Annotated in this window: 57 protein-coding genes (1 of these 57 running past the window's edge); 34 read left to right on the forward strand and 23 right to left on the reverse strand. The window is 65.3% G+C overall.

Going from position 1 to position 54722, the window contains the following annotated elements:
- The 4 genes from HYH08_RS26270 to flaF form a co-directional block, all read left to right on the forward strand.
- A partial coding sequence (locus HYH08_RS26270) for a DUF1522 domain-containing protein (RefSeq protein ID WP_220012734.1) occupies positions 1-1073 on the forward strand: 1073 nt, incomplete at its 5' end.
- Positions 1074-1397: 324 nt separating this feature from the next.
- Positions 1398-3680, forward strand: coding sequence for a DUF1522 domain-containing protein (locus HYH08_RS26275; protein WP_220012735.1), 2283 nt, complete (start codon positions 1398-1400; stop codon positions 3678-3680).
- A 232-nt stretch (positions 3681-3912) separates the two neighbouring features.
- Complete coding sequence (locus tag HYH08_RS26280) at positions 3913-6222, forward strand: DUF1522 domain-containing protein (protein ID WP_220012736.1); 2310 nt, start codon at positions 3913-3915, stop codon at positions 6220-6222.
- 288 nt (positions 6223-6510) lie between these two features.
- Positions 6511-6879 (forward strand): flagellar biosynthesis regulator FlaF, encoded by a 369-nt coding sequence (gene flaF, locus HYH08_RS26285; RefSeq protein ID WP_220012737.1) that lies wholly within the window; start codon positions 6511-6513, stop codon positions 6877-6879.
- A 158-nt stretch (positions 6880-7037) separates the two neighbouring features.
- On the opposite strand, the gene HYH08_RS26290 is transcribed toward flaF, so the two are convergent.
- From HYH08_RS26290 to HYH08_RS26305, 4 genes are all read right to left on the reverse strand, one after another.
- Positions 7038-7397, reverse strand: coding sequence for a hypothetical protein (locus HYH08_RS26290; protein WP_220012738.1), 360 nt, complete (start codon positions 7395-7397; stop codon positions 7038-7040).
- 159 nt (positions 7398-7556) lie between these two features.
- Positions 7557-8054 (reverse strand): hypothetical protein, encoded by a 498-nt coding sequence (locus HYH08_RS26295; protein ID WP_220012739.1) that lies wholly within the window; start codon positions 8052-8054, stop codon positions 7557-7559.
- Positions 8055-8065: 11 nt separating this feature from the next.
- Positions 8066-8449: a flagellar assembly peptidoglycan hydrolase FlgJ gene (gene flgJ / locus HYH08_RS26300; protein ID WP_220012740.1), complete on the reverse strand. Its 384-nt coding sequence runs from the start codon at positions 8447-8449 to the stop codon at positions 8066-8068.
- On the reverse strand, positions 8449-9573 hold the full coding sequence (locus tag HYH08_RS26305) for a flagellar basal body P-ring protein FlgI (RefSeq protein ID WP_220012741.1): 1125 nt from the start codon (positions 9571-9573) through the stop codon (positions 8449-8451). Before HYH08_RS26305 ends, flgJ begins: the two co-directional genes overlap by 1 nt.
- A gap of 271 nt (positions 9574-9844) precedes the next feature.
- Here HYH08_RS26305 and HYH08_RS26310 point away from each other — a divergent pair, with 271 nt between their 5' ends.
- Positions 9845-10258: a flagellar assembly protein FliX gene (locus HYH08_RS26310; protein ID WP_220012742.1), complete on the forward strand. Its 414-nt coding sequence runs from the start codon at positions 9845-9847 to the stop codon at positions 10256-10258.
- 201 nt (positions 10259-10459) lie between these two features.
- Here the strand turns inward: HYH08_RS26310 and HYH08_RS26315 are convergent, their stop codons facing one another.
- Positions 10460-10831, reverse strand: coding sequence for a winged helix-turn-helix transcriptional regulator (locus tag HYH08_RS26315; RefSeq protein WP_220012743.1), 372 nt, complete (start codon positions 10829-10831; stop codon positions 10460-10462).
- A 125-nt stretch (positions 10832-10956) separates the two neighbouring features.
- Between HYH08_RS26315 and HYH08_RS26320 the strand changes: the two genes are divergently transcribed.
- Both HYH08_RS26320 and dksA read left to right on the forward strand, forming a co-directional pair.
- Entirely contained in the window at positions 10957-11568 is a 612-nt protein-coding gene (locus tag HYH08_RS26320; RefSeq protein ID WP_220012744.1) for an NAD(P)-dependent oxidoreductase, read from the forward strand.
- Between the two features lie 214 nt (positions 11569-11782).
- Positions 11783-12148 carry an RNA polymerase-binding protein DksA gene (dksA, locus tag HYH08_RS26325; RefSeq protein WP_008554760.1) on the forward strand — a complete coding sequence of 122 codons (366 nt, stop codon included), beginning with the start codon at positions 11783-11785 and terminating at the stop codon, positions 12146-12148.
- Positions 12149-12439: 291 nt separating this feature from the next.
- Here dksA and HYH08_RS26330 read toward each other — a convergent pair whose 3' ends face one another.
- On the reverse strand, positions 12440-12814 hold the full coding sequence (locus tag HYH08_RS26330; protein ID WP_220012745.1) for a winged helix-turn-helix transcriptional regulator: 375 nt from the start codon (positions 12812-12814) through the stop codon (positions 12440-12442).
- A 113-nt stretch (positions 12815-12927) separates the two neighbouring features.
- Here HYH08_RS26330 and HYH08_RS26335 point away from each other — a divergent pair, with 113 nt between their 5' ends.
- The gene (locus HYH08_RS26335) at positions 12928-13956 is read left to right on the forward strand and encodes an SDR family oxidoreductase (protein WP_220012746.1); all 1029 of its coding nucleotides are present in this window, start codon (positions 12928-12930) and stop codon (positions 13954-13956) included.
- 84 nt (positions 13957-14040) lie between these two features.
- Positions 14041-14820, forward strand: coding sequence for a 2-keto-4-pentenoate hydratase (locus HYH08_RS26340; protein WP_220012747.1), 780 nt, complete (start codon positions 14041-14043; stop codon positions 14818-14820).
- A gap of 310 nt (positions 14821-15130) precedes the next feature.
- On the opposite strand, the gene flgH is transcribed toward HYH08_RS26340, so the two are convergent.
- Genes flgH through flgF form a run of 4 tightly spaced genes read right to left on the reverse strand, consistent with a single transcriptional unit; the run spans position 15131 to position 18633 of the window.
- On the reverse strand, positions 15131-15895 hold the full coding sequence (flgH, locus tag HYH08_RS26345; protein WP_220012748.1) for a flagellar basal body L-ring protein FlgH: 765 nt from the start codon (positions 15893-15895) through the stop codon (positions 15131-15133).
- 3 nt (positions 15896-15898) lie between these two features.
- On the reverse strand, positions 15899-17053 hold the full coding sequence (gene flgA, locus HYH08_RS26350) for a flagellar basal body P-ring formation chaperone FlgA (protein ID WP_220012877.1): 1155 nt from the start codon (positions 17051-17053) through the stop codon (positions 15899-15901).
- 13 nt (positions 17054-17066) lie between these two features.
- Positions 17067-17855: a flagellar basal-body rod protein FlgG gene (flgG, locus tag HYH08_RS26355; protein WP_220012749.1), complete on the reverse strand. Its 789-nt coding sequence runs from the start codon at positions 17853-17855 to the stop codon at positions 17067-17069.
- Between the two features lie 16 nt (positions 17856-17871).
- Positions 17872-18633 carry a flagellar basal-body rod protein FlgF gene (gene flgF, locus HYH08_RS26360; RefSeq protein WP_220012750.1) on the reverse strand — a complete coding sequence of 254 codons (762 nt, stop codon included), beginning with the start codon at positions 18631-18633 and terminating at the stop codon, positions 17872-17874.
- A gap of 386 nt (positions 18634-19019) precedes the next feature.
- Here flgF and fliL point away from each other — a divergent pair, with 386 nt between their 5' ends.
- The 6 genes from fliL to HYH08_RS26390 all read left to right on the forward strand — a co-directional run bounded on the left by fliL (position 19020) and on the right by HYH08_RS26390 (position 26093).
- Positions 19020-19520, forward strand: coding sequence for a flagellar basal body-associated protein FliL (fliL, locus tag HYH08_RS26365; RefSeq protein ID WP_220012751.1), 501 nt, complete (start codon positions 19020-19022; stop codon positions 19518-19520).
- A 30-nt stretch (positions 19521-19550) separates the two neighbouring features.
- Complete coding sequence (fliM, locus tag HYH08_RS26370; protein WP_220012752.1) at positions 19551-20750, forward strand: flagellar motor switch protein FliM; 1200 nt, start codon at positions 19551-19553, stop codon at positions 20748-20750.
- Positions 20747-21193 (forward strand): DUF6468 domain-containing protein, encoded by a 447-nt coding sequence (locus tag HYH08_RS26375; RefSeq protein ID WP_220012753.1) that lies wholly within the window; start codon positions 20747-20749, stop codon positions 21191-21193. Before fliM ends, HYH08_RS26375 begins: the two co-directional genes overlap by 4 nt.
- A gap of 9 nt (positions 21194-21202) precedes the next feature.
- Positions 21203-21964, forward strand: coding sequence for a MotE family protein (locus HYH08_RS26380; RefSeq protein ID WP_220012754.1), 762 nt, complete (start codon positions 21203-21205; stop codon positions 21962-21964).
- 103 nt (positions 21965-22067) lie between these two features.
- Positions 22068-25781, forward strand: coding sequence for a tetratricopeptide repeat protein (locus HYH08_RS26385; RefSeq protein ID WP_220012878.1), 3714 nt, complete (start codon positions 22068-22070; stop codon positions 25779-25781).
- A gap of 78 nt (positions 25782-25859) precedes the next feature.
- Positions 25860-26093, forward strand: coding sequence for a hypothetical protein (locus HYH08_RS26390; protein ID WP_220012755.1), 234 nt, complete (start codon positions 25860-25862; stop codon positions 26091-26093).
- A gap of 243 nt (positions 26094-26336) precedes the next feature.
- Here HYH08_RS26390 and fliP read toward each other — a convergent pair whose 3' ends face one another.
- Together fliP and HYH08_RS26400 are read right to left on the reverse strand one after the other, a co-directional pair.
- Positions 26337-27095 carry a flagellar type III secretion system pore protein FliP gene (gene fliP, locus HYH08_RS26395; RefSeq protein WP_220012756.1) on the reverse strand — a complete coding sequence of 253 codons (759 nt, stop codon included), beginning with the start codon at positions 27093-27095 and terminating at the stop codon, positions 26337-26339.
- Entirely contained in the window at positions 27092-28066 is a 975-nt protein-coding gene (locus HYH08_RS26400) for a flagellar biosynthetic protein FliO (protein WP_220012757.1), read from the reverse strand. The genes fliP and HYH08_RS26400 overlap by 4 nt, the downstream gene beginning before the upstream one ends.
- Positions 28067-28418: 352 nt before the next feature.
- Here HYH08_RS26400 and flgB point away from each other — a divergent pair, with 352 nt between their 5' ends.
- From flgB to HYH08_RS26445, 9 genes are all read left to right on the forward strand, one after another.
- The gene (flgB, locus tag HYH08_RS26405) at positions 28419-28823 is read left to right on the forward strand and encodes a flagellar basal body rod protein FlgB (protein ID WP_220012758.1); all 405 of its coding nucleotides are present in this window, start codon (positions 28419-28421) and stop codon (positions 28821-28823) included.
- A gap of 15 nt (positions 28824-28838) precedes the next feature.
- A complete protein-coding gene (flgC, locus tag HYH08_RS26410; RefSeq protein ID WP_220012759.1) occupies positions 28839-29264 on the forward strand; it encodes a flagellar basal body rod protein FlgC in 426 nt (141 codons plus the stop codon).
- Between the two features lie 16 nt (positions 29265-29280).
- On the forward strand, positions 29281-29595 hold the full coding sequence (gene fliE, locus HYH08_RS26415; RefSeq protein ID WP_220012760.1) for a flagellar hook-basal body complex protein FliE: 315 nt from the start codon (positions 29281-29283) through the stop codon (positions 29593-29595).
- A gap of 137 nt (positions 29596-29732) precedes the next feature.
- On the forward strand, positions 29733-29996 hold the full coding sequence (gene fliQ / locus HYH08_RS26420) for a flagellar biosynthesis protein FliQ (RefSeq protein WP_011088555.1): 264 nt from the start codon (positions 29733-29735) through the stop codon (positions 29994-29996).
- Between the two features lie 17 nt (positions 29997-30013).
- A complete protein-coding gene (gene fliR, locus HYH08_RS26425; protein WP_220012761.1) occupies positions 30014-30784 on the forward strand; it encodes a flagellar biosynthetic protein FliR in 771 nt (256 codons plus the stop codon).
- A 9-nt stretch (positions 30785-30793) separates the two neighbouring features.
- Complete coding sequence (gene flhB, locus HYH08_RS26430; RefSeq protein WP_220012762.1) at positions 30794-31873, forward strand: flagellar biosynthesis protein FlhB; 1080 nt, start codon at positions 30794-30796, stop codon at positions 31871-31873.
- A gap of 155 nt (positions 31874-32028) precedes the next feature.
- Positions 32029-34614, forward strand: a complete 2586-nt coding sequence (cckA, locus tag HYH08_RS26435) for a cell cycle histidine kinase CckA (protein ID WP_220012763.1) — start codon at positions 32029-32031, stop codon at positions 34612-34614.
- A gap of 189 nt (positions 34615-34803) precedes the next feature.
- On the forward strand, positions 34804-35832 hold the full coding sequence (locus HYH08_RS26440) for a Tim44 domain-containing protein (protein ID WP_220012764.1): 1029 nt from the start codon (positions 34804-34806) through the stop codon (positions 35830-35832).
- Between the two features lie 313 nt (positions 35833-36145).
- The gene (locus HYH08_RS26445; RefSeq protein ID WP_220012765.1) at positions 36146-36850 is read left to right on the forward strand and encodes a glutathione S-transferase; all 705 of its coding nucleotides are present in this window, start codon (positions 36146-36148) and stop codon (positions 36848-36850) included.
- Positions 36851-37105: 255 nt separating this feature from the next.
- On the opposite strand, the gene HYH08_RS26450 is transcribed toward HYH08_RS26445, so the two are convergent.
- Both HYH08_RS26450 and HYH08_RS26455 read right to left on the reverse strand, forming a co-directional pair.
- The gene (locus tag HYH08_RS26450; RefSeq protein WP_167358184.1) at positions 37106-37279 is read right to left on the reverse strand and encodes a hypothetical protein; all 174 of its coding nucleotides are present in this window, start codon (positions 37277-37279) and stop codon (positions 37106-37108) included.
- Between the two features lie 345 nt (positions 37280-37624).
- Positions 37625-38098, reverse strand: a complete 474-nt coding sequence (locus HYH08_RS26455; protein WP_220012766.1) for a hypothetical protein — start codon at positions 38096-38098, stop codon at positions 37625-37627.
- Between the two features lie 211 nt (positions 38099-38309).
- Between HYH08_RS26455 and HYH08_RS26460 the strand changes: the two genes are divergently transcribed.
- Positions 38310-39965: a fumarate hydratase gene (locus tag HYH08_RS26460; protein ID WP_220012767.1), complete on the forward strand. Its 1656-nt coding sequence runs from the start codon at positions 38310-38312 to the stop codon at positions 39963-39965.
- Between the two features lie 159 nt (positions 39966-40124).
- Here the strand turns inward: HYH08_RS26460 and HYH08_RS26465 are convergent, their stop codons facing one another.
- From HYH08_RS26465 to HYH08_RS26490, 6 genes are all read right to left on the reverse strand, one after another.
- Positions 40125-41042: an SH3 domain-containing protein gene (locus HYH08_RS26465; RefSeq protein WP_220012768.1), complete on the reverse strand. Its 918-nt coding sequence runs from the start codon at positions 41040-41042 to the stop codon at positions 40125-40127.
- 15 nt (positions 41043-41057) lie between these two features.
- The gene (locus HYH08_RS26470) at positions 41058-41354 is read right to left on the reverse strand and encodes a hypothetical protein (protein WP_220012769.1); all 297 of its coding nucleotides are present in this window, start codon (positions 41352-41354) and stop codon (positions 41058-41060) included.
- Between the two features lie 102 nt (positions 41355-41456).
- Positions 41457-42011, reverse strand: coding sequence for an inner membrane-spanning protein YciB (locus tag HYH08_RS26475; RefSeq protein WP_220012770.1), 555 nt, complete (start codon positions 42009-42011; stop codon positions 41457-41459).
- 12 nt (positions 42012-42023) lie between these two features.
- Complete coding sequence (locus HYH08_RS26480; RefSeq protein ID WP_220012771.1) at positions 42024-42599, reverse strand: hypothetical protein; 576 nt, start codon at positions 42597-42599, stop codon at positions 42024-42026.
- 75 nt (positions 42600-42674) lie between these two features.
- Positions 42675-42935 (reverse strand): hypothetical protein, encoded by a 261-nt coding sequence (locus HYH08_RS26485; protein WP_220012772.1) that lies wholly within the window; start codon positions 42933-42935, stop codon positions 42675-42677.
- A 2-nt stretch (positions 42936-42937) separates the two neighbouring features.
- Positions 42938-44335, reverse strand: coding sequence for a carotenoid oxygenase family protein (locus HYH08_RS26490; protein ID WP_220012773.1), 1398 nt, complete (start codon positions 44333-44335; stop codon positions 42938-42940).
- Positions 44336-44443: 108 nt separating this feature from the next.
- Here HYH08_RS26490 and HYH08_RS26495 point away from each other — a divergent pair, with 108 nt between their 5' ends.
- Both HYH08_RS26495 and HYH08_RS26500 read left to right on the forward strand, forming a co-directional pair.
- On the forward strand, positions 44444-45175 hold the full coding sequence (locus HYH08_RS26495) for a TetR/AcrR family transcriptional regulator (RefSeq protein ID WP_220012774.1): 732 nt from the start codon (positions 44444-44446) through the stop codon (positions 45173-45175).
- Between the two features lie 48 nt (positions 45176-45223).
- Positions 45224-45832: a DUF6321 domain-containing protein gene (locus HYH08_RS26500; protein WP_220012775.1), complete on the forward strand. Its 609-nt coding sequence runs from the start codon at positions 45224-45226 to the stop codon at positions 45830-45832.
- Here the strand turns inward: HYH08_RS26500 and HYH08_RS26505 are convergent.
- Positions 45829-46434, reverse strand: coding sequence for a hypothetical protein (locus HYH08_RS26505; RefSeq protein WP_220012776.1), 606 nt, complete (start codon positions 46432-46434; stop codon positions 45829-45831). The genes HYH08_RS26500 and HYH08_RS26505 overlap by 4 nt on opposite strands.
- Before the next feature lie 160 nt (positions 46435-46594).
- Here HYH08_RS26505 and HYH08_RS26510 point away from each other — a divergent pair, with 160 nt between their 5' ends.
- Complete coding sequence (locus HYH08_RS26510; RefSeq protein ID WP_220012777.1) at positions 46595-47149, forward strand: SET domain-containing protein; 555 nt, start codon at positions 46595-46597, stop codon at positions 47147-47149.
- A gap of 135 nt (positions 47150-47284) precedes the next feature.
- Here HYH08_RS26510 and HYH08_RS26515 read toward each other — a convergent pair whose 3' ends face one another.
- Both HYH08_RS26515 and HYH08_RS26520 read right to left on the reverse strand, forming a co-directional pair.
- On the reverse strand, positions 47285-47683 hold the full coding sequence (locus HYH08_RS26515) for a hypothetical protein (RefSeq protein ID WP_220012778.1): 399 nt from the start codon (positions 47681-47683) through the stop codon (positions 47285-47287).
- 32 nt (positions 47684-47715) lie between these two features.
- Positions 47716-47946: a hypothetical protein gene (locus HYH08_RS26520; protein WP_220012779.1), complete on the reverse strand. Its 231-nt coding sequence runs from the start codon at positions 47944-47946 to the stop codon at positions 47716-47718.
- Between the two features lie 121 nt (positions 47947-48067).
- Here HYH08_RS26520 and xylB point away from each other — a divergent pair, with 121 nt between their 5' ends.
- From xylB to HYH08_RS26550, 6 genes are all read left to right on the forward strand, one after another.
- A complete protein-coding gene (xylB, locus tag HYH08_RS26525; protein WP_220012780.1) occupies positions 48068-49513 on the forward strand; it encodes a xylulokinase in 1446 nt (481 codons plus the stop codon).
- Positions 49514-49639: 126 nt separating this feature from the next.
- The gene (locus HYH08_RS26530) at positions 49640-51163 is read left to right on the forward strand and encodes a sugar ABC transporter ATP-binding protein (protein WP_220012781.1); all 1524 of its coding nucleotides are present in this window, start codon (positions 49640-49642) and stop codon (positions 51161-51163) included.
- Complete coding sequence (locus HYH08_RS26535) at positions 51156-52184, forward strand: ABC transporter permease subunit (RefSeq protein ID WP_220012782.1); 1029 nt, start codon at positions 51156-51158, stop codon at positions 52182-52184. The genes HYH08_RS26530 and HYH08_RS26535 overlap by 8 nt, the downstream gene beginning before the upstream one ends.
- Before the next feature lie 100 nt (positions 52185-52284).
- Positions 52285-53232 (forward strand): ABC transporter substrate-binding protein, encoded by a 948-nt coding sequence (locus HYH08_RS26540; RefSeq protein ID WP_220012783.1) that lies wholly within the window; start codon positions 52285-52287, stop codon positions 53230-53232.
- 103 nt (positions 53233-53335) lie between these two features.
- Positions 53336-54157, forward strand: a complete 822-nt coding sequence (locus HYH08_RS26545) for a helix-turn-helix domain-containing protein (RefSeq protein ID WP_220012784.1) — start codon at positions 53336-53338, stop codon at positions 54155-54157.
- A gap of 84 nt (positions 54158-54241) precedes the next feature.
- Positions 54242-54722: the 5' portion of a DsbA family oxidoreductase gene (locus HYH08_RS26550; protein WP_220012785.1), read on the forward strand. 185 nt of this gene lie beyond the right edge of the window; only the first 481 of its 666 coding nucleotides appear in the window; the start codon lies at positions 54242-54244; the stop codon falls past the right edge of the window.

Consider the following 54722-nt stretch of genomic DNA (forward strand, 5'->3'; position numbering starts at 1 on the left):
CGGCCACCACGGCTGACCTGTTGAAGGCGATCGACCTTGCCACCGGCGTGCAGACGGCGACCAACGCGAGCGGCACCGCGACGGTGACGACCGCGACCGGCCAGACCGCTTCGTCGATCAACGCCTCCGGCCAGCTCAAGATCTCGACCGGCGTCAACGCCGATCTCGCGATCACCGGCACCGGCAACGCGTTGTCCGTGTTCGGCCTCGCCGGCAACACCGGCACCGCTTCGGCCTTCACCGCGGCGCGCAGCTCGGGCACCGGCGGCATCAACGGCAAGACCTTGACCTTCACCTCCTTCAACGGCGGCACCGCGGTCGACGTCACCCTCGGCGACGGCACCAACGGCACGGTCAAGACGCTCGATCAGCTCAACACCAAGCTGCAGGCCAACAACCTGACGGCGACGATCGACGCCAACGGCCTGCTGACGATCTCCTCGACCAACGACTACGCCTCTTCGACGCTCGGTTCGGCCACGGCCGGCGGCGCGATCGGCGGCACGCTGACCTCCGCGATCAACTTCTCGACGGCCTCCGCGCCGGTCCAGGATTCGGTCGCTCAGACCAGCCGTGCGAACCTCGTCAGCCAGTACAACAACATCCTGAACCAGATCGACACGACGGCCCTGGACGCGTCCTTCAACGGCGTGAACCTGCTCAACGGCGACCAGCTCAAGCTGGTGTTCGACGAGACCGGCAAGTCGAACCTGAACATCACGGGTGTGACGTACAACTCCAAGGGTCTGGGCCTGGCCTCGCTGACCAGCGGCGTCGACTTCATCGACAACGCTGCGACCAACAAGGTGCTGTCCAAGCTGAATGATGCCTCGAGCACGCTGCGCTCGGAAGCGTCGACTCTCGGCTCGAACCTCTCGGTCGTGCAGGTGCGTCAGGACTTCAACAAGAACCTGATCAACGTGCTGCAGACCGGTTCGTCCAACCTGACCCTGGCCGACACCAACGTCGAAGCCGCCAACAGCCAGGCCCTGTCGACCCGCCAGTCGATCGCAGTCTCCGCGCTGTCGCTGGCCAACCAGTCGCAGCAGAGCGTGCTCCAGCTGCTCCGCTAATCGCGGACGACATCGCAAGCAGAGTAGGGCGGCGGGGCTTCGGCTCCGCCGCTTTCTTTTTGGCCCATGCGATCGCGAGGGGCCACCGGGAAGCTCGAGAAAGTAACCGCCGGTTATGGTTAATGGTGCGTAAGCGCGCCGAAATGCCAATGATTTCAGTTCGATCGCCGACGCGTTCGAGCCTCTCGCGCCGGTTATGGTGAACCGGCGCTTATATGGGCAAGGCTCGTTTCACCCTTTGTTAGCCATGTCGGGGCAGGCTGTCCCCGTCACTCGATCCAGAAGCGATCGAACGAAGACGCGTAAACCAGAAGGGTAAGAGTTATGTCCGGTATCGTTCTCTCTGCGTCGGTTCGCCAGAACCTGCTGTCTCTCCAGTCCACCGCCGATCTTCTCGCCACCACACAGAACCGTCTGTCGACCGGCAAGAGCGTCAATTCGGCTCTGGACAATCCCACCAACTATTTTACGGCCCAGTCGCTCGACAACCGCGCCAGCGACATCAACAACCTGCTCGACAGCATCGCCAACGGCGTGCAGGTGCTGCAGGCTGCCAACACCGGCCTGACCTCGCTGCAGAAGCTGATCGACAGCGCGAAGTCGATCGCCAACCAGGCGCTGCAGACCACGGTCGGCTATTCCTCGAAGTCGAGCGTATCGACCACGATCGCAGGCGCGACTGCTTCGGATCTGCGCGGCACCACGAGCTATTCGAGCGCTTCGGCATTCAGCAACGTGCTGTACACCGGCGCTGCCGGCGGCACGACTCCCGCCTCGTCCTCCACCAAGCTTGGTGGCGTCTCGGGCGTGCTGACGGGCACCGCGCTGAACGACAACCAAGCCACTCCGGCTGCTATCTCCGCGACCACCAAGCTGTATGGTGACGGTCTGGCGGCTGGCACCGCCGGTCTGAGCGATAACACCACCACGCAATTCGTCGACGGCGCGAGCTTCACGGTCGCCGGCCACACCATCACCTTCAAGGCGGGTGCGATTGGTGCTGCCACTGTTCCGAGCGGTTCCGGTGTCAGCGGCAACGTGCTCACCGATGGCAGCGGCAACTCGACCATCTATCTCGGTGCGGCCGGTGCCAACTCGGCAGCCACGGTTGGCGACGTGCTGAAGGCAATCGACCTCGCCAGCGGCGTGAAGACCGCAGCCAACTCGGGCGGTGTCGCGACGGTGACGACCACCGCCGGTCAGACGCCGTCGTCGGTCAGCGTCGGCGGTTCGCTGCTCGTGCAGTCCACGACGGGTGCCGATCTCGATGTCACTGGTGCGGCCGACCTGCTGCACGCGCTCGGCCTGACGGCGGCAACCGGTGGCGCCGACGCGACCGCGACGGCAACCCGCACTGCCGGTACCAACACGCTCTCCACCATCCTTCAGACCAACTCGTCGCTGAACGTCGACGGCCATGTCATCACCTTCAAGGATGGTGTTGCGCCTGCTGCGGCGAACGTTCCGACCGGCTCGGGCGTCAGCGGCAACCTTGTCACCGACGGCAACGGCAACTCGACGATCTATCTCGGGGGCGCCACCACGGCTGACCTGTTGAAGGCGATCGACCTTGCCACCGGCGTGCAGACCGCGACCAACGCCAGCGGCACCGCGACGGTGACGACGGCCGCTGGCCTGACCGCATCTTCGATCAACAGCTCCGGCCAGCTGAAGATCTCGAGCGGCGTCAATGCCGACCTCGCGATCACCGGCACCGGCAATGCGCTGTCCGTGTTCGGCCTCGGCGGCAACACCGGTACGGCCTCGGCCTTCACCGCGGCGCGCAGCTCCGGCACCGGCGGCATCAACGGCAAGACCTTGACCTTCACCTCCTTCAACGGCGGCACCGCGGTCAACGTCACCTTCGGCGACGGCACCAACGGCACGGTCAAGACGCTGGATCAGCTCAACTCGCAGCTCCAGGCCAACAACCTGTCCGCGACGATCGATGCCAACGGCCTGCTGACGATCTCCGCCTCGAACGACTACGCGTCCTCGACGCTCGGTTCGGCCACGGCCGGCGGTGCGATCGGCGGCACGCTGACCTCGTCGCTGACCTTCACCACCGCTTCGACGCCGGTGCAGGACGTGGTGGCGCAGTCAACCCGCGCCAACCTGGTCTCGCAGTACAACAACATCCTGAACCAGATCGACACCACCTCGGTCGACTCCTCGTTCAACGGTGTCAACCTGCTCAACGGCGACCAGCTCAAGCTGGTGTTCGACGAGACCGGCAAGTCGAGCCTGAACATCACGGGGGTGACCTACAACTCCCGCGGCCTGGGCCTCGCCTCGCTGGTCGTCGGCGTCGACTTCATCGACAACGCCGCCACCAACAGGGTGCTGACCAATCTGAACTCGGCGTCCAGCACGCTGCGTTCCGAGGCCTCGGCGCTCGGTTCGAACCTCTCGGTCGTGCAGATCCGTCAGGACTTCAACAAGAACCTGATCAACGTGCTGCAGACCGGCTCGTCCAACCTGACCCTGGCCGACACCAACGTCGAAGCCGCCAACAGCCAAGCGCTGTCGACCCGCCAGTCGATCGCGGTCTCCGCGCTGTCGCTGGCCAACACTTCGCAGCAGAGCGTGCTCCAGCTGCTCCGCTAATAAGCGACTGAAATTACTGGAAAAATTACGGCGGCGGGGCTTCGGCTCCGCCGCTTTTTTATTGGCGCGGAACCCCGTGCGATACCGGGGGAGTACCCGCTAACCCCGCATTAACCCTGTCTCTTAAACCGCCGTTAACCATACTTTAAAGGACACCCCCTAAGACTGGACAAAAGCCCGCTTTCCAGACCGCGCGGCCGATTCGTATCCGGTTCAAGAGGAAGTCTCGCCAATGTCCAACATCGTTCTCTCGGCGTCCGTTCGCCAGAACCTGTTGTCGCTGCAGTCGACGGCCGACCTGCTGGCCACCACGCAGCAGCGCCTTGCGACCGGCAAGAAGGTCAACACTGCGCTGGACAATCCCACCAACTTCTTCACCGCGCAGGGGCTCGACAACCGGGCCAGCGACATCAGCAACCTGCTCGACGGCATCAACAACGGTGTGCAGGTGCTCCAGGCCGCCAACACCGGCATCACCTCGCTGCAGAAGCTGATCGACAGCGCCAAGTCGATCGCCAACCAGGCGCTCCAGACCACGGTCGGTTACTCGACCAAGTCGAACGTCTCGACCACGATTCCGGGCGCGACGCCCGCCGATCTGCGCGGCACCACCAGCTATGCCAGCGCGGTTGCCAGCAGCAACGTGCTCTATACCGGCGCACCCGGCGGCACCACGGCCGCGACGTCCGGCACCAAGCTCGGCGGCGTTGCCGGCGTCCTGACGGGGGTTCCGGTCCAGGACAACCAGGCCACCGGCGTCAACATCACCGCGACCACCAAGCTTTATGGCGACGGTCTGTCGGCCCCCAATGGCGGTCTCAGCACCGCGGCCACCACCCAGTTCGTCGACGGTGCGAGCTTCACCGTGAACGGCCACACCATCACCTTCAAGGCCGGCGCTGCCCCCAACGTCGTGGGCTCGCCCAACACTTTGCCCTCCGGCTATGGCCTCGACAGCTCCGGCACGCAAAGCGTCGCGACGGACGGCAACGGCAACTCCGTCATCTATCTCGGCTCCAGCGCCACCAACTCGGCCGCGACCGTCGGCGACGTGATCAAGGCCATCGACCTCGCCAGCGCCACGCGCAGTGCGACGATCAGCGGCGGCGTCGCCACGCTTAACGCCAATAACACCGGCCAGACGCCGTCCAGCATCACCGGCGGTGCGATCTCGCTCGAGAGCTCGACCGGCGGCGATCTCAACGTCACCGGAACGGCCGACCTGCTGCATGCGCTCGGCCTGACCAGCGCGACGGGCGGCGGCAACACGACGCTGACGGCAGCCCGCACCGCAGGCGCAGGCACCCTGTCGGGTCTGCTCCAGACTGGCTCGACGCTGAACATCGACGGGCACGTCATCACCTTCAAGGACGGACCGAAGCCCACGGCCGCGGCGACCGGATCGGGCGTGACCGGCAATATCGTCACCGACGGCAACGGCAACTCGACCGTCTATCTCCAGACCGCCACGACCGCCGACCTGTTGAACGCGATCGATCTTGCGACCGGCGTGCAGACGGCGACGATCAACCAGGTCAACGGCACCGCTACGCTCGCCACCGCGACCGGCCAGGTCAACTCCACCATCGCGGCCAGCGGCGCGCTCAAGATCTCGACCGGCATCAATGCCGACCTCGCCATCACCAGCACCGGCAACGCGCTGTCCGCGCTCGGCCTTGCCGGCAACACCGGTACCGCTTCGGCGTTCACTGCGGCGCGCACCTCCGGCGTCGGCGGCATCAACGGCAAGACCCTGACCTTCACCGCCTTCAACGGCGGCACGCCGGTCAACGTCACCTTCGGCGACGGCACCAACGGCACGGTCAAGACGCTCGACCAGCTCAACAACCAGCTTCAGGCGAACCACCTGACGGCGACGATCGACGCCAACGGCCTGCTCACGATCACCACCGTCAACGAATACGCCTCCTCGACGCTCGGTTCGGCGGCTGCAGGCGGCGCGATCGGCGGCACCATCACCAGCGCGCTGACCTTCTCGACCGCCCAGCCGCCGGTCCAGGATCCCGTCGCGCAGACCGCGCGCTCGAACCTCGTCAACCAGTTCAACAACATCCTGGCGCAGATCGACACGACCTCGCAGGACTCCTCCTTCAACGGCGTCAACCTGCTCAACGGCGACACGCTGAAGCTCGTCTTCAACGAGACCGGCAGCTCGACGCTGAGCATCAACGGCGTGGTCTTCAACGCGGCCGGTCTCGGCCTCTCCAATCTCGTCAACGGCGTCGACTTCATCGACAACGGCGCCACCAACAAGGTGCTGACCAGCCTGAATGCGGCCTCGAGCACGCTGCGCTCGGAAGGCTCAGCGCTCGGCTCGAACCTCTCGATCGTGCAGGTGCGCCAGGACTTCTCCAAGAACCTGATCAACGTGCTGCAGACCGGCTCGTCCAACCTGACGCTCGCCGACACCAACGAGGAAGCGGCCAACAGCCAGGCGCTGTCGACCCGTCAGTCGATCGCGGTCTCGGCACTGTCGCTGGCCAACCAGTCGCAGCAGAGCGTGTTGCAGCTACTCCGCTAATCTCGCGGCGCAAGATAACTGATCGAGACAACACGGCGGGGCTGATGCTCCGCCGTTTTTATGGAGATCGCTAAGGCAGGATTAGCCGAGATTGATGCGCATCGTGCGAGGCGTGTTTACAGCATCCATGTGCGCATCTAACTTTCGTGGCGAAGGACTCCGTGACCCGTAATAATCCGGAGTGCTTCCAAGCAGGCACGTAAGCAAATCTTAAGCGGTGCTGCCTAGGGTTGGGAAAGAAATCCTTAAGCGCGTTCAACGGGCTAGGTAACCTCCAAGGTGTGATTGATGTCGAATTCTGCTGCCTCGGCCTACGCGCGCGTTGCAACGACGACTGCCTCTCCTCGCGACATCGAAGCGCAGACCCTGCTCAAGGCGGCCAACAAGCTCCAGGACGCGGTCAACAATGCCGATCCGCTCAGCGAGCAGACGATGCATGCGCTGATGTTCAACCGTAAGCTCTGGACGATCTTCCTGAGCGAAGCCATGCGCGACACCAATCCGCAGCCGCTCGACGTCCGCCAGAAGATCGCGAACATCAGCGTGTTCGTGCTGAGCCAGACCGCCGCGCTGCAGATGAGCCCGCAGTTCGATCACTTCCGTCCGCTGATCGAGATCAACCGGAACATTGCCGCCGGTCTGTCCGGCCGTCCGTAACAAGCGGACTGCCTGCGCATCTGCCGATCGCATGCGAAGTGGGCGCGGGTCGATATCGGCGAGGCGAGAGTCAAAAAGCCCAGGTCAAAAACATCAGGACCGGGCTTGCGACCGGTTGACCTGTCTCGACATTGCTGCTGCCGCGCGACGCCTGATGGTCAGGCGCTGAGGTCCGTGCTCAGCGGACGCGAGGGCTGCGACTTCAGATCCTCGGCATGGAAATAGGCCCGCCGGCGCAGCATGGCTTCGTCGGGGAACTGGTTGACCACCGCGTCGGTCTTCTCGTTGACGACCTGGAAGACGAAGGACGCCGCCGCCTGGTCGAACACGACTTGTCGCGAAATATTCTCGTTGCTCGGCAGATCATTGCGCACGGGCGCGCTGATGTCGCTTGCGGCGACCGTCTGGCTCACCGGCAAATCAGTCTGCACCGCCTCGTTCGCCGCCGAATTCGACGTCGTTACGATCTGCGCGGGGGCCGGTATCCCCACCGGCCTGATGCTGAAATCTGTACTCATGGCAGCCTCCTGGTTGCCTCAATTGAGTCAAATCCCAACCCCTCTCAATGCGCAACCATGGAACACCAGGTTTGAAGACCCGGTAACGAAACGTGGCTAACCGCAGGGCGACATCGCCGCGCGGTTTTTCGTAAAATTGTCGGTTGTTTTCGCGTTCGCTCAGAGCGAGCGGCTGACCGCGAGCGGGGTGATGTGGCGTGGACCGGGAGTCGCGCGGCGGCCTGCAGCGGTGTAGGTGTTCGGCACGTTGCGCTTCTGGATCTCGGCGTTGACGCCGCGCACCACGCTCTCGGACACCGCGTGTGCGGTCGCGAGCACGGTGAGATTGACCTGAAGCATCGCTCGGAACGCATCGTGGTGCCGGTGCAGCGTCGAGAGCAGCTCGGGCGCGGATTTCGCGAGCTGGGGCTGGTTGGCCTTCAATTCGCTGACGGCGACCACATAGTTCTTCGACAGTTCCTGCTTCTTGCTCTCGAGTGTCATCGCCTCGCGGACCTTGCCGGCGCGGACCAGCTCGGTCTCGCGCTCGATCAAAGCGAGCAGGGCGTTCATCGCGTCCATCAGCTGCTCGGCGACCTTGCGCGCCTCCGCGCTGCCGGGCGCACTGTTCGGACGCTGCGCTTGCACCGGCTGGCGTGAGGCGTTGAAATGGTTCATCTCGTTGGACCTTATGCCGTACGAAGAGTGGTTTTCGCCTGCTGGATGATCAGCGTGCGATAGACGTCGCGGGCGACACCCACGCCGCCCGCATTTGCGAAATTCTTGGAATATTGCTCGGTCAGCATCGAGCGCCACACGCCGGTGCCAGGCGTGTCGCCGAACGGGCCCTCGCCCTTGAGGCCGGATGTCATCTGCGCGAACATGCTGTTGAGGAACATCGCCTCGAAATCGGTGGCGGTCTTCTGCGCCTTGGACTGTTGTTGCGGCGAGACCTTCTGCAGCGCGGCGGCGAGCTCGAAGTCGGGGCGGCCGTTGCGGCTTTCCACGGAGAAGGCCGGGTTCGACGAGGCGGCGAGGGCGGCGCGCGCGGTGCTGATGGTGCTGGTCTGCATCACATCACCTCGATATCGGCTTCGATCGCACCGGCGGCCTTGATCGCCTGGAGGATGCTGATCATGTCGCGCGGACCGATGCCGAGGCCGTTGAGGCCGTCGACGAGCTGCTGGAGCGAGACGCCGTCCTTGACGAGCGCCAGCTTCTTGCCGTCCTCGGTGACGGTGACGCTGCTGCGCGGCGCGGTCACGGTGCGGCCGCGCGACAGCGGGTTCGGCTGGCTCACCTGCGGGCTCTCGGAGATGGTGACGGTGAGGTTGCCTTGCGCGACGGCGACAGTCGCGACGCGCACGTCGCGGCCCATCACGATGATGCCGCTGCGTTCGTCGATGATGATCTTGGCGGCCAGATCGGGATCGACCTGGAGCTGCTCGATCTCGGTGAGAAAGGCGACGACGTTGCCCTTGAACTCCGGCGGGACCGACAGCTGCACGGTCGAGGGATCGATCGGCTCGGCGGTCTTGACGCCGAGATAGTCGTTGACGGCCGCCGCGATCCGCTTGGCGGTGGTGAAGTCGGCGTTGCGCAGGGCGAGGCGGACGTTCGGCAGGCGATTGAGCGCGAACTCGATCTCGCGCTCGATGATGGCACCGTTGGCGATGCGGCCGACGGTCGGCACGCCGCGCACGATCTTGGCGGCCTCGCCCTCGGCCTGGAAGCCGGAGATCGCGAGCGAGCCCTGCGCCACCGCGTAGACGTTGCCGTCGGCGCCAAGGAGAGGGGTGACGAGCAGGGTGCCGCCCTGGAGGTTTTTGGCATCGCCGAGCGCGGACACGGTGACGTCCATGCGCGTGCCCTGCGTCGCGAAGGCCGGCAGGTTGCCGGTCACCATCACGGCCGCGACGTTGCCGGTGCGGATGGTGGCGCCGCGGATGTTGACGCCCATGCGCTCGAGCATCGCTTGCAGCGACTGCTTGGTGAAGGGGATGTTGTTGAGCGTGTCGCCGGTGCCGTTGAGGCCCACGACGAGGCCGTAGCCGATCAGCTGGTTCTGCCGCACGCCTTCAATGTTGGCGAGATCCTTGATACGCGAGGTCGCGTTTGCAGACGCGACCGGGAGCGCCAGCGCTGACAGCGCGGCGCAGGCCACTGCAAGAATCCTTACCCAACGAACGCCTGGCATCCTCTGCTCCCCGAGGCCCCCAAAAATCTCGGATCAACCCCGACACTCCCATGTCGAGCTGGTCCGACGCTTTCCTTGCGAGCGCTGTGCCAACCCGGAGCAGTGGAGCTAGGCGGTTGAATAGGTTGAATAAATCTGTCTCGACCGATGTCAGCAGACGTTGTCCGTGAGGAGCGAAACTGCCGCCTCTCGGCAGATTTTGCCGGGCTGTTTACGCGTCGTTAACCATAAAACGGCGAATGTGGCGCATCGATCACCCGGATTCTTTCCGATGCGCATCTACGGACCGAATGGCACCACGCTTGGAACGCCGGCCAGCCAGGCCAGGCGGACCAGCTCCGGCACCTTCGTGCTGCCGGACACCTCGTCGGCGCAGGAGACGCGGAGCGCTGCCGCGCCGAAGGCCGCGGCCAGCCTCGACGGGCTGCTCGCGCTGCAAGGCATCGAAGAGGATCCGGTCGAGCGCCGCAAGCGCTCGGTCGCCCGCGGCAGGACTGCACTCGACGTGCTCGACGATCTCAAGATGGGGCTGCTGTCGGGCAATCTCGACGCGTCGACCGTGATGCGGCTGCGCGATGCGGCGGCGAATCTGAAATCGTCCTCGGGTGATGCGGGTCTTGATTCCGTGCTCTCGGAGATCGAGTTGCGCGTCGAGGTCGAGCTGGCGAAGGCCGGGCAGGGGTAGTCAGGTTATCCGTCACCCTGAGGCGCCGGAGCGAAGCGGAGGCCTCGAAGGGCGACGGCCCGGCTGCTTCTGCGAAGACATCAGCATTCGGCGCAACATTTCGGCCGTGCATCCTTCGAGGCTCCCGGCGCGATGCTTTGCATCGCGCCACTCGCACCTCAGGATGACGGATCTCCTGCTAGGCTGCCGCGCAGGCTTGCCTTACGCCGCTTCCTCTTCCCGCTGCGCATCGTAGCGACGCTGGGCGGCGAGGACGTCTTTCAGGTTTTGCTCGGCCCATTCGCGCAACGGATCGACGGCGCCGGCGAGCGTCACGCCGAGCTGGGTGATCGAATACTCGACCGTCACAGGCACGGTCGCGATGGCGCGGCGCCTGATCAATCCGTCGCGCTCAAGCGACTTGAGAACCTGACTCAGCATCTTCTGCGAAATGCCTTCGATCGTGCGGCGCAACTGATTGAAGCGCATCGGCTCGTCGCGCAGCAGCAACAGGATCAGCACCGCCCATTTGTCGCCGACCCGATCGAGGATCTGGCGCGTCGGGCAGTTCGCTGCATAGACGTCTGGCTTCATTGCACGTTCCCTTGCGATCCGGTTACCCCTGCGTAATCAGGTAAGCACAAAGTGCTCTCTTAACACCAGCATTCTTTTCGATATCTAGTTTATTCTAGTTACCACAGAAGCAAAGGAAGCCTTCCATGAAAATCGCAGTCGCCGGCGCCTCGGGCCGGGCCGGATCGGAGATCACCAAGGAACTGTCCCGCCGGGGCCACAGCGTGACCGCCATCGCCCGGAACCCCGAGAAGATCGCCACCTTGCCGAACGTCACGCCCACCAAGGGCGACGTGCTCGACCAGGCCGGCCTTGCGAAACTGTGGGCCGGGCACGACGTCGCCATCAGTTCCGTGCATTTCCTGGCCAGCGACCCGCACAAGCTGATCGGCGCTGCGAAGGACTCCAAGGTCGGGCGCTATCTGGTCGTCGGCGGTGCCGGCAGCCTCGAAGTCGCTCCCGGCGTGAAACTGGTCACAACCCCCGGTTTTCCGGCCGAATACAAGGCCGAAGCCGAGGCGGGCTCGGCCTTCCTCGACCTGTTGCGCCAGGAAAAGGACCTCAACTGGACCTTCATCTCGCCGTCGGCCCTGTTCATCGAGGGTGAGCGGACCGGCAAGTTCCGGCTCGGGACCGATCAGCTTCTCGCAGATGCGAACGGCAAGAGCTGGATCAGCTTCGCCGACTACGCCATTGCACTGGCCGACGAGATCGAGCGGCCGGCCCATCTGAAGCAGCGTTTCACGGTCGGCTACTAGACTTCGGCCGCCCCCACGCCCTCCAGGATAAACCTTCCTGTGCAAGGGCTTGGGGGCGGTACCCGAGGGATTAAGGAAATATTGTCTGTCACAGGAGGCCACTATATAAGGCCCGGCTCAACGGACCTCGTTTCCGTTGCGAGTCGTTGCTTAGACAGATAGGCCGCCCTTGGAAAAGTTGAAAAACTACCGACCGACCGAAAAAGAGCCTTTCATGAACGACCGGCAGAAGGAGTACTTCCGCTTGAAGCTCCTCGCCTGGAAGGATGAGATCCTCAAAGAGTCCAAGCTCACCCTGCAGGCCCTGCAGGAGGAGAACGTGAACCACCCCGATCTCGCCGATCGGGCATCGTCCGAAACCGACCGCGCCATCGAACTCCGCGCCCGCGACCGCCAGCGCAAGTTGATCGCCAAGATCGACGCCGCGCTCCAGCGCATCGAGGACAACACCTACGGGTATTGCGAGGACACCGGCGAGCCGATCTCCCTGAAGCGGCTCGAAGCCCGGCCCATCGCGACGCTCTCGGTGGAAGCGCAGGAGCGCCACGAGAAACGCGAGAAGGTCTACCGCGACGAATAGAGTCCGAGCCGCAGCGATGCGGCTCTTTGTTTTTGGACGCAAGGCGCCGTTTCGCGCCACGATCGGCATTTTGCCTGTCGCTTGCCGCCGCGTCCTTCAACGCGCGAGCGCAATCCGCGAAAAATGAATCGCGATCAATGGGCTAGAGCCCATTGTTGCGAGCTCACGTGAGTTCACATGAGAAACAGCCTTCACTTCAAGTGGGGTCAAGTTTTGCGAGTCGCATCAACGGGATCGACCCGGATGCTGAGAGGCTGAGCCAGCAGCTTCACACATCGCTGCAATCAGGCTTCATGCGGCGTCGCTGGGACGCGCATCCCCATAAAGCCTGGACCAGCTCAATATTTCCTTAAACGCCGGCAACAGGCCGTACGCCGCATCGGTAAGCTCGTATTCGACCTGCAGCGGCTTCGCTGCGACGACGGTCCGCAGGACGAGTCCGTCCTGCTCGAGCTCGCGCAACTGCGTCGTCAGCATGTGCTGGGTGATGCCGCCGATCGACCGCCGCAGCGCGCCGAAGCGAACCGCGCCGTTCATCAGCGCGAACAGGATCTCCAGCTTCCACTTCCCACCGAGCGCGCGGATGGCGCGCTTGAAGTCGGTGAGCAAAGCAGGGTCGGGGCTGCAATCGCAGTCGCCGCCGCAAACGCTGGTCAGGTTTTCCATACCGGTCTCGAAATCCGTTCTACTTGTTCCGTCAGGAGATAGGGACCAGATGCGGCCTTGGGCAGGGCGGCGGAACCGATTTCGTCCGCCCGCGCAGCGAGGGAAATTTGGCAATGAGCACCGTTCTGGTCACCGGCGGATCCGGCTTCGTCGGCATCCATGTCATCCTGCAACTCCTGGCCGCCGGCCACACGGTGCGGACGACAGTGCGCCGGCCGGACCGGCAGGCCGATGTGCTGGCGATGCTGCGCGAGGGCGGGGCGGCTTCGCCCGCGAGCCTGTCCTTCTTCACCGCCGATCTGACCGCGGATCAGGGCTGGCGCGAGGCGGTGACAGGCTGCGACTACGTGCTCCACGTCGCCTCGCCGCTGTCGACCAGTGTTCCCAAAGACGAGAACGAGATGATCGTTCCGGCTCGCGACGGCACGCTGCGGGTGCTCCGGGCCGCGCGCGAGGCCGGTGTCAAACGGGTCGTCATCACTTCATCACTGGGGGCGATCGCCTACGGCCATCCGCCGCGCGAAAAACCGTTCGACGAGACCGACTGGACTCATCTCGGCGGCGCCGACGTGCAACCCTACATCAAATCCAAGACCCTGGCCGAGCGGGCGGCCTGGGATTTCATCGCGCGGGAGGGCGGCGGGCTCGAACTGTCGGTGGTCAATCCCGCCGGCATTTTCGGCCCTGTCCTCGGGCCGGACTTTTCGGGTTCGATCGAGATCGTCAAATCGCTGCTCGACGGCGCCATGCCGGCAGTGCCGCGGGTCTATTTCGGCGTGGTCGACGTGCGTGACGTCGCCGATTTGCATCTGCGGGCGATGACGGCACCCGAGGCGAACGGCGAGCGCTTCATTGCCGTCTCGGGCGAGCCGATCTCGATCCTCGACATCGCCAAGGTGCTGCGGCGGGAGCTGGGGCCCAGCGCACGCCGGGTTCCGCGGCTCCAGGCCCCGGACTGGCTGGTGCGGCTCGCCGCGAACCGCATTCCGCTGCTGCGTGCAGTCGTGCCGATGCTTGGAAGGGTGCGACGCTCCACCAGCGCCAAGGCGAGGTCGCAGCTCGGCTGGCTGGCCCGTTCCCACGAAGAGGCGATCCTGGCAACAGCCGAGAGCCTGATCCGGCTTGGCCTGGTCAAAGGCTGAGGCCACGCGCCACCCGCGCTTGTCACGCCCCGGCGGGGATGCTGAAGTGCCGCCCGTGATTGCGTAGCGTGGGAGGCGGCGCCGATGGACAACATTCTCGAAGCCGCAAAGGCGATCGCGCTGGCGCGGCGCAACCATGCGCCGCTCGCCGCGCTCGAGGTTCCACCAGGCTACGAGGCCGAGGGCTATCAGGTCCAGCGCGCGCTGCACGATCTCTTGCTGCCGCATGTCGGGCCGCTGGTCGGCTACAAGATCGGCTGCACCAGCCAGGTGATGCAGGACTATATCGGCATCCCGCACCCCTGCGGCGGCGGCGTGTTTCAGAAGGGCGTGCACGACAGCGGTGTCAGGCTCGCGGCGTCCGATTACGTCCGCGTCGGCGTCGAGTGCGAGATCGCGGTGCGGCTGAAGCGGGACCTTGCCGCCGGCGAGGCGCCGTTCACGGCTGAATGGGTCGGCGAAGCCGTCGAAAGCTACCATCCCGCGATCGAGATCGTCGACGATCGCTATGTGAAGTGGGAGACGATGGGTGCGCCCACCCTGATCGCCGACGATTTCTTCGCCGCCGGCTGCGTCCTCGGTCCGTCCGTGCCGCGCTCGTCCTTGCCGGACCTGAAATCGGTCAAGGGCCGCGCCATCGTCAACGGCGAAGAGGTCAGCCACGGCACCGGCGCCGACGTGCTCGGCCATCCCCACAACGCCCTCGCCTGGCTCGCCAACCACCTCGCCGCCGAAGGCAAGGGCCTGCATGCGGGACAGCTGGTGCTGACGGGGAGCCTGGTGAAGACGCTGTGGCTGAAGGCCGGCGACAAGGTGCGCATGGAGCTGGATGGGCTGGGTGTGGTGGAGGCGGAGTTTACGTGAGCTTCTCTCTCCGCCCGCCAGCGCTCTCGTGCCCCGGACGCAGCGCAGCGCCTCTTCGGCGGTGCGCTGCAGCCGGGGTCCATGCAGCAGCGCGTTGTATCGCTTGCTGGGTCCCGGCTCTGCGCCGCAACGCTAACGCATTGCGGCGCGTCCGGGACACGAGAGAGACGAGCAGCGCTCCCTTCGGAGCGTGGCGCAACGTCACGCCAAAATACAGGCGGCCCTCGCCAGGGGAGCTAGCGAGGGCCGCGTCGTACATCGTCGTTCGCGCCTAGGTTCGCGAACACGATGTGGGAGCTCTTGAAGAGGTTTAGAAGGGCAGCAGCACGTCCATCACTTGCTGGCCGTAGCGCGGCTGCTGCACGTCCATAATCTGGCCGCGGCCGCCATAGGCGATGCGGGCCTGGGCGATCTTGGTGGAATCGATGGTGTTGTCGCTCTGGATGTCTTCGGGGCGGACGATGCCGGCGACCACGAGCTCGCGGATCTCGTAGTTGACCCGGATCTCTTGCTTGCCCTCGACCACGAGGTTGCCGTTCGGCAGCACCTGCGTCACCACCGCGGCGACGTTGGTCTGCAGCGCTTCGGTGCGGTTGACCGAACCCTTGCCGTCGCTGGAGGCGCTGGAGTCGGCCGTGAGGATGCGGCCGGGCAGCACCTTCTGCGCCTGCGCGCCGAGCGTCTTGGCGCCGATGAAGTCGGTGATGCCGGAATCTTCCGCGTTGGTGCGGCTGCGCTGGGTCTCGTTGGAGAGGTTGGCCTTGTCGGTGATGTTCACGGTCACGGTGAGGAGGTCGCCGATCTGATGGGCGCGCTGGTCCTTGAAGAAGGCGCGGCTGCCGCTGCGCCACAGCGAGTTCGGATTGTAGGAGGCGACTTCGGGCTTGGGCATCGGCATCTGCACCGGCTTGTACCCGGGCTGCGTCGTCGGATTGTCGATCGCCGACAATTTCGGTTGCTCGCCGATCTGCGACAGGCGGTCAATCGAGGAGCAGCCACCCAGCGCGCAGGAGGCGAGCAGCAGGGCAGAGATCGCAATGCGACGAAGACGGGAAGCCGAACTGAACGAAGACATGACTTACTCTGACTTGGCTGGAGCTTGCGAGACGCGAGTTGGCGGGATCTGGGCTTGTGCGACGTGAGCTTGAGCGGTTTGGGCCGGCGACGCCGGGGCCTGGACCAGGCTCCGGACGATGGCGGCGGTGTCGACGGGGGCGGGCGCCTCGTCGCGCTTGAGCGACGAAGTCTGCTCGACCGCGGGCGCCATCGGCGCGGACTGGCTCGCGCCCTGCACGGTGATCTGGCCGCGGCCGGTGACGACGCCGGTCAGCGTCCGCTTGGATTGCAGATTGAGCACGCTGACGGTGTCGCCCTCGGCGCCGCTCTCGATCGCCTTGCCGCGCGTGGTGAGGTAGAGGCCGGGCACCTGGTAGATGATCGTCACCGCCTGGTCGCGCTGCACGAAGTCGGGCTTGACGATGTCGGCGACGCGGATCGGCGTGCCCGCCCGCATCGGCCGGCGCAGCTGCATGCCGACGGTGCGCTCGCGCGAGGCAGCCTCGCCCGCGACCTCGGCCTTCGGCCGGCGCTCGACGGAAACGTCGGAGGACTTCAGGAGATCGGCGCGGTCGATGTCGCGCGTCAGCACGGCCACTTCCACGGTCTCGATCGCGGTGCCGGTCAGGCGCAGCTTGGTCGGTGTCGGGTTGTTGTCGTTGTTGATCTCGAAGGCGATGTCGAAACGGCCGCTGCGCGCATCGTAGCGGGTCGCGACGGGCTGGAGCGCGCCGGTGTTGGAGGCATCCAGCCGCATGTCGGCGACGCCGCGATCGAAGGTGACGGTGATGTTGGCCGCGTCGCCAAGGCCGAAGCGGTGATCGAGCGTCGAGGCGACGGCGTTCTCGAGGTCCTTGTTGGCGAGGGTGCGGGCGAGGCGGGTGACCTGCACCTCCTTGATGTCGCCGGTCATCACGCCGATCACCTGTTTTCCGCGCAACACCGACAGGACCTGCGCGACCGGCAGCGCGCCGGTGGTGCCGAGATCGGGCGAGCGATAGACCGCAATCATCGCGGCCGAGCCGGCATTGTCGATGAGATCGCCGACCCGGACCACGTCCGAGGTCACGGTCACGTTGGCGCGCAGCATCGGCGTTGCGATGCCGTCGTCGGCGGCCTGCGCGGGCAGGGCCAGCGCGAGCAGGGCAGAGATCGCGGCGATTGTGGTGCGGATCATCATCGACATCACCTCAGCGGAACAACGCCGTGGTCGATTGCATCATCTGGTCGGCGGCGCTGATGACCTTGGCGTTCATCTCGTAGGCGCGCTGGGCGGCGATCAGGTCGCTCATCTCCGAGACGACGTCGACATTGGCCTGCTCGAGGCTGCCTTGCGTGATCTTGCCGTAGCCTTCGGAGTTCGCGGTGCCGTCCTGGGGCGCGCCCGATGACGGCGTCTCGGTGAACTGGTTATTGCCGACCGGCTGCAGGCCGGCCTTGTTGATGAAGCGGGTCAGGTTGAGCTGGCCGACGATGGTCGAGGTCGAGGAGCCCGGCAGCGTTACCGAGACCTGGCCTTGCTCGCTCACGGCGAGGCCGGACGCGTTGTTCGGGATGGTCATGGTCGGCTGCACGGGATTGCCCTGCGCGGTGACGATGCGGCCCTGATTGTCCATCTGGAAGGTGCCGTCGCGGGTGTACTGATAGCTGCCGTCGGGCATCAGGATCTTGAAGAAGCCTTCGCCCGAGATCGCGAGGTCGAGGTCGTTACCGGTCTGCGACAGCGTGCCTTGCGTCATGCTGCGCGGCGTGCCGACGGTCTTGACGCCGCCGCCGATGTCGACGCCCACGGGCAGGATGGTGCCCTGGTCCGAGGCCTGCGCGCCGACGCGGCGGACGTGCTCGTAGATCAGGTCCTGGAACGACGCGGTCTGCTTCTTGAAGCCGGTGGTGCGCAGGTTGGCGATGTTGTTGGAGATGACCTGGACGTTGAGTTCCTGGGCCGCCATTCCGGTCGCAGCGGTGTGGAGCGCTTGCATGTCAGTAATCCCTCAATCAGGCCGGAACGTCGGCGAGTTTTTCGATCGCCGATTTGTGCATGTCGCTCTGCTGCTGGAGCAGGTTGGCGATGGCGGTGTAGCTGCGCATGACTTCGACCATGCGGCTCATCTCGCCGATCGAGTTCACGTTCGACTTCTCGATATAGCCCTGCTCCACCGTGGACTTGGTGGCGGGCAGCTGGGTCGCCGAGCCGGTGTCGTAGAGATTGGCGCCGAGCTTGGTCAGCCGGGCCGGATCGTCGAACGAAACCATCTTGATCTTGCCGCGGATCGAGTCCGTCTTGGCCGTGCCCTCGAGCACCGTGATGGTGCCGTCGGGGGCGACGTTGATGTCGTGGTCGGTCGGCTGGAAGGTGATCGGGCCGCCGGTGCCGAGCACGAGGTTGCCGTCGGCGGTGACGAGCTGGCCGGTGCTGTTGAGCGAGAACTTGCCGTCGCGCGTGTAGCGCTCGCCGCCATTGGCCTGCACGGCGAAATAGGCGTCGCCGGTGATCGCCATGTCGAGCGGGTTCTTGGTCATCTCCATCGGCCCCGGGCCGACGTCGCGATAGGTGCCGCGGTCCTGCACATAGGAGACCCGGCGGTCGGACCCGAGGAAATTATCCTCACGCGCGTTCGAGTTGAGGAACTCCTCGAACAGCGAATGGTCGGCCTTGAAGCCGTTGGTGTTGGCATTGGCGACGTTGTTGGCGATGACATCCATCTGCCGTTCCAACGTCATCTGCCGTGACAAGCCGATCAGAAGCGCGTTCTGCATCGGAAGATCTCCCCTGAGTGAGATCTGCTTCGTCGCTCTCCCAAGCGCCTTGGCTGACCCCGTGAACGAGGCCGTCAGGTTCTCCCAAACCCGCCGGTCCCGGTGCTCTCTCAGCGAAAGCCGTGCCAACGCAGAAAATTTAGTAACTTCAATACTTTGAAGTTTTTTCGAAGGCGCGGGCGGGCGGCAGAAAGGTTCTGTTAGCCATGTTTGCCCGGCAGATTTTTCCTAGCTGGGGCCCAATCGAAAGAAACCGTTAACCATTATTACCGTAGCGTTTGCAGTGAAGAGGAGCGCATTGCGCTGGGGCATTTGTATCGCGTCACTGTCTGCCTGGGGGCTTCGCTCTTTCGACCCGTTTAAGAGATGAGCGAGCCTGAGCGACCATGGCAGAGAATGAAGCGGAAGGCGGCGCAGCCGCCGAGGGCGCAGAAGCCGCTCCTCCCAAGAACAAGCTCAAGCTCATCATCATGGCCGTCGGTCTGCTCGCCGTCCTCGGCGGCGGCGCGGCGACCTGGTTCTTCTTCTTCCGTCACGGCGAGAGCGAGCATCATGCCGAGGCGGCGCCCCCGCCGAAGCCGCCGGCCTTCGTCGAAGTCCCCGACATCATGGTCAATCTCGCCGGCGCGCCCGGCGAGCGCGTGCAATATCTGAAGCTCAAGATCGTGCTGGAGCTGAAGGAGGAAAAGCAGATCGAGGCGATCAAGCCGACGATGCCCCGCGTCACCGACATCTTCCAGACCTATGTGCGCGAACTGCGCTCCTCCGACCTCAACGGCTCCGCCGGCGTGTTCCGTCTCAAGGAAGAGCTGACCAAGCGCGTCAACGCGGCGGTCGCCCCGATCCAGGTCAGCGCGGTGCTGTTCAAGGAAGTCGTGGTGCAGTGATGGCGCTGCGGAAGGCAACAGGCTAGCGCCATGGCCAACGAGCAAATGGACCAGGATGCGATTGCCGCCCAATGGGAGGCATCGCTCGATTCCGAGGATCCCGCGGAGGCGGCGAAGGCTGCCGCCGAAAACGAGCTCTCGGAGACCATGGCCCTGCAATGGGCGGCCATGGTCGAGGACGGCAGCCGCGATCTCGGCGCCGGCAAGAATTCCGGTGAGCGGGTACTGTCGCAGGAGGAGATCGACAACCTTCTCGGCTTCACCGTCGGCGACGTCACGCTCGATGATCACAGCGGCATTCGCGCGATCATCGATTCGGCGATGGTCTCCTATGAGCGTCTGCCGATGCTCGAAATCGTCTTCGACCGCCTGGTGCGGTTGCTGACGACGTCTCTGCGCAATTTCACCTCCGACAACGTCGAAGTCTCGCTCGACCGCATCACCTCGGTGCGCTTCGGCGATTACATGAACTCGATCCCGCTGCCGGCCGTGCTCTCGGTGTTCAAGGCCGAGGAGTGGGAAAACTTCGGCATGGCGACGGTCGATTCCAGCCTGATCTATTCGATGATCGACGTGCTGCTCGGCGGCCGCCGCGGCTCGAGCCAGCTCCGCATCGAAGGCCGGCCCTACACCACGATCGAGACCGAGCTGGTCAAGCGCCTGGTCGAGGTCGTGCTGGCCGACGCCGAGCAGGCGTTCCGGCCGCTGTCGCCGGTCACCTTCACGATCGACCGGCTCGAGACCAATCCGCGTTTCGCCGCGATCAGCCGCCCTGCCAACGCCGCGATCCTGGTGCGCCTGCGCATCGACATGGAAGATCGCGGCGGCAATATCGAGCTGCTGCTGCCTTACGCGACCATCGAGCCGATCCGGGGCGTCCTGCTCCAGATGTTCATGGGCGAAAAGTTCGGCCGCGACCCGATCTGGGAGGGCCATTTCGCCACCGAGATCAACCAGGCCGAGATCGCGGTCGATGCGGTGCTCTACGAGGCCGACATCCCGCTCAAGCAGCTGATGCGGCTCAAGGTCGGCGACACGCTGCCGCTCGACATGCGCGCCGACGCCAACGTGACCGTGCGCTGCGGCGACGTCACGCTGACCGAGGGGCGGATGGGCCGGGTCGGCGACCGTGTCGCGATCCGCGTGACGAAACCCTTGCGCAAGCCAAGTACGACACTTGCGATGTTCGAGAAGGTTGACGAGCAGAACAAGATGATGGAGGCCCCATGAACCACTCCCTGGGAATGGCGATCGAGACGCTGGTGGCTATCTTGCTGATGCTCACGATCGGCTACTGCATCCTGCTGAACAAGCGGCTGACGCGGCTGAAGGCGGACGAGCATTCGCTCAAGGCCGTCATCGCCGAGCTGATCACCGCGACCGAGATCGCCGAGCGCGCGATCGGCGGGCTCAAGCTCGCCGTGCGCGACGTCAACGAGAATCTCGGAAGCCAGCTGGCGGCGGCGACGCAGATGTCCGACCAGCTCTACAAGCAGCTCGGCGAAGCCGACAACGTGGTGCGGCGCCTGTCGAAGATCGCGATCGCCGCGCGCCCCGTCACCAATCCGGAACCGGTCGCGGCGCCCCCGGCCAAGCCGTCGTCGGCGAAGGCGGTGGCGGCTGCTGCCGAAGCCTTCTCCGAGCGCCGGCGATCCAACGGCCTTGCCGCATAAAGCCATGGTATGAAGTCGTTTCGTAACATCCGCGTCATTCCGGTCGTCCTGGTCGCCGTCGCAGGCCTCGCCACGCTCAAGGTGGCGGGCCTCGTGATCAATGGCGGCTATGTGTTCGACTACCAGCCGAACCAGCTGAAGAAGTCCTGGGCACAGGAGAACCTGAACTTCCCGACCGGCCGCGAGGAACCCGATATCACGGGATCGACCCATGGCGCGCCGAAGGAAGCACCCAAGCCGGCGGCTCCCGAGACCAAGGTCGAGGGCGGTACCCCGGTCAAGTTGGACGAGACGCCGCAGATCTCCGCCTCCGAGCGCGCGATCCTCGAGCGCTTGCAGTCGCGCCGCCAGGAGATCGAGTCGCGCCAGCGCGAGATCGACATCCGCGAGAGCCTGCTCAAATCGGCCGAGAAGCGCATCGAGAGCAAGGTCGAGGAGATGAAGGCGGTGGAATCCCGCATCTCGGCGACCCAGGCCGAGCAGAAGGCCGCCGAAGCCCAGCGCATGAAGGGCCTCGTCACGATGTATGAAGGCATGAAGCCGAAGGACGCCGCGCGGGTATTCGACCGGCTCGAGATGGGCGTGCTGATCGAGATCGCCTCGGCGATCGCGCCGCGCAAGATGTCGGACATTATGGGACTGATGTCGCCGGAGGCCGCCGAGCGGCTCACCGTCGAGATGGCCCGAAGGGCCAATGGCGGCGGCGATCAATCGGCTTCAGTCGGCGACCTGCCCAAGATCGACGGCAAGCCGACGCAAAAGCCGAATTGAGGGCTCATACTTAAGAAGTCCTTAATTGGCAAAACCTACATTCGAGGGCATCGGCCGGCATCAGCTGCCGGCGTGGACCGCCGAACCGGAAGATATGCCGCCAATGGCGCGAGAGGCTGCCGCTGGATTTGTGTCGCGAGCCCGCGCCCTGGCGCGGGGGCTGCCGCGTCATGTCCGCAGCGCATCCGTGCTGGCAGCCTGCCTGCTGATCGGCTTCGGTGCGCCTGTCCGGGCTGCGGATGCGATCCGGGGTGAGGCGAGCTTTTCGTCCGGCGGCGGCTTTGCCCGTCTCGTCATCAAGCTCGGCGAGGACGTTCCTTCCGAGGTGACGACGGCCGGCTCCATCCTCGTCATCCGTTTCGATCGGCCCGTCGACGTTCCCGTCGATCGCGTGCCGGAAGGGGCGCCCGACTACGTCAACTCCGCCCGCCGCGATCCCGATGGCGGCGCCATCCGCCTGTCGCTGGCGCGGCGCGTCACCGTCAACACCATGAATGCCGGCGAGCGCACGTTCATCGATCTCCTGCCCGAGGGCTGGAAGGGGCCGCCGCCGAGCCTGCCGATGGACGTGGTGAAGGAGCTCGCCGAGCGCGCCCGCGTCGCCGAACGCGCCTTGCGGGCCCAGCGCGCCGCAGCCGAGACCAAGAAGCGTCCGCCGATCCGCGTGCGCGCCTCGATCCAGCCGACCTTCGTGCGCTTCGTGTTCGAGATGCCTGATGGTGTCGGCGTCTCCTCGGTGCTCAACGAGCAGAAGCTCACGCTCGCCTTCAACGCCAATCTCAGCTTTGACCTCGCCGATGCGGTGGTCGCCGCGCCGCCGAACGTTGCCTCGATCAAGCAGAAGGCGGACATCGACCAGACCAACGTCGAGATCGCCCTGATCGGCGATTCCGACGTGCACTCCTTCCGCGACGACAAGAACTACGTCGTCGACGTCTCCTACCAGCCCGACAAGGGCAAGATGGCGGCAACGGCCGAGTCCTTGATGGCACAGGCCAAGCCTGCCGCTCCGGGGCACGGACCCGCGCCGGCCGCGGACAAGCCGGCGGCCGAGAAGAAGGACGCCCATCGCGAGATCGCGCCGCCGACCTCCGAGACGATCGCACGCGAAGCCAAGATCGAGGTCAAGCCCGAGGCGAAGTCCGAAGCTCCGGTCGCGATACCAGCCGCCGAAGCGCCGAAGCCTGCGCCAGCTCCCGTCGCTGAAGCGCCCAAGGAAGTTGCGAAGGAAACTGCGAAGCCTGCGCCGGCCGTTGCCGAAGTGCCGAAAGAGGTCGTGAAGGAAGCGCCGAAAGAGCCGGTCAAGGAAGCTGCGAAGGAGCCCGTCAAGGCCGCGCCCGCCGAGATGCCGGCCCCAGTCGCCCCGCAAGTCCCAATCGCCAGCGTCGATGCGCGCCGCGATAGCGACGGCCTGCGCGTCACGTTCCCGCTTCAGGTCTCGACGCCCGCGGCGGCATTCCGCCGCGGCGACACCGTGTGGCTGGTGTTCGATACGCCGAAGCCGATCGATGTCGAGGCGATCCGCACCAAGGGTGGCGCGATGATCGGCGAGGTCAGCCGCATGCCGCTCGAGAAGGGGCAGGCGATCCGCATCCGTCTGACCCGGCCACTGGTCTACTCGCTGACCAGCGAGGAGGTCGGCAAGGAGACCAACTGGCTCCTGACGCTTGCCGACAAGATCCAGGCGACGCCCCTGCCGCTGATGATGACGCGCAACATCACCGATCCCGCGCTCGCCAATATCGCGATCCCATTCGCCAATCCGGGCCTGCTGCACAAGCTGACCGATCCCGATGCCGGCGACATGCTTTATGTCGTCACCGGGCAGCGGCCGGTGCGCGGCTTCATCAAGCGGCAGGACCTCGTCGATCTCTCGCTGCTGGAATCCGCGCACGGCATCGCGATCCGCCTGAACTCCGACGAGGTCGGCGTCGAGGTCGGGTCCGACAAGGTCATTCTCGGCAAGAAGGGCGGGCTGACGCTGTCGCCGGTCGACATTTCCGCCGAGCGCGCACCGACTGCGGTGCGCCCGGTCTTCAGCCCGGAGGGCTGGCGCAAGGGCCAGTCGGAGAATTTCTGGGAGCGTCAGAGCGAGCTGGTCACGGCGATCTCGGCCGTCGAGCCGGCGCAGCGCTCGCTGCCACGGCTCGACCTCGCGCAGTTCTACATGTCGCGCGCGATGTATCACGAAGCCAAGGCCGTCACCGATTTGATGCTGGCCGATCCTCTCAACAAGGAGGAGAGTGGTGCGCTGATCATGCATGCGATCGCCAGCATTCTGATCGGCCGTCCCGCGCAGGGCCTGAAGGATCTCGCCAATCCCGTGATCGGCAACAGTCACGATTCCCAGCTCTGGAAAGCGCTCGCCTATGCGCGGCAGGGCAAATGGGCCGACGCGCGCGAAAAATTCAAGAACGTCGAATTCGCCATCGCCTCGCTGCCCCTCGACATCCAGCGCATCGTGACGATGGACGCGATGCGCGCCTCGCTCGAGGTGAAGGACTATGCCGGCGCCTCCAAGCGCCGCAGCGAGCTCGAAGTGGTCGGCGTCTCGCCCGAGGCTGCGCCCGGCTTTGCCGTGCTGCGCGGCCGGCTCGCCGAGGCACTCGGCCACGACAAGGACGCGCTCGACGACTACAAGTTCGCGGTCGCCTCGAATGACCGGCCCGCCGCGGCGGAAGCCAAGCAGCTCGAGGTCGCGCTGCGGCAGAAGCGCGACGAGATCAGCAAGGAAGATGCGCTGCGCGATCTCGAGACGCTGTCGATGACCTGGCGCGGCGACTCCATCGAGGTCAAGACGCTCCAGATGCTGGCGCAGCTGTACGCGGAGAGCGGGCGCTACCGGGATGCGCTCACCGCGGCCCGCACCGCAACCAGGCTCCAGCCGAACGCGGAAGCCTCGCGCCAGGCGCAGGATCTCGCCTCCGACCTGTTCACGCAGATCTTCCTGGGGCCGAAAGGCGACGAGCTGCCGGTGGTCGAGTCGCTCGGGTTGTTCTACGAGTTCCGCGAGCTGACGCCGATCGGCCGCCGCGGCGACGAGCTGATCCGCCGTCTCGCCGACCGTCTCGCCTCGATCGACCTGCTCGATCAGGCCGCCGAGCTCCTGCAATACCAGGTCGACCACCGCCTCGAAGGTGCCGCGCGTGCCCAGGTCGCCGCGCGCCTGTCCATGATCTATCTTGCCAACCGCAAGCCCGACAAGGCGATCACGGCGCTGCGCGCGAGCCGCATCAGCGATCTCTCCGGCGAGCTCCGGCAGCAGCGGCTGCTGCTGGAAGCACGCGCGCAGAGCGACGTCGGCCGTCACGACCTCGCGCTCGACATCGTCTCCAATGTCGCCGGACGCGAGGTGCTTCGCCTGCGCTCCGACATCTTCTGGGCGGCGCGGCGCTGGCGCGAATCCGCCGAGCAGATCGAGCTCTATTACGGCGACCGTTTTCGCGATTTCAAACCGCTGAATGCCGTGGAGAAGAGCGACATCATCCGCGCTGCGGTCGGCTATGCGCTTGCCGACGACTCGATCGGGCTGTCGCGCTTCCGCGAGAAATACGCGCCGCTGATGAGCGAGAGCGCCGACCGTCTCGCCTTCGACATCGCCAGCAAGCCGGCGGCGGCCTCGAGCGCCGAATTCGCCGAGATCGCCAAGCTCGCCGCCAGCGTCGACACGCTCGACGGCTTCCTGCGCGAGATGAAGCAGCGCTTCCCCGACGCCAGCGCCCGCGCCCCGGGCGCTCCGCAGGCCAAGGACGAAACCGATCACACCGGTTCGCTGCCCACGATCCCCGTCGTGCGCCAGATCAAGATGACGCGCTAGGAACTCTGCTACCTCCAGGCCTCTCGACAGGTGCCGCGCAAGGCGGCAACCTGATGTCCTTCATGCCGGGAGAAGACTATGAGCAAGCCTGCCAAGACCGAAGCCGAACTCATCGCCATGGCGCGCGCCGAATTGAAGGCCCATGTCGACGGCCCCGACCTCGCCATCTCCATCGTCCGCGACGGCGACAGCTGGGAGTTCCGCGCCGACGCCGATCAGACGACGCGCGACCGCCCCGGTTTCCCTGAAAGTGTCGCGATGCTGGTCCAGATCGGCGATCATCTCAGCAAGCAGTATGATGTGAAGGGGTAGGGCTGGTTTCTGCCGGCGTCCCTCCGCGCAAAGCGCGGCCCGACTGGTCGCCTCATTCTCCGTCATTGCGAGCGCAGCGACATGTCCGCCGTAGCTCTAGCGAAGGCGGAAGCAATCCGGAATTTTCTGCGGAAGCAGTCTGGATTGCTTCGTCGCAAGGGCTCCTCGCAATGACGGGGAGGGGGCGGAAGGGGTGTCGCTGGGGCGGAGAGGATGCGTAGCGTTTGCTCTCGCTGGCCTTGGTTATCCCCCGTAGCTCTGCACCAGGCTGCCCGCCACCAGCGACCAGCCGTCGACCAGCACGAAGAAGATCAGCTTGAACGGCAGCGAGATCGTTGCGGGTGGCAGCATCATCATGCCCATCGACATCAGGACCGAGGCGACGACAAGGTCGATGATCAGGAAGGGCAGGAACAACAGGAAGCCGATTTCGAAAGCGCGCTTCAGCTCGGAGATCATGAAGGCGGGGACGAGGATGCGGAGCGCGAGCTCGTCGGGGGTGGCCGGCGGCGCTTCGCCGGAGAGGTCCAGGAACAGCTTGAGGTCCTTCTCGCGCACGTTCTTCTGCATGAAGCCGCGCAAGGGGACGGAGGCGCGCTGGAGCGCGTCCTCGACGCTGATCTGATTGGCGACGAGCGGGCGGATGCCTTCGTCATAGGACTTTTGCAGGACCGGCCCCATCACGAAGAAGGTGAGGAACATCGCCAGCGCAATGATCACCGAGTTCGGCGGCGCGGTCGCCGTGCCCATCGCGGTGCGGAGCAACGACAGCACGACCACGATCCGCGTGAACGATGTCATCATGATCAGGATCGACGGCGCGATCGACAGCACGGTCAGCAGCGCGATCAGCTGGATCGCACGTTCGGTGACGCCGCCGCCACCAGCGCCGCCGCCGAGATTGATGCTGATGTCCTGCGCATGCGCAGGCATCGCCAGCAGCGCGGCGCCGATCAGACTGAAGGAAAAAACTACTCTACGCGGGAGGGCCGGCAGTCTCACGAAGACGGCTTCGGACGGCCGAGCAACGAGGCCATCTCGTCTTCGAGATTCTCAAAGCTGGTCTTTTCCGCGGCGGGTTTCGGAGGCGGCGCGGGTGGCGCCGGCGGCTCGCTACGTGCGGCGCGCGGGGGAGCGGACGGGGGCTCCGGCGCAACCGGTGGCGCAATCGTTTCGCCGGCCGGGCGGCGTAGCGCTGCCTCCAGCCGCTGCGCCATTTCGGCAAGATTTTGCTCGGCGTTCGAAGGCGTGGCGGCGGCGGGAGCCGGCGGCGGAACGGGCGGAGCCGGCGGCACGGGCGGAGGAGGCGGCGCGGCTGCGCGCTCAGCGCGCACCGGCGGGACTTTCACCGGCTCGCTCGTGCGCGGTGGACGCGGCATCAGCGGCGGTTCGGGGCGGGCGACGCGCGGCGGCAGCGGCTCAGGCCGCAACTCGCGCTCGGGACGCGGCGCCAGCGGCTCGGGTGTAAACCCACCCAGCGACGGCTCGCTACGGCGCTCGGCCAGAGCAGGCGCGGGCCGGCGGACCTCGTCGGCGAAGGACGGGCGTGCGGGCCGCGGCGGCGGCTCGGGCATCTGCGGCTCGGGATGGTCGAGCAGCTCGGGACGGGGGGCTTCATCGGCCCAGCCGCCGGCATCGGGCATCGGGGCAAGGCGCGGCGGCTCGGCGGCGCTGGGACGCTGGGGAAGCTGGTCGCGCCCCGGCGCGGCGCGAACGATGTTGGGCTCGACGACGATGTCGGTGGGGCCGCCGATCATCAGCAGATGCTCGACATTGTCACGCCGGACCAGCACCAGGCGCCGACGGCCATCGACCGCGGCGGCATCGATCACCGCAAGGCGAGGCATCCGGCCGCGCTGGGTGTTAGCGCCGAGCCGCGTGTTGGCGAATCGGCGCACCAGCCAAGCGGCAAGGCCGATCAACGCCAGAACGACGATGAACGCGACAATGAAGGTGATAGGGCTACCGTTCATACTAGTCCCCGGCAAATGGCGCTTCTTTCGTGCCCATGGTCAGATGCGCCAACCACCGGCGTAGGATGCCCCAAACTGCGATTTCTTAACGTCCCGCGGCAAGTTTTGCCGTCCCCAACTCTTAATAACCTATGAATCGCTCGATCCAAAACGACTTCTTGGCCTGCGCATGCGCCGCCAAGCGGTTGGGTTAATGCCGCTTTTGGGAGCGTAGAATCACGGGGCACGACCTCGTGTTCCGCCGGGGGACAGCCGCCCATGCGAGCCTTAACCACCTGTTAACCATACACGCGGCAAATTCTGCCTAGCTTCGGACCCCAAGGTCCGAGGCGAGGCGGAAGGAGCCGCGACGATGTCCATCAACGACCTCCCGGTGCTGTCGGCGCTTCGCACCAAGATGCAGTGGCACCAGGAGCGCCAGCGCGTCCTGTCCGAGAACGTCTCGAACTCCGATACGCCCAAATTCCGGCCGCGCGACCTGGTCGAGCCCAAGCTCGACAAGACGGGCGCGGTCACGGGCTCGATGGGCCCGCTGAAGATGGCCGTCACCAGCGCCTCCCACATGACGCCCTCGGGCGCGGCCAGCGGATTCGACCAGAACAAGAATGCAGGCTTCGAGACCCGCCCCGCGGGCAACGCCGTCAATCTCGAAGAGGAGATGATGAAGGCCGCCAGCAACCAGATGGATTACGCCGCGGCGACCTCGCTCTATTCGAAGAGCCTGCACCTGCTCAAGACCGCGATCGGCAAGGGCTAGAGCTGGAGATAGATCATGGCGAATGACAGCAGCGACTTTGCCCGCTCGATGGCGATTGCGACCTCGGGCCTGCGCGCGCAGGCCGGGCGCATGCGGGTGATCTCGGAAAACATCGCGAATGCGGATTCGACCGCGCAATCGGCTGGCGGCGATCCCTATAGGCGCAAGGTGCCGACTTTCTCTTCGGCGCTGGACCGCACGCTCGACGCGCAGGTCGTCACCCTCGGCCGGATCAAGCCCGACCAGTCGGATTTCCGCGTCAAGTACGAGCCGAACAATCCGGCGGCGGATGCGGCCGGCAACGTCAAATATCCCAACGTGAACTCGGTGGTCGAGATGACCGACATGCGCGATGCGCAGCGGTCCTACGAGGCCAATCTCAACATCATCAGTGCGACGCGCCGGATGATCCAGCGCACGCTCGACATTCTCAAGAGCTGAACAGGACATCTGAGCCATGGCATCACCGTCAGTCGCCGCCAATGCTTATGCCAACCTCGCCCGCGTGCTGGAGAACACCGGCGCCGGTGCCGGCAAGGGCAGCGAAGCCAGCGGGCAGTCTTTCGCCTCGCTTTTGAAAGACGCCGTCGGCAGCGTCATGGAGTCCGGCCGCAAGTCGGATGCGCAGACGGTGGCAATGGCCGCCGGCAAGGCCAATGTGATGGACGTGGTGACGGCGGTCGCCGACACCGACGTTGCGGTGTCCACGCTGGTCTCGGTCCGCGACCGCGTGATCGCGGCGTATGAAGACATCATGAAGATGCCGATCTGATTGGTCCTGTCATTCCGGGGCGCGCGCAGCGCGAGCCCGGAATCCATGGTGCCACCGACGATGTCGCGAGATGGATTCCGGGTTCTCGCTCCGCGAGCCCCGGGAATGACGAAACAATTCACAGCGAGAATTCAAAAATGACCGGACCGGAAACCCTCGACGTCGCCCGTGATGCGATCTGGACCATTGTGATCGTGTCGTCGCCGCTGATGGTGGTTGGCCTCGTGGTCGGCGTCATCGTGTCGCTGTTCCAGGCGCTCACGCAGATCCAGGAGCAGACGCTGATCTACGTGCCGAAGATCCTGGCCATCTTCGCCACGATGCTGCTCGCGCTACCGTTCATGGCCGACTCGCTGCACGCGCACATGCTGCGGATCTCGTCGCGAATCATCGGCGGCTGAGGCACTATGCGCTCACCATGCGCATCGACGTCTCGCTGCTGCCGGCGCTCGCCGCTTCCTTCATGCTCGCCTTCGCCCGGGTCGGCGCGATGGTGATGCTGCTGCCGGGTCTCGGCGAGACCAATATTCCGACGCGCATCAAACTGTCGATCGCGCTGTTGCTGACGCTGATCATCCTGCCGCTGCATCGGGGAGCCTACAATGTCGACATGGGCTCGCTGGCGCCTCTGCTGGTTCTGATGCTCCATGAGATCGTGATCGGCATCGTGCTGGGAGCGACCGCGCGCGTGACGCTGTCGGCGCTGCAGGTCGCAGGCGCCGTCATCGCACAGCAGATGGGGCTCGGTTTCGTCACCTCGGTCGATCCGACACAGGGACAACAGGGCGTGCTGGTCGGCAACTTCCTGACCATGCTGGGCGTGACGCTGCTGTTTGCCACCGACAGCCATCATCTGGTGATCGCGGCGCTGAACGACAGCTACACGATCTTCTCGCCGGGCGAGACCGTGTCGAGCGGCGATGTCGCTGCGCTCGCGACGCGTGCCTTCGCCGCCGCGTTCCGGCTCGGCCTGCAGCTCTCCGGGCCATTTCTGGTGTTCGGCCTCGTCTTCAACATCGGGCTTGGGGTGCTGGCGCGGCTGATGCCGCAGATGCAGGTCTATTTCGTCGGCGTGCCGCTCTCGATCTTCGCCGGTTTCCTGGTGCTCGCCGTGGTGCTCACCGCGATGATGGGCACCTACCTGGATTACTTCATCGGTGTGATGCACCAGATGATGCCGCTGAAATAAGAGGGATCGATGGCGGAAGACAACGATCCGGAGAGTCAAACAGAAGACCCGACACAAAAGCGGCTCGACGAGGCGCTCGAACGCGGCGACGTTGCGAAGAGCCAGGAGATCAACACCTGGTTCATGATCGCGGGCGGCACGCTGGTGGTCTCGACCTTCTCGGGCTCGGTCGGGAGCGGGCTGGTGACGCCGATGCGGAACCTGCTCGCCAATTCCTGGATGATCAAGACCGACGGCAAGGCTCTGCTCGCGCTGATGCAGCAGATCGAGTTTGCCGTGCTCGCCGCGATCGGCGTGCCCCTGTTGATGCTGGTTCTGGCGGCCATTGCCGGCAACATGCTCCAGCACCGCCTGGTGTGGTCGGCCGAATCCCTCAAGCCCAAATTCAGCAAGCTATCGCCGCTCGAGGGTTTCAAGCGCATCTTCGGCAAGCAGGCGGCCGCGAATTTCCTCAAGGGTCTCGGCAAGCTGATCGTGCTCGGCGTGGTCATGACCACGATCCTCTGGCCGGAGCGGCATCGCATGGAGGCGATGGTCAAGCTCGACCCCGCAGCCATGCTCGGTGCCACCACCAGCCTGACCGTCCATCTGCTCGGCGCGGTGGTCGCGGCGCTCGCCATCATCGCGATCGGCGACTATTTCTTCCAGTATCGCAGCTGGTTCCAGCGGCAGAAGATGTCGCTCCAGGAGATCAAGGAAGAGTTCAAGCAGTCCGAAGGCGACCCCCACATCAAGGGCAAGCTCCGGCAATTGCGCCAGCAGCGATCCAAGAAGCGCATGATGGCGGCGGTTCCCAAGGCGTCCGTGATCATCACCAACCCGACCCACTATTCGGTGGCGTTGTCCTACGAGCGCGGCATGTCGGCGCCGATTTGCGTCGCCAAGGGCGTCGACAACCTCGCTTTCAAGATCCGGGAGATCGCGCGCGCGCACGACATCCCGATCGTCGAGAACGTGCCGCTGGCGCGCGCGCTCTACGCCACCGTCGACATCGACCAGGAAATCCCGACCGAGCACTATCATGCGGTCGCCGAGGTCATCGGCTACGTCATGCGGCTGAAACAGGGTTTCCGCGCCGGGCGCGGCTGACCCCCCCGAAAAGCAACGGAAATGGCCGTAATCTGGGAATCAGCGTACCTTTCACCCCCTGCTGCCCTTGCGCCTGCGGGGCCTCATGAGGCAGGGAAGGCCCTGCGCGCGCGGCAGCGCGTTGATTCTCTGTCGACAGGCTGCGCCAGCTCGAGATGACTGCTGAGACCGACCACGACCTTACGCGAGAGCCCGTTGCGGCGCACGAGCCGTCGCCGCGCTCGGGCAGCATTGCGCTGGTCCTGCTGGTGGCCGCCGGCCTCGTCGCCGTCGCCATCGGGCTGATGACGCTCGGACGCGCGGCTGCACAGCCCTATATCCTCGGCATCCTCGCCGTGCTGGCGATGGTCGGCCTGTTCAATTTGTTCGCTTTCGCCGCCGGCATCATTCGCTTCGTCGACCGCAATTTCGACGATCCCGTGATGGGGCGCATCGCCGACCACGCCTTCGACGGCCTCGCCGTCACCGATCCCCGCGGCCATGTGGTCTATTCCAATGCGGCCTATCTGACCCTGACCGGCGCCGCCGGCCCGCAGGACGTGCGTCCCGTCGAGCGCGTGTTCATCGGCAACCCCGACGTCTCCGAAGCCGTGTTCCGCCTGCTCAAGGCCGCGCGCGAAGGAAAACGGCAGCAGGAAGAGGTCCGCATCTCCGGCCAGGACGGCAGCCAGGGCCGCTGGCTGCGCATGCGCGTGCGCCCGCTCGGCACGGGGAAGCGCGAAACGAAATACGCTGTGTGGTCGATCGCCGACATCACCCGCGACCGCGAGCGCCAGGAGGACGTGTTCCAGGAGCTCCAGCACGCCATCGAATATCTCGACCACGCGCCCTGCGGCTTCTTCTCGGTCAATCCGTCCGGCGAGCTCGCTTACGTCAACGCGACGCTGGCGAACTGGCTCGACTATGATCTCGCCGAGATCGGCTCGGGCGGGCTGAAGCTCACCGACATCGTCTCCGGCGACGGGGCCGCGCTGCTCACCGCGATCGTGGCGGTGCCCGGCGAGGTGAAGACGGAAGTCTTCGACATCGACCTGCGCATGCGCAACGGCAAGACCATGCCGGTGCGGCTCTATCACAAGCTCGCCTTCGGCGCCGACGGCGCGCCGGGACCGTCGCGCACGCTCGTCATCAGCCGGGCCCGCGACGAGCGCAGCGATCCCGACCGTGCCGCCGAAGTGCGCTTCATGCGCTTCTTCGACCACACGCCGATGGCGATCGCGACCGTCGACCGCGCCGGCAATGTCGTGCGCGCCAATGCGCGCTACGCCAAGCTCGGGCAGGCGCTCGGGCTCGACACCAGCAGCAAGTCGATCTTCCGCGCGGTCAATTCGCGCGACCGCCATCTCCTGATCGCGGCGATCAACCAGGCCGCTGAGGGCCGGGCCGACATCGCACCGGTCGAAGTGGCGCTGGAAGGACCCAAGGAGCGCTGGGGCCAGTTCTTCGTCACGCCGGTGGACGCGGCCGAGAACGATGCGGAAGCGGCCATCGTGCACATGCTCGAGACCACCGAGCGGCGCGCGCTCGAAAACCAGATCAACCAGTCACAGAAGATGGAGACGGTCGGCCAGCTCGCCGGCGGCATCGCCCACGACTTCAACAACGTGCTCTCCGCCATCATGATGGCGAACGACTTCCTGCTGAACGCGCACAAGCCGACCGATCCGTCGTTCCAGGATATCATGCAGATCAAGCAGAACGCGACGCGGGCCGCCACCCTGGTGCGGCAGCTGCTGGCGTTCTCGCGGCGGCAGACGCTGCGGCCGCAGGTGCTCGATCTTGGCGATGCTTTGTCCGATCTCGCCATGCTGCTGCGCCGCCTGATCGGCGAGAAGGTCAAGCAGGAGACCATCCACGGCCGCGACCTCTGGCCGGTGAAGGTCGACGTCTCGCAGTTCGAGCAGGTGATCGTCAACCTCGCGGTGAACGCGCGCGACGCCATGCCGGAAGGCGGCAAGCTGATCATCCGCACCGCCAACGTCACTGCGGACGAAGCCGCCAAGCTCGCCTACAAGGGCATGCCGCCAGCGGACTATGTGCGGATCGAGGTTGCCGACACCGGCACCGGCATTCCCGCCGATATTCGCGACAAGATCTTCGAGCCGTTCTTCTCGACGAAAGAAGTCGGCAAGGGCACCGGCCTCGGACTCTCCACCGTCTACGGCATCGTCAAGCAGACCGGCGGCTTCATCTATGTCGATTCCGAGCCGGGGCAGGGCACATCGTTCCACATCTTCCTGCCGCGCCATCACCCCGAAGCCGACGTGCAGGTCGAGCAGCCCGCGGCGGCCGCCGTCGCGAGCAATGGCGCTGCGAAGGAAGCTGCGCCGGCGGCCGTGGAAACGAAGCCCAAGACCGACCTCACGGGGCAGGGTACGATCCTCCTGGTCGAGGACGAGGAGGGATTGCGCGCCCTCAACGCACGCGGCCTGCGCTCGCGTGGCTACACCGTGGTCGAGGCCGAGAACGGCGTCGAGGCCATGGAGGTGCTGGATGAGCAGAGCGGCGACATCGATCTCGTCGTCTCCGACGTCGTGATGCCGGAGATGGATGGCCCGACGCTGCTCAAGGCGATGCGCGAGAAAAATCCCGACATCAAGTTCATCTTCGTCTCCGGCTACGCCGAAGACGCCTTCGAGAAGAGCCTGCCCGAGGGGCAGCAGTTCGACTTCCTGCCAAAACCGTTCACGCTCAGTCAGCTCGTGGCGGCCGTGAAGGAGACGATGACGAAGCAGGGGTGAGGCGGCATTCCGCCGCCGCGTTCTCCGCTATCCCGCCGGTAACGGGCGACCCTCGTTCCCTCGCGGATCCGGCCAAACCCCCGTCAAATATGGGCTTTTGCCACATCCCCGCGACTGAGGGCCGCAGCCACAAGTTCCGAAACCGTCTTCACTTTTCGGGAAGTCTGCCCATCTTAGGGGCACGTCCCCATGCCGGGGATTTGGGAAACGCACATGACTTTCTCGCAACGCTCCCGCTCTCTGTTCAAGACGATCGCCGTCGTGCTGGCGCTTGCGCTGCCGACCGCGCTCGCCATCTCGTCCGCTGACGCCCGCGTCGGCGGCGGCATGTCGTCGGGGTCGCGCGGCTCGCGCACCTTTTCGGCGCCGCCGTCGACCACGACCGCGCCGGGCTCGACCTCGCAGTTCAACCGCACCTACACCCAGCCGGGCTCAGGCATGAACTCGGCCGCCACTGCGCCCGCGCGCGGCGGCCTGTTCGGCCGCGCCGGCGGCTTCATGGGCGGCCTTGCGGCCGGCTTCCTCGGCGCAGGCCTGCTCGGCATGCTGTTCGGCGGCGGCCTGTTCGGCGGCCTCGGCGGCCTGTCGTCGATCCTCGGTCTGATCATCCAGATCGTGCTGGTGGTGTTCGTGGTGCGGCTGGCGATGTCGTGGTGGCAGCGCCGCCACACGCCGCAGGCGGCCTATGCCAACGCTGACGCGGGTCGCGGCCCTGGACCGCAGACGAACTATCGCAGCGGCCTAGGCGGTGGGCTCGGCAGCGGACTTGGCAGCGGACTTGGCGGCTTCGGTTTCGGCGGCAACAACAACGCGCCGCTCGAGATCAAGCCGGACGACTATGAAGCGTTCGAGCGCCTGCTCGGCGAGGTCCAGGCCGCATGGTCGAACGAGGACGTTGCCAAGCTGCACACGCTCGCGACGCCGGAAATGGTCTCCTATTTCGAGCAGGATCTCGGCCAGAACCGCGCGCGCAACGTCGTCAACAAGGTCACCAATGTGAAGCTGCTCCAGGGCGACCTCGCGGAAGCCTGGCGCGAAGGCGAGACCGACTACGCCACGGTGGCGCTGCGCTTCGCGCTCACCGACAAGACGCTCGACCGCAACACCGGAGCGATCGTCGCCGGCAGCGAGCAGCCGGGCGAGGCGACCGAGATCTGGACCTTTGCCCGCCGTCCGGGCGGCAATTGGGAACTGTCGGCGATCCAGCAGACCAACTGACCGCTGACGAGATGACAAACGAGGGCGTCGTGCGCACTGCACGGCGCCCTTTTTTGTTGTCGGACGCTTTCTGCGCCCGTCATTGCGAGCGCCGCGACTTGTCCGCCGAAGCCTTCGGCGAAGGCGGAAGCAATCGAATCTTCCGCGGAGCCAGTCTGGATTGCTTTGTCGCCAGCGCAAAATTGCTTCGCAATTTTGTCGCGGGCTCCTCGCAATGACGGAGATTGCGGCGACGCCGTTCGTCTCGCCCTGACGGAACCTTGTGCTGCATGTTACATTGGTCCGCTCGCTCCCACGCTCACGGACCTCTCTCATGAAATACGAACTCTACTATTGGCCGGAGATCGAGGGCCGCGGCGAATATGTGCGGCTGGCGCTGGAGGAGGCGGGGGCGGCCTATGTCGACGTGGCTCGTGGCCCGCGCGGCACCAGCGCCATGATGAAAATGATGGAGGCGAAGGGCACGCCGCCTTTCGCACCGCCGTTCCTGAAAGCGGGCAAGCTCGTGATCGGCCAGACCGCCAACATCCTGCTTTACCTAGGCAGCCGCCACGGCCTCGCGCCGAAGACGGAGGCGGGAAAGCTATGGTTGCACCAGCTTCAGCTCACCATCACCGACTTCGTGGTGGAGATTCACGACACCCATCATCCGCTCGGCCCCTCGCTCTATTACGAGGACCAGAAGCCGGCGGCGAAGAAGCGCACCGCCGAGTTCTGGGACGAGCGCGTGCCGAAGTTTCTCGGCTATTTCGAACGGCTGCTCGCGGACAATCGCGGAGCCTACGTCACGGGCCGCAAACTGACCTATGTTGATCTGTCGCTGTTCCAGATCGTCGCAGGGCTGCGCTATGCCTTCCCCAAGCGCATGACGGCGTTCGAGAAAGATGTCCCCGGCCTCGTCGGCCTGCACGACCGCGTCGCCACGCGGCCGAACATCAAGGCCTATCTTGCCAGCGAACGGCGCATTGCCTTCAACGAGCAGGGCATCTTCCGCCGCTACAAGGAGCTGGATAATTAGCCGGAACGTCGCGGACCAGATTGATCGTTTGAATCGCTGGGGACGAGATCATGCTCGTCGGGACAGGGTGGCTCGCAGAACATCGTCGCGTCTGCGCTTGCGTGGTGCGGGTTCGCTCTAGCGAGGTTCGGTTGCGACGACCTCTCTCTCACCGGGGCGCGCGCCATTGTGATCCCGCGATCCGGCGAAGATGCGGCCGGACACGCGAAAAGCCCGATCGACCGGATCGGGCGCTTCAACGCAGGAAGGACCGGATCAGGCGAGCTGATCGATCCGCGTGCCCTGACCCGGCGGCAGCGGCGCGGGTGGCGGCGGCTTGTAGGTCGGGTCGTTGTCTTTCGTCTTGGTCTGGTCGTCCTGCTGCTTGGTCGTGTCGTAGCTCGGAACCACGATCGCGATCGGCGGCGGTGCTACGGTCGAAACACTCATCCACAAATCCTCACAGATGGAAACAATTGACCCTGCGCCTGGAGGAGCGAAATTTCCTTCAAGCCAATCGTTAAAATGCGAGGGAGTTGGTGGGGCGGGAAGGAGGCTATTCTTGCGTCTCATCCGCGCCGTGTTTGGGGCAACGACAAATCTCTCCCCGTCATTGCGAGGAGCTCGCGACAAAATTGCGTAGCAATTTTACGCTGATGCGACGAAGCAATCCAGAATCTTTCCGCAGAGACAGTCTGGATTGCTTCGCTGCGCTCGCAATGACGGAGTGTGTGGCGAGCGGCGTCGCGATGCGTCCGCACCCTCGTCCCCGGCAAGCGAGAAGCAGCCCCCCTTCTACTCGTCCTTGCCGCGCGTAATCGCGATCGACGCGTCCGTCTTGGTGCGGGTGCATTCCATGTTGAGCCGCCGGTAGCGCATCGTGATCTTGTCCCCGCGGAGCAGGCCCATCCGCTTCAGGCAGCGTGTCGCGCCGGTCGTGGTGTCGTCCTTCGTCACCGTGAAGACGATCGCTGCCATCGATCCAACCAGTGCAAAGAACTCCGGCGTCGGCTTGCGATCGCCCTTGGCGTAGAGCTCGATCGAATATTTGTCGCCGCGGCAACCTACCGACAGCTCCTTGGCCGCGGGATGGGTGAGGTAGACGATGTTGCCGGCGCGGAAATTCACCTTGAGGCGGTCGATCTGGTTCGCCAGCTCCTTGGCGCTGTCGTCGCAGCGGTCGGCGCGCGCAGGCGAGGCGAGGGTCACAAGGCCGGTGATGGCGGCGGCGACCAGGATCGCGCCGCGGAGGTTCAGTTTGAAAATCATGATGAAAAGCCCCTTAGGGCGCGCATTCAAGCGTCCGCGGCCGCGAAGCGCAAGAGTGGGAATGGTCCTTTCCACGCGCTGTGCCAAGGCCATCCCGAGCCCCAGCCACCATTTCGCATGCACAACAGTCCCTTTCTTTTCTGCCGGAAATGGGCTTAGAACGTTTCTATGCTGAGAGCCCGCGAGGGCTCCAAAACCCCTGGATTTACCCATGAACGCTCCCACCGCCTTCCCCGATTCCTCAAAGCCCGTCCCGCCCTACAAGCACACCCCGCTGTTCCCGTTGGGCAAGGACGAGACTCCCTATAAGAAGATCACGACCGAAGGCGTACGGGTCGAGAAAGTCCTGGGCAAGGACATGCTGGTGGTGTCACGCGAGGCGCTGCGGGCGCTGTCGGAGGCGGCTTTTGGCGACATCAACCACTATCTGCGGCCGGGACATCTGAAGCAGCTCCGCGCCATCCTGGAGGACGGCGAGGCGAGCCCGAACGACAAGTTCGTCGCGCTGGACTTTTTGAAGAACGCCAACATCGCCGCCGGCGGCGTGCTGCCGATGTGCCAGGACACCGGCACCGCGATCATCATGGGCAAGAAGGGCTGCAACGTCATTACCGACGGTGACGACGAAGCGGCGCTGTCGGAAGGCGCGCGGGACGCTTATCTGCGCCGTAATCTGCGCTACTCGCAGGTCGCGCCGCTCTCGATGTACGAGGAGAAGAACACCGCCAATAACATGCCGGCGCAGTGCGAGATCTACGCCGAGGGTGACGACGCCTACAAGTTCATGTTCATGGCGAAGGGCGGCGGCTCCGCCAACAAGAGCTTTCTGTTCCAGGCGACGCCCTCGGTGCTGACCAAGGACCGGCTGCTCGCCTTCCTGAAGGAGAAGATCCTCACCCTAGGTACTGCAGCGTGCCCGCCTTATCATCTTGCCATTGTGATCGGCGGCACCTCAGCCGAGCTCTGCATGAAGACGGTGAAGCTCGCCTCCGCCCGCTATCTCGACGCGCTGCCGACCCACGGCTCGCCCGACGGCAACGCCTTCCGCGACGTCGAGATGGAGAAGGAAATCCACAAGATGACGCAGTCGCTCGGCGTCGGCGCGCAGTTCGGCGGCAAATATTTCTGCCACGACGTCCGCGTGATCCGCATGCCGCGGCATGGCGCTTCGCTGCCGATCGGGCTTGGCGTGTCGTGCTCCGCGGACCGCCAGGTGCTCGGCAAGATCACCAAGGAGGGCGTCTATCTCGAGGAGCTCGAGCACAACCCGGCGCAATACCTGCCGCAAGTTGAAGAGTCGCTCGGCGGCGAGGTCGTCAAGATCGACCTCAACCAGCCGATGAAGGACATTCTGGCGACTTTCTCGAAATACCCGATCAAGACCCGCGTCTCGATGACCGGCACCATGATCGTCGCGCGCGACAGCGCGCACGCCAAGCTGCGTGAGCGGCTGGAGAAGGGCGAGCCGCTGCCTGATTACTTCAAGAACCACCCGGTCTATTACGCCGGTCCCGCCAAGACGCCCGAGGGCTACGCCTCAGGCGCGTTCGGTCCGACCACCGCGGGCCGCATGGATTCCTTCGTCGACCAGTTCCAGGCCGCCGGCGGATCGATGGTGATGGTGGCCAAGGGCAACCGCGCGCCGGCCGTGCGCGAAGCCTGCAAGAAGTATGGCGGCTTCTATCTCGGCTCGATCGGCGGCGCGGCGGCGAACCTCGCCGAGCACTGCATCAAGAAGGTCGAGGTGCTCGAATATCCCGAACTCGGCATGGAAGCGATCTGGCGCATCGAAGTCGTTGACTTCCCGGCGTTCATCATCATCGATGACAAGGGGAACGACTTCTTCAAGGAGTTGAACCTGGGCTAGCTGCCTTTTCACCTCGCCCCGCTTGCGGGGAGAGGTCGGACTTTGCGCGTGCGCAAAGTCCGGGTGAGGGGGACTCTCCGCGAGTCCAGCTGTCACTGCCCTCGCGGAGACTCCCCCTCACCCCAACCCTCTCCCCGCAAGCGGGGCGAGGGAGAAGAGCTAGCTACAATTCGTGACCTGGTTGGAGCACAGCGCGCGCCACCAGCCGCGGACGCCGTCCTGGCTCTCGACCAGGCCCCAGAGGCCGCTGCACGCAAGGATACGCTTCGGGCCGCCATCGGTGTCGATCGCACCGCCCAGCTCGCGCTGCGCCGGCATCCATTTGGCATCGACGAAGGGGGCCTGGAAAAGTCCGCCCATGCGCGTTGCGCCATTCGCGTAGGATGCGCCGACCTTGTTGGAGGCAACCCAGCCGCGGCCTGCGTAAGGCTTCGGCGCGCTGCGTGGATAGCGCTTCTCGTCCTCGTAATCCTTGCCCGGCGGTTTTGCGCCTTCGATCAGGAACCAACCCTCCTTGAAACCGATGATGCGGAATTCGGTGAGCCAGCCGCCGTCGGGCGTGTTCTCGGCGCCGCCGAGCTTGAGCCGGTAGGGCGGTGGCAGCGTGCCGAGCACGCGCGCTTTCACTGACGGCTCGGCGCGGACGTTGAGGCCTTGCGGGTCCTTGTCGATCGACCAGGCGCCGAGATCGCAGGGTTCGGTGCCCTCCGGCAGGCTTGCGCGTTTCGCGGCGAGGTCGGCGTGGACCTTTGCGAAGTCGGTGTCGTCGTTATCAGGATCGGGTCCGCTACGCGGTTTCAACTCGGCCGAGACGGCACGCGTTGCATCCGGCGTCAGCGCAACGACGAGCGACTGACGCGCGGCAAACACGCTTGCCGGTGTCCTCGGATCGTTCGATGTCGCGGAATAGACGGCGAGATAACCGGTCGAGCCTTCGGTCCGGTAGGCAGCACCCGCGACATAGCCTGCGGGCACCATGGCGAGCGTGCTCGCGCGCCACGCCGGTTCCTGGTCATCCGCGCGCGCTTGTGTCGCGACACACAGAACCGCCGCCGCGATGAGACCACACGCACGCATCGATGCAGCGCGGCCTTACGCCCGCGCACCCGTGAAGGGAAAGCTGCCCATCGGGCCGATGCCCATCTCGCCGCTGATGCTGTCGCCGGCGACGGTGCCGGTGAATTCGAGCGTGAGCGGCATCGGGTTGGTGATCGAGACCTTCCATGAGACGTTGTCGCCGGAGACGGTGCCGTCGAAAATCTCGGCGGTATTTCCTTCCGCACCCTGCGTGCCCGTGAGCGTGCCGCCCGCGGCCTTCAAGGTCAGCGTCGCCTGGCGCTCGCCCATGGGCGTCGTCATGGTCAGATTCCAGTTGCCGTCTACGGCCATTTCCGTCTCCCAAAATCCCGGCCGGCCGCGATGATCCACGGCCAGTCCTGAGCGAGCCTATAGCCCAACCCGCAGCTGCTGCCTAACGCTCCGATAGGGCATTTAGGCGCGGGCGGCGGCACGCTTGCGACTGGTTACGATCAGGCGCAGGACGACATATTGCACGGCAAAGGCCAGGATCTTGGCGCCGCCCGCGACCACTGTGATGTAGAACGCCCACAGCTTCAGGTCGCCCGTGGCAGCCACCGCGATCATGCCGGCGCCGATCACGAACATCAGCGCCGCCCACGCATAGCCCGCGGCCGTGACATATTCCGGCACGGTCTCGACCACGATCGGCGGCATGTAGCGCAGCATCCAGCCGCGCTTGAGCATGATGGCGCCGATCGCGAAATGCGCGACCGACGGCTTTGCCAGCATGAAGCGCGGATCATTGGTGAGCAGCGTGATCGTACCCAGCACGACGACGAGCGCGAGGCTCGCATAGGTCATGTAGTTGAGCTGCTGCCCCTTGACGCGAGCGTAGATCACCTGCGCTGCCGCGCCGGCGATCGCCACCGACGTAGCCAGCACGATGTTGTCGGTGATCAGATAGATCACCAGGAAAATAATAGCGGAGAGGAAGTCGGAGGCGAGGCGGGCGAATACGTCCTTCATCGTCGATCCTGTTCAGCGGGCGTCGGGCAGCGCGGCGGTCGGTTTAGCGTACTTGATCTGGCGATATTCCGGATACCATTTTGTGAAGTAGATCGCGCTGTTGCGCGCGGCAAAAGCCACGGCAAGGCTCAACCAGAGCGGCAGGCCGGGGAAGTAGAGCAGCACGATGTTGGCGGCCGCCATCGCCAGCGCGGCCGCGGTCCATGCGCCGGTGATGACGTAGTTGGCGGTGAGGAAGCCGGGCATCGCCGCGATCTCGGCCGGCACCGATTCAACCGCATATTGCAGCGTGAAGGGGCGGCGGAGCAGCATCGAGCCGAGCGAGATGACGAAGATGCCGATGTCGACTGACAGCTTGACGCCGAGCGTGCCGAGCTGCGGATCGACCAGCGCAAGGTAGAGGGCGATGGCGGCAAACACGATCGCCGAGCCCGCCGCCAGGATCTTCACGGAGCGACCACGCGCGACATCGATCGCGACCGTGGCGAGGCAGATCGCGGAGCCCGCGAACACGCTCACCGTCGCCGACGTCACCAGCATGAGGAAGGTATAAGCGCCGTAGGGCGCGAGGATCAGGAAAATCGCCATGGGCCGCCTCGGCATGTAAATCTTTACAATGTAAAGATCAATAGTTCGGTAGCGGTGCCCGGTCAAGCGAAATCTTTACAGTGTCAAAATTGTGTAGGCGACTTCCAAAAAGTGGAGTGTTGCAACGGCTTGGACGGCCACCTCGTCTGCCAATTCAGCCCAGGGCAGGCGGGCGAGCAGCGGCAGGGCGGCGACAATTGAGATGCCCGCGGCAAGCAGGATGCCGCCGTTGAAAATGGTCTGGCTCCGTCGCAGCCGGATCGCCTGGAATGCGATTGCGATGCAGGCAAGCGCAAGGACGGCGAGGCAGTCCGTGGTGATCGAGGGCATGTGCATGGCTACGCCGCGCCCACCCAATTGCCGTGGAAGCCATCGGGCACGCGGTGGCCAAGCTGCACCAGCGCGACGGGGCCGGCCTCGACATCGGTGGCGTTGAATACGGCGAGGTCGGTCCGGTTCTCGCGCGCGCGCCAGACTACGGCGAGAAGCCAACCGTCGCCTTCCACCGCATCTTTCGACCGTTCGACGAACACCGGCTCGGAGATGGTATCGCCGGCCGGCAGCAGATAATGGCCGAGCCGTCTGCCGTTGCCGTCGACATGCACGATGCCGGACAGCGCGCCGAACATCGGCAGCTTTGGATTGGCGCAGGCATACCAGCCGTGACGGCTCTTCAGGCCGGCGCGGCGATCGTCGATGCGGGGGAATTCCCCGGTGAGATCGTCCAGATAGATCTGCTGGAAGCGGTCGGTATTCCCCGCGAGATCAAAGGTCCAGCGGCAGTGGCGGGCGCGCGACTTCTCCGGATCGGTCGGCCGTCCGTCGGGATGCGGAAACAGCGGGGCTTCCTCGAACTGCATGACGTCGGCAATGATGCGATTGCCGTCCTCCCACGCATTCATGATGTGGAAGACGTAGCAGGCCTCACCGCGGAACCAGACGATGTCCTTTGCGGTGCCGCTGCGCTTCATCACGCCGACATAGGCGCCCTTGTCCGGCTCCCAGGCATAGGGCGGCCGTCCGCTCATCGCGCGCTCCGTGCTGCCGGTAATGGGCAGGATCGGAAACAGCACGTGGTTTTCGGTGACGATGAAGTCGTGCACCATGCTGGCATAGGGCGCTTCGAACCGCTCGAAGCGCACAGCCTTGCCTGTTGCGTCGATCGAACCGTAGGAGAGGGCGGGCGTCAGCGGGCCCGCGGCGTTGTAACCGAAGAACACCAGCTCACCGGTGACGGGATCGACCTTCGGATGCGCGGTGAAACTGCCGGCGACGCGGCCCTGGTAATTGTGATAGCCGCGCGTGGCCAGCGTGTCCGGCTCGATCTCGGTCGGCAGATGCGCTTCTTCCAGCGCCAAGAGCTTGCCGGCATGGAAGATGATGTTGGTGTTGGCGACGCCGCCATCGGTGAGGTCTTTCGGCGCATCCGGCAGCTTGCGACCGAAGCCGCCGAACAGCGCGCGACCAGCGTCGTGCTCGGCCAGCCATTTCGGCGTGCGGACCCAGCGGTTGCGATAGCTGGCGCGGCCGTTCTCGAGGCGGAAGGCGTGCAGCATGCCGTCGCCGACGAACCAGTGCGCGCCGGGCGCCTCGAACTGCGGATTGGGGCCGTTGCGATACAGCGTGCCGTTCAGCTCGCGCGGCAACTCGCCGATGATCTTGAGGAAGGGTGCGTCGGCCTCGAACGGAATCGGCGCGATGTTGTTGCGGCGCTCGCTGATGGCAGCCTGCTGCACGGCGTATCCCTCCCATTATCTTTACATCGTAAAGATCAAATAGCCGCGCCTGCAGTTCGGGTCAAGTGAAATCTTTACACTGTCAATATTGCGTCATATAGCTTGCAAATGGCCAAGACCGACACCAAGGGCGAAACCGCGCGAAGCGCGCGTGCCCCCCGACGAACGAAGGCGACCGCGGCATCGCGCCCGGCGCGCCGCGCGGCGAGCGCGAAAGCCGAGACGCCGTATCACCACGGCGCCCTCCGCGAGGCGCTGCTGCAGGCCGCCGAACGGGTGCTGGAGCGCGACGGGCTCTCCGGCCTGACGCTGCGCGCGGTGGCGCGCGAGGCAGGCGTCTCGCATGCCGCGCCGACGCATCATTTCGGCGATCTCACCGGGTTGCTGAGCGAGCTTGCAGCCGTCGGCTTCCGCCAGTTCAACGCCGCGATGGCCTCGTCCTGCGATGCCGCCACCACGCCGCTGGCGCGCGCGCTGGCACGGCCGAAGGCCTATGTCGCCTATGCGCAGGCCCATCCCGGCATGTACGGCATCATGTTCCGCACCGAACGCCTCGATTATTCCAGGCCTTCGCTGAACGAGGCGGCCGAGGCCTCTTTCGCGGGGCTCGCGAACGCCATCGGCGCGATGCGGCAGGAGCAAATCAGCGGTGACACGCTGACGCTGAACCAGGCCGCCGCGATCGCGCGCGCGTGGTCGATGGTGCACGGCTTCACCATGCTGCTGCTCGATGGCCGCCTCGAGGACATTTTGGGGCGGCTGCCGGAGGGGACCACGGCCGAACGCCTGCTCGAGGCAATGCTGACGGCGCCCGTCACGGGGAAGTTGTCCGGCCCCTGATTGACGGGCGCGCACGCAACCCTTGTCATGGTCGGGCGTTGACGCCGCATGGCAAGAGCTCCCTGGAAGCGCCAGAACCCGCGCAAGAGCGCCGGCAAGGCATCGAAGCATCTTACGCCCGCGCAGAAATCGGCGGCGAAGGCGCGCGCGCGCCGCGCGGGCCGCCGCTATCCAAACCTCGTGGACAACATGCGCATGGCAGCCAAGAAGACCTCCAAGGCCAAGAAACCCGCGAAGAAGAAATCCGCGAAGAAGTCTAAGAGGAAAACCGGCAAACGAGCTGCCAAAAGGACCGCGAAGTCCTCGCGCAAGCGCAGGGCCTCGGCAGGCGAAAAAGATCCGCGCGGAGGCCTGACCGCAGCCGGCCGCAAGGCCTTTGCGCGCAAGCAGGGTGCGCATTTGCGGCCGGGCGTGACCAAGAACGAGTCCGAGATGACGCCGCAGGAGATGCGGCGGAAGGGAAGCTGGGCGGTGCGCTTCTATGGCCGCGCCAAGCTGCCGCCGCTGGTCGATGCCAGGGGGAGGCCGACACGCCACGCTCTCTCGGCGCATGCCTGGGGCGAGCCGGTTCCGAAGACGGTCGCGGCGGCGAGGCGCATCGCCGCAAAGGGCGAGCGATTGCTCGCGCGATATCACCGTATGAAAGGGAGGGCTTAGCGCATCCTCGCCAGCTCCACGGCGCGGCCGCTGGTGCCAACAATCTTCACCTCGTCCTTGCCGCAGGTGAAGCTTCGCGCGAAATCGTCCGCAGCCTTGCGGGCCAGTTCATTGGCATTCGGGTTGGCGATCGCATCGACATAGGCGACATGGCAGACCGGGCCGGGCGGCAGCCGGGTCACGACCAGCATGGCCTTGGTGTTCGGCCGTCCCCGGCTGTCGGGATCGTCGCTGTCGGCGATGTGCCAGCGCTGGATGATGGCGAACGGCTTCGCGCCCGACGCGCGCCATTCGACCGTGGTCTCCGATGAATTGAACGGGCCGAACCACACCTTTGCCACCGGTTCCTCCGCGGCGACCTTGCGATTGCGACCGACCGAGACGACCTCGCGCAGGTCGTCCTCGGCGATCAGCACCATCAGGCCGTCCTTGCCCGGACAGATGCGCGTCGTGCTGCCGTCGAGCTCGCTGGGCTTGCCGATCTGGCGGCAGTCCTTCGCTGCGGTGGAGGTATAGGTGCTGCCTGGCGATTGAGCGTCCGCATTGCTGGCGTTCACGCAGGCAAGCAGCAGGGCCGGGCAAATGAACGCAATACGCCTCATAATGACGCCTTGATGATGCGGGAACTCTCTTCCTATGACGTCTTGATTGTGGGCAAGGTTCAAACAGGGCCGGGACAGGCCTGACAGTGGCGCGGAATCGTTCTAGAAGAGCAGCTTCCGCCTGCGCTCATCGCGCGTCGTTCGCGTCACCATATCGATCATGCCAGCCATCGCTCCCCGCAAATCCTACCGCGTCGGCCGTTCCAAGACCGGGCTCGGCCTCTTCGCCACCATGCCGATCAAGAAGGGTACCCGGATCATCCGCTATTTCGGACCGATCCTGGATTCGCGCATTCCCGAGCATGACGCGATCGAGAACAAGTACCTGTTCGAGGTCAACAACCGCTGGACCATCGACGGCTCGGTGCGCAAGAACCTCGCGCGCTACATCAATCATTCCTGCCGGCCCAACGCCGAGTCCGACGTCCGTCCGCGTGAGCGCAAGGTCTTCATCCGCGCCATCAAGAACATCGAGCCGGGCGACGAGATCAACTACGATTACGGCACCGACTACTTCAAGGCCTATCTGAAGCCGATCGGCTGCAAATGCCCGTCCTGCGAGGCCAAGCGCAAGAAGCAGCGTGCCGAGGCCCGCGCCGAACGCGCCAAGGTGAAGGCGCGTGCCGAACGCAAGGCCAAGAAGGCCGGCACCAAGGCTGCCAAAAAGAAGAAGCTCAACGGTCACGCTTTCGCCAAGGCCCGCGCACGCGCTTAATTCCTGCTGTCATTCCCCGCGAAGGCGGGGAATCCAGTACGCCGCGGCCTCTCCGTATCCAACTGACTTCTCGGAATACTGGGTCGCCCGGTCAAGCCGGGCGACGGCACGCCAGTGTGAGGGGCTCGGTTGGCCTCACGCTGCCACTGCACTCCCGCTCCTTCGCAGTCCCACATATTGCAGCTCGGCGAACGCGCCCGTGGCGATCGCCTGGGCCACGACCATGAGTTCGCCGGCAAGGTTCGGTGACACCGCGCCCGAGAGCAGCAGCGCGATGCTGCCCACCGTCCAGGCGGCGTTGCCGATGACGACCAGCAGCACCAGCGGCTTTGCCACCGCGGTGCGCGAGGCGAGCCAGCCGACGAGCAGCGTGTAGGCGATCAGGAACAGGCCGGTCTCGCGCAGCAGCGCTTCCGGCAGGTTGAACAGCGCGGCGAATGCGCCGGTGCCGAAGGTGAAGCCGAGCGCAGCAATGCCGCTGAAGATGGCGTCGGCGAGCAGGGCGCGGCGCAGGAAGGTGGATGCATCGATCATCGTAAGTCTCCTTGGTTGAGCTCGGGTGGAACTCAGAGCAGCCCGCGCCAGAAAGCGCGGAGCAGGCGGGCGAGGCGGAACGGACAGAGGCTCCTGCCGACGCTGTGCTCGAAGGCTGTAACTCGCGCGACCACATAGTCGCCGGTCGAATGCACAAGCGGCTCCGGCATGTTGAGGCTGCGCGCCAGCATGCGGGTGGCGAAGGGCACGGCCCAGGGCAGCAGGTGGTCTGCGATCGTCCGGTAGAGCAGCAGCGCGATCATGGTCATCTCCTGTTGCGACGGAAGATGCGCGCAGCCCGGGCCCAAATCGATTACCTCGCGGGTAAGCGGGCAACCGAGCCTGCCTTGACGCGATCAGGCTTGTTGGATTGATTGGGCCACCATGTATCTCGGCATCGATCTCGGCACTTCGGCGGTCAAGACCGTTCTCGTCGACGGCGCCCAGCGCGTGATCGCAAGCGAGAGCCGGGCGCTCGCCACCGCCTCGCCGCGATCAGGCTATTCCGAGCAGGATCCCGCGCAGTGGATTGCGGCGACCTTTGCGACACTCGATGCCTTGAAGGCGTCGCATGGAAAAGAGCTGGCCGTGGTCGAGGGGATCGGCCTGTCCGGCCAGATGCATGGCCCCACGCTGCTCGATGCGGGCGGAACGCCACTGCGGCCCTGCATCCTCTGGAACGATGGACGCTCCGCCACGGAGTGTCGCATTCTCGAACAACGCTGGCCCGGCTTGCGCGCGACCACCGGCAACAAGGCGATGCCCGGCTTCGCGGCACCAAAGCTGCTCTGGATCGCGGCGCACGAGCCCGAGATTTTTGCGGCCACGAAGCTCGTGCTGCTTCCCAAGTCCTATCTGCGCCTGGTCCTGAGCGGTGAGGCGATCGAGGACCTCTCGGACGCGTCGGGATCGCTGTGGCTCGACGTCGCGCGCCGCGATTGGTCCGATGCCGCGCTGGCCGCGACCGGCCTGTCGCGTGACCACATGCCACGTCTGGTCGAAGGCTGCATGCCGGCAGCGACACTGCGTGGCGAACTCGCGCAGCGCTGGGGCATGATCCGGCGGCCGGTCATCGCCGGCGGCGCCGGCGACAATCCGGCTGGCGCTGTCGGCATCGGCGCGATCATGCCGGGAACCGCGTTCATTTCGCTGGGAACCTCGGGCGCCCTTCTGGTGCCGACCAGCAGGATCGCTGCCAATCCCGATCGCGTGGTGCACACGTTCTGCCACGCCATCCCCGACATGTGGATCCAGGCCGGCGCGATCCTCTCGGCCGCCTCGTGCCTCGCCTGGGCCTCCCGCCTGTTCGGCGTCGCCGAGGCGGAACTGCTGGCGCCGCTTGGGGCGCGACCGCTGGCGCCGTCGCCCGTGAGCTTTCTGCCTTACCTTGCGGGTGAGCGGACGCCGCACGATGATGCCGCCGTGCGCGGCCTGCTCGATGGCTTGAGCCACGGCACCGATCGGAGCGCGATCGTGCAGGCGGTGCTCGAAGGTGTCGCCTTCGCACTCGTGGATTGCCGCGACGCGCTCGCCGATGCCGGCCTTGTGGTGACGGAAGCCGACGTCATTGGCGGCGGTTCGCGGTCGGCGTTCTGGCTGTCAGTGCTGGCAAGCGCGCTGAATGTTCCAATCCATCGCTTTGCCGCAGGCGAAACCGGCGCGGCGTTCGGTGCGGCGAGATTGGGGCGGCTTGCTGTCACCGGCGAGGCAATTGACGCGATCTGCACGCCGCCGCGACGTGTCGAGACGTTCGAGCCTGACCGCGCACTCGTCGCTGCCTATGCCGAACGGCTTCCCGCCTGGCGCGAACTGTATCGGCCGCGCCACTAGCGGCCTTTCGGTGTCGCGTTCCCGCCGGTTCGGTATTGCCCTGTGCTGCGGCGTTTTGTTTAATGCGTGAACCGCGCTGACAAAAAGAGACGCGGGTGGGAAACGCATTGTGCGCCGGGAGGCACGATGAACGATCCGATCCTCGAGATGCGCGGGGTTTCGAAGACCTTCTTCGGCATCAAGGCGCTGCGCGCGGTCGATCTCACCGTCTATGCCGGCGAAATTCACGCGCTGATGGGGGAGAACGGCGCCGGCAAGTCGACGCTGATGAAGATCCTGTCCGGCGCGTACCGGCCCGATCCCGGCGGCGAGATCCGTATCGAGGGCAGGCCGGTGCGGATCGAAGGCCCGCTCGGCGGCCGCGCCGCGGGCATCTCGATCATTTATCAGGAGCTGTCTTTAGCCCCCAATCTCAGCGTGGCGGAGAATATTTATCTCGGTCGCGAGATATCGCGTTCGGGCTTGCTGGCGCGCGGCGCCATGCGCGAGGGCGTTGGCCCGATCCTGCAACGGCTCGGCGCGGACTTCCTGCCATCGACGCTGGTGGCGCATCTGTCGATGGGCCAGCGCCAGCTCGTCGAGATCGCGCGTGCGCTGCACGCGAGGTCGAAGATATTGATCATGGACGAGCCGACCACGGCGCTGTCGGCCGGCGAGAGCGAGCGGCTGTTCGCGCTGATCCGCCAGCTCCGTGCCGAAGGGCTCGCAATCATCTACATCTCGCATCGCATGGATGAGGTTTATGCGCTCGGCGACCGCGTCACCGTGCTGCGCGATGGCCGGCTGGTCGGCTCGCTCGACAAGCCCGAGATCCGCGCAGACGCCATCGTCCGGATGATGGTCGGGCGCGACGTCTCCTCGTTCTACAAGAAGGATCACGATCCCGAGGCGGGGCGGGGACATCCCGTGCTCACTGCAACCGACATGTCCGACGGCCGGCGCGTCAAGGGCTGCTCGCTCACGGTGCATGCCGGCGAGGTCGTCGGGCTTGCCGGCCTGATCGGCGCGGGACGCACCGAGCTTGCCCATCTCATCATCGGCGCATCGCCGAAGATTTCGGGCCGTCTCGAGATCGAGGGGCGTCCGGTCGAGATCCGCACGCCCGGCGAGGCGCTCGAGGCCGGCATCGCCTATCTGACCGAGGACCGCAAGGCGCTCGGCTTGTTCCTGGACATGTCATGCCTCGACAACATCAATCTCGCGGTGCTCGGGCGCGATGCCTGGCTCGGCGGGTGGCTGGATCGCGACAAGGCGCGCGAGCGCGCCGACCGGGCCTTCACCGGCCTCAGCATCCGCGCCGCCAATGTCGGCGTCAATGTCGGCGCGCTCTCCGGCGGCAACCAGCAGAAGGTGCTGCTCTCGCGGCTTCTCGCCATCGCGCCAAAGGTCCTGATCCTCGACGAGCCGACCCGCGGCGTCGATGTCGGGGCCAAGTCGGAAATCTATGCGATCATCGACAATCTGGCCAAGTCCGGCACCGCTATCCTCGTCATCTCGTCCGACCTGCCGGAGATCATCGGCATCTGCGACCGCGTCATCGTCATGCGGGCCGGGCACATCGCAGGCGAAATCAGGCGCGAGGCGACCGCGCCGCTGAACCAGGAAGACATCATGGCGCTGGCGACTGGCATGGAGCAGCTCGATGCATGACGGTTCCACGCGGGCAAAGCCGGACTCCGGCGCTGCGGCTGCGGAGAGCAAACGTCAGCGTGTGCGGGTCCTGATCCGTGCCGCGGGCATGCTGCCCGTGCTGTTGATTCTGTGCATCGGTTTTCATTTCCTTTCCGATGGACGCTTCTTCACCGGGCAGAATCTCGGCATCGTGTTGCAGCAGGCTGCCGTCAACACCGTGCTGGCCGCTGGCATGACCTTCGTCATCCTCACCGGCGGCATCGATCTGTCGGTAGGCTCCATCCTCGCTGCGTCCGCGATGGCGGGCTTGACCATCTCGAAGCTGCCCGAGCTCGGTGCGCTCTGGCTTCCGGTGGCGGTGCTGACCGGCCTCGGCTTCGGCGTGATCAACGGTGCGCTGATCGCGTTGCTCCGTCTGCCGCCTTTCATCGTGACGCTGGGCTCGTTGACCGCCGTGCGCGGTCTCGCGCGGCTGCTCGGCGCCGATACCACCGTATTCAATCCGTCGATTCCCTACGCCTTCATCGGTAACGGCTCGTTGACACTGATCCCCGGCGTGATCTCGATTCCCTGGCTGTCGGTGATCGCCTTGCTCGTCATCCTCGTGTCGTGGCTTGTGCTGCGCCGGACCGTGCTCGGCGTGCACATCTACGCGGTCGGCGGCAATGAGAGCGCGGCGCGGCTCGCCGGCATCAAGGTCTGGGCCGTGCTGATCTTCGTCTATGGCGTGTCCGGGCTTTTGGCCGGTCTCGGCGGCGCCATGCAGGCGGCGCGACTTTACGCGGCCAACGGTCTTCAGCTCGGCCAGTCCTACGAACTCGACGCGATCACCGCGGTGATCCTTGGCGGCACCTCCTTCGTCGGCGGCATTGGTTCGATCTGGGGCACCCTGGTCGGTGCGCTGATCATCGCGGCTCTGTCGAACGGCCTCATTCTCACCGGCGTCTCCGATATCTGGCAATACGTGATCAAGGGCCTGGTGATCATCGGCGCCGTGGCGCTGGACCGCTATCGGCTGCAAGGCTCCGCTAGAACCTGAACGGCTCGGCGCGCGGCTGAGTTTGGCTCGCGCGATGTGAACTTCCGATACGGCAACTGGTCTGCCGTGCCGGGATGAAGAGAGACCAGGGAGGAAGCCAATGTTCAAGACGATCACGCTCGCTGGCGCCGCGACGGCGCTCGCCCTCAGCACCGCGCCGTCCTTCGCCAAGGAGCTCAAGTCGATCGGTGTCTCGCTGGGATCGATGGGCAACCCGTTCTTCGTCGCGCTGTCGAAGGGCGCCGAATTCGAGGCCATGAAGACCAATCCGAATGTGAAGATCACCACGGTCGGGTTCGAATACGACCTCGGCAAGCAGGTCACCCAGATCGACAATTTCATCGCCGCCGGCGTCGACCTGATCCTGTTGAACCCCGGCGATCCCAAGGCGATCGGGCCGGCGATCAAGAAGGCACAGGCGGCAGGGATCGTCGTCGTCGCGGTCGACACCGCGGCTGAAGGCGCCGATGCCACGGTGACCACCGACAACGTCCAGGCCGGCGAGATCTCCTGCCAATACATCGTCGACAAATTGGGCGGCAAGGGTGACGTCATCATCGAGAACGGACCGCAGGTCTCCGCCGTGATCGACCGCGTCACCGGCTGCAAGAACGTCTTTGCGAAGAATTCCGGCATCAAGGTGCTATCCAGCGACCAGGACGGCAAGGGCTCGCGCGAGGGCGGCCTCACCGTCGCGCAGGGCTATCTGACGCGCTTCCCCAAGATCGACGCCATCTTCGCCATCAACGATCCCCAGGCGATCGGCACCGATCTTGCGGCACGCCAGCAGAACCGCAGCGGGATCGTGATCACCGCGGTGGACGGCGCGCCTGACATCGAGGCCGCGCTGAAGGATCCCGCGGCTGCGCAGATCCAGGCATCGGCCTCGCAGGACCCGTTCTTCATGGCGCGGCGCGCCGTGCAGGTCGGTGTCGGCATCCTCAATGGACAGAAGCCGGCCTCGACCGTCGAGCTGTTGCCGTCCAAGCTCGTCACCCGGGACAACGTCGCCCAGTACAAGGGGTGGACGTCGGACCGCTCGCAGTAGCCGCTCCGCTTCCTTGCCGGCTCAATCGGTTGGCGGCGCTGGGGGCCATTCCATTACCTCATGGGTAATGGATGGGCCGAAATCCGCATGCTAGGTGTTGGCCATGAATGCACACGTATCCACGGCACGCACCGAGCGCAGCCAGCCGGTTCATATCGGCGATCATCTGCGCGAATGGCGGCAGCGCCGCCGCATGAGCCAGCTCGATCTCGCGAGCGAGGCCGAGATCTCCGCGCGGCATTTGAGCTTCGTCGAGACCGGCCGCGCCGCGCCCTCGCGCGACATGGTGCTGCGGCTCGCCGAGCGCCTCGAGGTGCCCCTGCGTGAACGCAACGTGCTGCTGGTCGCCGCAGGCTTTGCGCCGGCCTTTCCGCAGCGTCCGCTGGAGGATCCCGCCTTGAAATCAGCCCGCCAGGCGATCGATCTTGTGCTCAAAGCGCACGAGCCTAATCCCGCGCTGGCCTATGACCGGCATTGGAATCTCGTGACCGCCAATCGTATGGTGGCGCCGCTGCTCGAGGGCATTCCGGAGCGGCTGCTCGGCCAGCCCTTCAACGTGCTCAGGCTCGCCTTCCACCCCGAAGGGCTGGCGCCGCGCACGGTCAATCTCGCGGAATGGTGTGCGCATCTGCTGGAGCGGCTGCACCGGCAATGCGAGGCCACCGCTGATCCCGAGCTGATCAAGCTCTATAACGACCTCAAGAGCTATCCGATTCCGGCGCGCTCGGTGCCGCTATCGAACGACAATGTCGCCATCCCCTTCAAGCTGCGCCTTCACGGAGAGATACTAAGTTTCTTCTCCACCACCATGGTGTTCGGCACGCCCGTGGACATCACGCTATCGGAGCTGGCGCTGGAGACGTTCTTTCCGGCCGACGAGCGCACAGCTGAGCGGCTGAAGCAGATGGCCGCAGCCATATCCTAGCTGCCTTGTCCTGGCGCTCTTGCCTCACGCCCCGATCGGCTTATCTTTGGGCGAACCTTGAAACGCCCGAAGGAGGCGCCTGTCATGAGCACCCTGAAACCGCTTCAGATCGACGTCGTCTCCGACGTGGTGTGCCCCTGGTGCTATATCGGCAAGCATCGCATCGAAAGTGCGCTGGCGCTGGTGCCCGAGGTTCCCGTCAAGTTGAATTTCCGTCCCTTCTTCCTCAATCCCTGGGTGCCGCGCGAGGGCATCAGCCGTGAGGAATATCTCACCAAGAAGTTCGGCTCGGTCGAGGCCTACAAGGGCATCGCAGGCCGCGTCGTCGCGGCGGCTGGCGAAGAGGGGCTGCTCTACAAGCCCGAGCTGGTCGCGCGCCAGCCCAACACCACCGATTGCCATCGCCTGATCCTCTGGGCCGAGGCGATCGGCAAGGCGCCCGAGATGAAGCAGCGCCTGATGGAGCTCTACTTCCGCGACGGCGGCGATCTCACCGACGTCAACGTGCTGGTGCAGGCGGCCGCCGATATCGGCCTCGATGCCGACGACGTGCGCAAGCGTCTGG

The sequence above is a fragment of the Bradyrhizobium sp. BR 10289 genome (assembly GCF_019455385.1).
GTDB lineage: Bacteria > Pseudomonadota > Alphaproteobacteria > Rhizobiales > Xanthobacteraceae > Bradyrhizobium.

Coding starts and splice junctions, on each gene's coding strand:
- HYH08_RS26275 (WP_220012735.1), top strand. CDS start 1,398: ATGTCCGGTATCGTTCTCTCTGCGTCGGTTCGCCAGAACCTGCTGTCT.
- HYH08_RS26280 (WP_220012736.1), top strand. CDS start 3,913: ATGTCCAACATCGTTCTCTCGGCGTCCGTTCGCCAGAACCTGTTGTCG.
- flaF (WP_220012737.1), top strand. CDS start 6,511: ATGTCGAATTCTGCTGCCTCGGCCTACGCGCGCGTTGCAACGACGACT.
- HYH08_RS26290 (WP_220012738.1), bottom strand. CDS start 7,397: ATGAGTACAGATTTCAGCATCAGGCCGGTGGGGATACCGGCCCCCGCG.
- HYH08_RS26295 (WP_220012739.1), bottom strand. CDS start 8,054: ATGAACCATTTCAACGCCTCACGCCAGCCGGTGCAAGCGCAGCGTCCG.
- flgJ (WP_220012740.1), bottom strand. CDS start 8,449: ATGCAGACCAGCACCATCAGCACCGCGCGCGCCGCCCTCGCCGCCTCG.
- HYH08_RS26305 (WP_220012741.1), bottom strand. CDS start 9,573: ATGCCAGGCGTTCGTTGGGTAAGGATTCTTGCAGTGGCCTGCGCCGCG.
- HYH08_RS26310 (WP_220012742.1), top strand. CDS start 9,845: ATGCGCATCTACGGACCGAATGGCACCACGCTTGGAACGCCGGCCAGC.
- HYH08_RS26315 (WP_220012743.1), bottom strand. CDS start 10,831: ATGAAGCCAGACGTCTATGCAGCGAACTGCCCGACGCGCCAGATCCTC.
- HYH08_RS26320 (WP_220012744.1), top strand. CDS start 10,957: ATGAAAATCGCAGTCGCCGGCGCCTCGGGCCGGGCCGGATCGGAGATC.
- dksA (WP_008554760.1), top strand. CDS start 11,783: ATGAACGACCGGCAGAAGGAGTACTTCCGCTTGAAGCTCCTCGCCTGG.
- HYH08_RS26330 (WP_220012745.1), bottom strand. CDS start 12,814: ATGGAAAACCTGACCAGCGTTTGCGGCGGCGACTGCGATTGCAGCCCC.
- HYH08_RS26335 (WP_220012746.1), top strand. CDS start 12,928: ATGAGCACCGTTCTGGTCACCGGCGGATCCGGCTTCGTCGGCATCCAT.
- HYH08_RS26340 (WP_220012747.1), top strand. CDS start 14,041: ATGGACAACATTCTCGAAGCCGCAAAGGCGATCGCGCTGGCGCGGCGC.
- flgH (WP_220012748.1), bottom strand. CDS start 15,895: ATGTCTTCGTTCAGTTCGGCTTCCCGTCTTCGTCGCATTGCGATCTCT.
- flgA (WP_220012877.1), bottom strand. CDS start 17,053: ATGATCCGCACCACAATCGCCGCGATCTCTGCCCTGCTCGCGCTGGCC.
- flgG (WP_220012749.1), bottom strand. CDS start 17,855: ATGCAAGCGCTCCACACCGCTGCGACCGGAATGGCGGCCCAGGAACTC.
- flgF (WP_220012750.1), bottom strand. CDS start 18,633: ATGCAGAACGCGCTTCTGATCGGCTTGTCACGGCAGATGACGTTGGAA.
- fliL (WP_220012751.1), top strand. CDS start 19,020: ATGGCAGAGAATGAAGCGGAAGGCGGCGCAGCCGCCGAGGGCGCAGAA.
- fliM (WP_220012752.1), top strand. CDS start 19,551: ATGGCCAACGAGCAAATGGACCAGGATGCGATTGCCGCCCAATGGGAG.
- HYH08_RS26375 (WP_220012753.1), top strand. CDS start 20,747: ATGAACCACTCCCTGGGAATGGCGATCGAGACGCTGGTGGCTATCTTG.
- HYH08_RS26380 (WP_220012754.1), top strand. CDS start 21,203: ATGAAGTCGTTTCGTAACATCCGCGTCATTCCGGTCGTCCTGGTCGCC.
- HYH08_RS26385 (WP_220012878.1), top strand. CDS start 22,068: ATGGCGCGAGAGGCTGCCGCTGGATTTGTGTCGCGAGCCCGCGCCCTG.
- HYH08_RS26390 (WP_220012755.1), top strand. CDS start 25,860: ATGAGCAAGCCTGCCAAGACCGAAGCCGAACTCATCGCCATGGCGCGC.
- HYH08_RS26400 (WP_220012757.1), bottom strand. CDS start 28,066: ATGAACGGTAGCCCTATCACCTTCATTGTCGCGTTCATCGTCGTTCTG.
- flgB (WP_220012758.1), top strand. CDS start 28,419: ATGTCCATCAACGACCTCCCGGTGCTGTCGGCGCTTCGCACCAAGATG.
- flgC (WP_220012759.1), top strand. CDS start 28,839: ATGGCGAATGACAGCAGCGACTTTGCCCGCTCGATGGCGATTGCGACC.
- fliE (WP_220012760.1), top strand. CDS start 29,281: ATGGCATCACCGTCAGTCGCCGCCAATGCTTATGCCAACCTCGCCCGC.
- fliQ (WP_011088555.1), top strand. CDS start 29,733: ATGACCGGACCGGAAACCCTCGACGTCGCCCGTGATGCGATCTGGACC.
- fliR (WP_220012761.1), top strand. CDS start 30,014: ATGCGCATCGACGTCTCGCTGCTGCCGGCGCTCGCCGCTTCCTTCATG.
- flhB (WP_220012762.1), top strand. CDS start 30,794: ATGGCGGAAGACAACGATCCGGAGAGTCAAACAGAAGACCCGACACAA.
- cckA (WP_220012763.1), top strand. CDS start 32,029: ATGACTGCTGAGACCGACCACGACCTTACGCGAGAGCCCGTTGCGGCG.
- HYH08_RS26440 (WP_220012764.1), top strand. CDS start 34,804: ATGCCGGGGATTTGGGAAACGCACATGACTTTCTCGCAACGCTCCCGC.
- HYH08_RS26445 (WP_220012765.1), top strand. CDS start 36,146: ATGAAATACGAACTCTACTATTGGCCGGAGATCGAGGGCCGCGGCGAA.
- HYH08_RS26450 (WP_167358184.1), bottom strand. CDS start 37,279: ATGAGTGTTTCGACCGTAGCACCGCCGCCGATCGCGATCGTGGTTCCG.
- HYH08_RS26455 (WP_220012766.1), bottom strand. CDS start 38,098: ATGATTTTCAAACTGAACCTCCGCGGCGCGATCCTGGTCGCCGCCGCC.
- HYH08_RS26460 (WP_220012767.1), top strand. CDS start 38,310: ATGAACGCTCCCACCGCCTTCCCCGATTCCTCAAAGCCCGTCCCGCCC.
- HYH08_RS26465 (WP_220012768.1), bottom strand. CDS start 41,042: ATGCGTGCGTGTGGTCTCATCGCGGCGGCGGTTCTGTGTGTCGCGACA.
- HYH08_RS26470 (WP_220012769.1), bottom strand. CDS start 41,354: ATGGCCGTAGACGGCAACTGGAATCTGACCATGACGACGCCCATGGGC.
- HYH08_RS26475 (WP_220012770.1), bottom strand. CDS start 42,011: ATGAAGGACGTATTCGCCCGCCTCGCCTCCGACTTCCTCTCCGCTATT.
- HYH08_RS26480 (WP_220012771.1), bottom strand. CDS start 42,599: ATGGCGATTTTCCTGATCCTCGCGCCCTACGGCGCTTATACCTTCCTC.
- HYH08_RS26485 (WP_220012772.1), bottom strand. CDS start 42,935: ATGCACATGCCCTCGATCACCACGGACTGCCTCGCCGTCCTTGCGCTT.
- HYH08_RS26495 (WP_220012774.1), top strand. CDS start 44,444: ATGGCCAAGACCGACACCAAGGGCGAAACCGCGCGAAGCGCGCGTGCC.
- HYH08_RS26500 (WP_220012775.1), top strand. CDS start 45,224: ATGGCAAGAGCTCCCTGGAAGCGCCAGAACCCGCGCAAGAGCGCCGGC.
- HYH08_RS26505 (WP_220012776.1), bottom strand. CDS start 46,434: ATGAGGCGTATTGCGTTCATTTGCCCGGCCCTGCTGCTTGCCTGCGTG.
- HYH08_RS26510 (WP_220012777.1), top strand. CDS start 46,595: ATGCCAGCCATCGCTCCCCGCAAATCCTACCGCGTCGGCCGTTCCAAG.
- HYH08_RS26515 (WP_220012778.1), bottom strand. CDS start 47,683: ATGATCGATGCATCCACCTTCCTGCGCCGCGCCCTGCTCGCCGACGCC.
- HYH08_RS26520 (WP_220012779.1), bottom strand. CDS start 47,946: ATGATCGCGCTGCTGCTCTACCGGACGATCGCAGACCACCTGCTGCCC.
- xylB (WP_220012780.1), top strand. CDS start 48,068: ATGTATCTCGGCATCGATCTCGGCACTTCGGCGGTCAAGACCGTTCTC.
- HYH08_RS26530 (WP_220012781.1), top strand. CDS start 49,640: ATGAACGATCCGATCCTCGAGATGCGCGGGGTTTCGAAGACCTTCTTC.
- HYH08_RS26535 (WP_220012782.1), top strand. CDS start 51,156: ATGCATGACGGTTCCACGCGGGCAAAGCCGGACTCCGGCGCTGCGGCT.
- HYH08_RS26540 (WP_220012783.1), top strand. CDS start 52,285: ATGTTCAAGACGATCACGCTCGCTGGCGCCGCGACGGCGCTCGCCCTC.
- HYH08_RS26545 (WP_220012784.1), top strand. CDS start 53,336: ATGAATGCACACGTATCCACGGCACGCACCGAGCGCAGCCAGCCGGTT.